This window comes from Nostoc sp., from assembly GCF_036919895.1.
In the GTDB taxonomy this organism is placed as follows: Bacteria; Cyanobacteriota; Cyanobacteriia; order Cyanobacteriales; family Nostocaceae; genus Nostoc.
This window is the reverse complement of the sequence record NZ_JBALBW010000118.1, coordinates 1-48,771: the sequence shown is the minus strand read 5'-3', so window position 1 is coordinate 48,771 and position 48,771 is coordinate 1. Positions and strand designations below refer to the sequence as shown.

The following is a 48,771-nucleotide window of genomic DNA, read 5'->3' as shown; positions in this document are numbered from 1 at the left end:
CCAACACAAGCTGAAAATTCATCAAGCTTTTGATAATATTCACAATTCCGTGTATTACACGGTATAGCGTTGTGTCTGAAAATTTGTTTTAAATAGCCATTCTAGTATGAAGTTAGGGAGTTCTTGAGAAATTTTAGTGAGAATATCTTTGCGTTTATGAAAACTAGCATTATCTAAAATTAGAATAATCTTGGGGCCATGCTCCTGAAAATTCTGGGAGCAATTCTCTTGACTTATCCATTCTTCTTTAATTAATTTATTTAGTTGCTGTAACTGTTCATAGAAAATATCCCCCTCACCTTTTTTAATGAAAAAGCATACCCGTTTTCGATCTCCTTCTCTAATTCCTCCCATCACATTGACCCGACCACGCCGACGTTGACCTGTAAGATTTATTGCGTTTTCCTCCCTTACCCCAATTCTTCCGGCGAATCACACGCAAACTGAACCCACTTTCATCCCAAAACCATACCTGCATTCGCTCTGGTTGAACTCTAGCTATTGCTAAATATTGGGCAAGTTTTTCTTGAAACTCTGCTCTAATTATGGGATTTTGTTTAGATTCTAAGTCATACTTAGCCCAGATATAACTATACTTTTTTAGTTTTAGTATCCTCCTGACTTGAGAACTACTTAAATTAATTCCTGTTTGTTCTGTTAAATATGTAGCTAATCTATCTGCTGTCCATCTACCAAATTCATAACCCAAGTCTGATGGTTCTTGCTCAACTGTTTTTAATAACAGTTCAATATATTCATTAGTGGCTTTTCGATAATGTTTATACTCTCGTTTATTATGTAAACTTTCTAGGTCATCTGGATCTCCATGCATACACCAATATGCAACTGTTCTGGGGGAGCAACCCAAAAATCTAGAAATTTGTTGTTGTGTCCTGCCATCATTTTGGAGCAGAATAATTAAAATTCTTTCTCTTACGTGCGGTAACTCACTCTCTTTAAGTGCTTCCTGTAACTGAGTAACTTGTTCCAACGTTAAAAAGTTTTTTGCTGGTGGTGGCATACTTACTTTCAATCGGCTCTGCATTTATATTATGCAGCTTAAATGCCGATTAGCTTACGAAAAACGTTGTATCTTCATGAGCAGACAAGTTGATCAAACAGCTTTAAAAAACGTTCAGTATCAACATCTAAACAGGCTTTTACATTAGGTGGATTAGTTTTATCATCTCGGCGATCGCGCCGATCTGCTAATGACAAACCAGTGGTAAATTGTCCTTCAGTTTCAACTACCATATAGAGTGATTCAGTCGTAACTAGACTGGGATCAATGGCCACTGCCATCGCTAAAGGATCGTGTAGATAACAACCATGAAAGCCTTCACGATCCTTATAGAAAGCCATATAAATTCCAGTACAATCGGCAATAAACTGGGTAACTTTTGAAGGACGACGCTGTAAATTATCTTCAACAACTTGGCGGGGAAGAGGGGCTTTCATTGCCACATCTAAACCCACCAATGTTAAGGGAATTCCTGATTCCATCACGATTTGAGCAGCATCAGGATCTACAAAAAAGTTAAATTCAGCCGCAGCTGTAATATTTCCAGGTACGGTGACAGCCCCACCCATGATGATAATCCGCCCTATTTGTTTCATCGTGGCGGCATCTTTTTGAATTGCCGTTGCTAGATTAGTTAGTGGCCCTAAAGCAACAATATTTAGACTATCGCCATACTCTTGGGCTGCCTTAAGAATAATATCAATAGCATTTTCTGTAGATGGTTCAATGGTTAGTTGAGGATAGCGGGCTGTGCCATCTGCTGCTTTAAATTGATCTAATTCACCAAGCCCATCTGCACCATGAATTCCTGCCGCATTAAAGGGTGGTTTCACCAGAGGTTTTTCACAACCTTTAGCAACAATTGGAAAGGTATCTGGTTCAACAATACTGAGTACCCGCAATACATTATTAGCCGCTTGGTCTACATTAATATTACCAGCTAAAACTGTAACTGCCTTCAGGTCTAATTGTGGTGAGTTCAATGCCATAATCAGCGCCAAGGCATCATCAACACCACCGTCTGTATCTATAATCACTGGGATGGTCTGATTTTGAATAATTGTCATGCTGAATATTCCTCTTCTTCGAGAATGGCGTAGAAATTTAAATTGCGATATCTTTGCAAAATCATATTGGCGTATTCTTTCGAGTAGAACGAACCGCATAGATAAGCTTTTCCCCAAGGATTTTCAACCTTTGGGGCAGTGGGAAATAGTGTTCTAATCCCCTCATTTTGCTCAGAAGTAGTGGGGATAATCAAGATTTTGTATTGTTTTGGCAGCGTTTCATCTGCTAAATAACTGTCGAGTAAATTATTTAACTCTGACATAATCAGCGATTCTTCTGCTGAAATTTCTTCGTCAACTTTTACTAACAGATTTAACAAATCTCGTAGTCTTCCTACCTGAAAATAGGGCGGATCTAATGAGAGATAATCTAGTACGCTTTGCCGTAAACTAACAAAGTCGCTATCTTCACCAGTTAACAACTTTTCTCGAACTTCTTCAGTGGAGTAGTTAATTCGATAAGATTCTAGTAGTTGTTGAATAAAGTCAACTTCCGTATCATCCAGAGTTTTGTCAATTAGGGCTACTTGGCGGAGAATATTAAAAATCTGCTCTAACTCTCGCAAATTATCTTCGGCGTAAATACGAACTATTTGTTGGGAAAATTCTTCTGCATTGTAGGTATTGTGCCAATACTTGAGGTAAGTCTCTTTAGGAATGATCAGGAGTTCTAGCTTCTCTTCGGCAGTGATAGTTGCTTCCTGCTTATCCCCTCGAATGACGCGGATATTACCTAGCGGAATCCAAGCTTTGACAACTTTGGGTTGATACCCTCCTAATGGGTTACTTACTAGTCCTATGCCCATAGGAATATAAACAAAACCGGGAGGCGATCCTGCTTGGATTAATGTTTCACCTCCTTTTAGGGTGGATAAGTACACATCAGTAAAAGCCTTGTGTGGATCAATATTGTGGATTTTATGACCAGATTGAGAAACTCTCAGCAGAATTTTTTGTTTCTGTTCCAGCGATAAATTTAGTTCTTTGGCGCTAAGATAGCGATCGCGTTCTTCTGGATCAATATTTTTGAGTGAGGGGACAACTCTGCTCTTCAATCCCATCTCTGACGAGATTTTCGTTAATTCTGTTTGGACAGCTTCGGCAAAATCTAGGTTGTCGTCAGTATTTTCTAATAAAATCTCAATGTTTTCACTCTTCTTAATCACATCATTGTCATTAGGCGATCGCTGAAAGGTGTCGATAATATCGCGTTGAATATCATCAATCACAACAGCTAAATTGTAAGCAGCCCGTTGTGTAGCATCTTGGTTAGTAAAAGAACCTCGATTAAAAGATATTCTTAAATCGCCGTTTGCAGTCAATTCACTACTAGCAATGTTTGCTTCCCCAGCATTAAGGGGGTTTGCTGCTTCTAATAAAAATAATTCCCCGCTTCCTTTTTGCAAAGCATAAATTGCTTTAGCTGTATTTTGGTCAACAAAAATCTGATAACCTCCTGATGTTTTGTAAACAGTACCTCTCTGTCGCAAAGCATCGGCGGCTCGCAAAGCACGGATAGTATCACTCACATCAACAATTAAAGCTTGTATTTCTGGATGATCGCAAACCAGCCAGGAAAATCCCTGTTTTTCAAAATCAGTATAATATTGATTGATCCGTTCGTTGTGGGGGCTAATTCCCTGTTTGATAAATTCTGCTTGAGTCGCTTTAACTTGCTGTAAAGCTATTTCTAATTTCTCAATTTTAGACTGTTCTTGTGGGGAGTTTTTAGCCTGAGCTAATTTATTTTCGGCTTTAGTTACTTGTTGTTGGTGATAAAGGTGATGCAAATTAACCGCAGCAATTTGTTTCATTACCTTTCTCAATTGTTCAGGATGATTCAATACCTCAATAGGAACTTTGCTCTTACTATGGGCAACTCCCATTGATACCATTTCACGCAACACAAGTTTGGGATCTTCTGTCAATGCCCCTTGTTCGGCTAAGTTAATTAAACGCCAAGACACATTACCACAATTTTCAGTCCAAATCGTATCAATTACCCGATCAAAGGCAGGGCTGAATACTTCTTGGGTGACAAATTCTGGATGCATTGCCCGACCAAATGCCGAAAAATCAAGCATTCCCATATCATGGTTATAGACAAGTATAATTCCATAACCTTTCATAAAATCAAACCATAGAGGCTCTCTTTTGGGAATAAGAACTCCATGAATGGCTTCCAGCACAACTAAGATGTTACGAGCGACATCTCTGACGTGAACGACACCATGATCGGAATAAAGTGCAACGTGCTGAAGGGGATTTGCTAGAAAATCTTCATTTCGAGCAGCATAATCTAACTCTGCTTGCTGGTTAACTTTAGCATAGTAATTTTCTTCGATGTAAGTTCTGACTTTTTCTGGTAGATATCGATCAACCTGTAGTAATTGGATATCTTCAATATATTTACTGGAATTTAAATTCATAATTGCTCTAATATTTTCAAATATTGGGGTGAATAAATTGGTGTTTAGTTGCAATAAAGATTTTTGTAAATCTCTTGTAGTTTCTGCAATGTTTTAGACTTAGACAATACCTTCACCAAGTCGAAAAATACCTCGATTTGTAGGTTGGATTTCGCTTCGCTTAACCCAACCTACAAAAAATGGCGAAGGTATTGCTTAGACTAACAGTAATACTAAATATGGTACAAAGAAAATTAATTATTGTAACTAAAGTTGTAGTAATAATGCGCTATATTGTAGCGCTGATTTTATCATTCACTCTCTTGAAAAATGTTGTGAATGACAAGTCTTAAAACAAGGGGTCGATTTTAGGCTTAAACTAATGATTGCAAATGTATCCAACCAACACTGCATCACCTAATCCAACAGTTGAAATTTAAAGTTTTGATGAAGAAGTAAGTAGAGTTATATAAAATTTCTATTAAATAGTGTTTTATTTATCTAAATTCAAGCATAATTTATATCTGCCATAATAATTTGTACTTAAATAAAAATACTTACATCAGTGTTAATTTAGTTGACATCTGATGTCTGCCAGTGTTCCATAAGCTAGTTTGGCGATGGGAGTTTTGGCCATAAGTTGGTTGGAATCTGCATCTGTGCTAAAGCGTAAATTACTCAAAGTTCAAGAGTATTGACCCTAAGTGGAACAAAAAAATTCAGGTGTTGCTGAAACAGAGGAGATTGATAGGGCTACCATGCTGATTAGAATTTTAACAAGTAGTGCTGCGATCGCCTATATTCTAGGTTCAACAACAACTGCTGTAGCTCAGATAGTTCCTGATAACAGTTTGGGAGCCGAAGGTTCTGTATTGACACCTAATGTCCAAAGTACCAAAGGTCAGATCGATCGCATTGATGGCGGAGCGATTCGAGGTAGTAATTTATTCCACAGTTTTCAAGATTTGAATATTGGTAATCAGCAACGGGTTTATTTTTCTAACCCTGCTGGAGTCGAAAATATTCTGGGTCGAGTTACAGGAAACCACGCTTCTAATATTTTCGGAACACTGGGAGTATTAGGAAGTGCTAATCTATATTTGATTAATCCTAACGGCATAATTTTCGGTAAAAATGCGCGTTTGGATATCTCTGGCTCTTTGTTTGCTAGCACCAGCAACGCCCTTTTGTTCAAAAACGGTTATCAATTTACTACCCAAGACCCCAAAGCACCCCCCTTGTTAACTGTCAATCTTCCTCTGGGGTTAGAGAGTTGGTTACCGCCCCAAGGTGCGATCGCTAATAGTGGTAAATTATCAGTTGGAGAAAACTTGACTTTAGCTGGTACAACTCTTGACTTACAAGGGCAATTGCAAGCAGGTAGTAATTTAACCTTGCAAGCTACCAATACTCTAAAAGTGCGGGACAGCCTAAATCGCCCTTTCATTGCATCAGCTAAACAACAACTATTAGCCGAAGGAAATCAAATAGATATCTTTGCCTTAAATCATCCCTCCAGTGGCTTCTTTTCTGGTGAAAATATGTTGTTCCGTTCCGTCAATCCCATTGGTGGGGACACTCATTTTTTTAGTGGCGGTAATTTTAGCCTCGAACAAATTAATAGCCAAGGGGAAGATTTATTTAGTTTTGACGATCCAATTATTTATTCAAGTGGAGATGTTAGTTTTAATAGTTATAGAGGAGCTTCCATTCATATTTTTGCAGGTGGAAGTGTAACAATTAATAATATTAATGTGAACCGTCCAGATACAACTAATTTTATTAAAGAAACAGTTACTCTTTCCGATGGAGTAACGCAAGTTCCTATTAATGGTAGCGCTCAACCTACTGTTGATATTAGGGCTGGAACTAATTTCAACCCAACTGGCATCAAAGGAGTAATAAATGTTTTTTCACCTACTCCTAACACAAATGCTAAACCAACAAACGCAGATATCGCTATTAATCAAATTATTAATTCAGGAGGACTGGTTTTTTTAACTAATCAGTATCAACCTAATTCTTCTCTATCGGGCAATATTACAGTTAACTTTGCACTCAGTATATTTGGTAGGGGTGCAAGGGGGGGAGACATTGTGATTGATTCACGGGGGAAAATTATTACTCCCCAATTTCTGACCAGTTTGGGAATTGATTCTTCTAGATTTACATTTTCCAAACCTGGTGGAAATATCACACTTTTAGCTCAGGATGATATTGTCATGCCACCATCATCCCGTATTGTTTCTTTTGGTACAGATGGAGGTAACATTACTCTCAAGAGTCAAACTGCAATTATTCAACAACAAGATCCACTTAGAGAGTCATTTATTGAAAGTTCTTCCTATGGTGCTGGAAAAGGCGGTGATGTGACGCTAAACGCACCATTTATTTTCTTGAGCAACGATGTGCAAAGTAATCTGTATAGAGGTACAACAGGTACAACTGGAAAGCTGATTGTTACGGCTAATTCTTTAGAAGCCAACCAAGCTCAATTATTCACTAGAAGTAATGGTGGCAATGCTAATAATATCATTATTAATGCTGATTCAATTTTCTTAAATAACTCAAAGATAGGAAGCGAGAGCATAGGTGTAAATGGAGGTAAATCTGGTGATATAGAGATTAATACTAAATCCTTTACTGCTACTAATAATAGTCAAATTTCTTCTCAAACCGAAGGTTTAGGAAATACTGGCAATATAGTAGTTAAAGCCACAGATAGAGTTCTGTTGTCTGGTGCAAACACAGGTTTTTTTACTAATACAGCTTTGGGTTCTAGCGGTAACAACGGTAATATCTTCGTCGATTCCCAACTTGTTGATATTCGGGATGCTGCTGCTATTTCCACCAATAACCAAGGTAGTGGTATTGGTGGCAACATTGAGATCCAAGGAAATAAATTAACCCTCGACAATCAAGCCTTAATTTCCACAAAAACAGCCAGTACTGAAGGTGGTAATATTAATTTACAGTTAGCAGATTCGTTATCATTACGCCGTGAAAGCAGTATTGTGGCGATCGCAGGTAATGAAACTACAGGTGGAAATGGTGCTAACATCACTATCAACACAGATTTACTGTTCACTGTCCCTGAAGAAAACAGTGATATTACAGCCAATGCTTTCTTTGGTGATGGTGGCAAAGTTGATATCAGTACTAAAGATATTCAAGGATTCGAGTTTGATACACTTAGCTCCTTAAGTAATATTACTTCCAGTTCAAAAAAGTTAACGATTCCCAATCCACCGCCAGAAGTTCCTAACCCAACACCAGAAGTTCCCAATCCGCCACCAGAAGTTCTTAACCCACCGCCAGAAGTTTCCAATCCGCCACCAGAAGTTCTTAACCCACCGCCAGAAGTTCCCAATCCACCGCCAGAAGTTCCTAATCCACCGCCAGAAGTTCCTAACCCAACACCAGAAGTTCCTAGTCCTGTGTTCGATTTTTCTAGCCTTGAATCAATTAATAAACCGGATGCTGCTCCGAGTTCGGCTTTGATAGAATTACCAAACCCCCAGAGCGATCGCGAGAATAAAATAGTTACTCCTAGTTGTGCATCTACAGAGGGTAATTCTTTTACTATTACAGGTAGGGGAGGTTTACCAACAGATCCCACAGCAACTATTCGTGGTCAAACTATCTTGTCAGATACACGAGATTTTACAACTACACAGAATAGCAATCAAACAAATAGTTCTTCTAGAATTCTTCCAACAAGACAACAAATTGTCGAAGCAACAAGCTTGATAATTAACACCAAAGGACAAGTGGAATTGGTAGCATTTTTACCTCAAGAGAGTTTATCGCAAAAACATCCTAATTGTAGCGATTTATAAATTTGGGATAATTTACAAAGTTTACATATACAATACCCAAAGAGTTTATATGAGGAAAATATCTAGACGAAAGAAATATAACTATTTAAATAAAACAGGATTTTGGTTATTTTCAAAACGTAAAATTAATGTTTTATGGTTTTTTTATACTTGCTTAATATTAAGTATTATATTAATTATCAAGAGTATTCCTGCTGTTGCTAATCAATCCATATTATCAAGAGAAAATCAGGAAATTCAACAACTATCAAATTCTTCAGATTTATTACAACAAGGAAAAAATTACTATCAAGCTGGACAACACACAGAAGCAGCTAGAGTTTGGGAAAATGCCCTGAAGTTTTATCAATCAAAAAAAGAATTTATTAATCAAGCTCAAGTTTTAAATTATTTAGCGTTAGCATATAAAGATTTAGGAAAAATAGCACAGGCGCAAACTGCGATCGCTGAAAGTATTAATATCATCAAAAGCTTAAAAACTCCCGATACTAAAAGTAGTTTAATATTAGCACAGGCATTAAACACTCAAGGAACGCTCCAAATACTCCAAGGACAAACTGACACAGCTATAGATACTTGGAAGCAAGCAGCAATCACTTATGAGCGCACGGGTGACAAAACAGGTAAACTCATCAGCCAAATTAATCAAGCGCAAGGTTTGCAAGCATTGGGACAGTATCGCCGCACCAAAACTTTGTTAGAAGAACTGGTGAAAGAATTGCAAAGTCAACCTGATAATCTATTGAAAGCTCAAGGATTGAGGAGTTTGGGCGTTGCTTTGCAAACTGTTGGTGATTTAAGGCAATCCAAAACAATTCTAGATAAAAGTTGGGAAATTAGTAAACAATTCAACTCACCAACTGATGTGAGTGCAGTTTTATTTAGCATTGGTAACGTCGCTAAAGACTTACAAGAATATGATGTTGCTTGGACATACTACCAAGAAGCAATTAATTTATCTTCAGAACCACAGGCGAGATTAGAATCACAATTAAATCAATTTAGCTTGTTAATTAAACTACAAAATTGGGAATCATCACAGGCACTAATCCCAGAAATCGAAACTAATCTTGTTCAACTTCCTCCTAGTCGTCCTGCTATTTATGCCAAGATTAACTTCGCAGAAAGTTTGATGATGCTAGAGCAAACAAGGGAAGCTAAAAAAGCAGTTTCGGATAGTAACGCGCTGAGAATTGCTCAATTATTAGCAACAGCTATTCAACAAGCCAAACAAATCAAAGATCCGAGAGCCGAAGCTTATTCCCTGAATCAATTAGGTAAACTCTATCAAGAAAATGACCAGTTCGCGGATGCTGCAACATTGACACAACAAGCATTAACAATAGCTCAAGAAATTAATGCTACTGATTTAGTCGCTCGTACAGCAGGACAACTGGGTGCGATCGCTAAAAAACAAGCAGATAGTAATAGCGCGATCGCCGCTTATGAGATTGCTTTTAATAACTTGCAATCCCTACGTAGTGATTTAGTAGCAATTAATCGAGATGTCCAGTTTGATTTTAAGGAAAGTATTGAACCAACCTATCGAGATTACGTCAGCTTGTTGTTGCAAAAAGATAGTCAAAGCAACCTCAAACAAGCTCTGCAAGTGATGGAAGCTTTGCAACTAGCTGAACTAGATAACTTTTTTCGGGATGCTTGTTTAGACAACACTAATCCTGTAGTTTTAGAAAAAATTGACTTGCACGCAGCTGTCATCTATCCAATTATTTTAAGCGATCGCCTCGAAGTCATTCTTTCAGTTCCCAATCAACCCCTACGTCACTACAGCACCAAACTCCCAAAGCAGCAAATTGAAGCTACCTTAAAACAACTTTATTCTTCCCTGTCCCCTGGTTATCCCAGTGACGAGCGTTTGCGACTCTCCCAAGAAGTTTATAATTGGCTGGTTGCACCTGCTCAAGCAACACTGCAAAAAAGTAATATCAAAACTTTAGTCTTCATCCCAGATAGTTTACTGCGAAACTTACCGATGGCGGCTCTATATAATGGCAAACAGTATTTAATAGAAAATTATAGTGTTGTTCTCAGTCCTGGATTACAACTATTTCCTCAAGGACTGCAACGCCAAAAATTGAGCGTGTTAGCGGCTGGATTGACAGAAGCACGCCAAGGCTTCAATTCTTTACCTGGAGTTACAGAAGAAATTAAAGAAGTCACAGCAGAAGTTAATTCCAAGGTATTGCTCGACAAAAAATTTACCAGAGATACCTTAAAAACAGCAATTGAAAATGAATCTTTCCCCATAGTTCATCTTGCTACTCATGGTCAATTTAGTTCCGATCCAGAAGAAACCTTTTTGTTGACATGGAGCGATCGCATTTCCATTCAAGATTTTGACCGTTTATTTAAAAACAGAAGGCAAAAAAACATAGCCCCGATTGAATTATTGGTAATGAGTGCTTGTCAAACAGCCGTAGGTGATAATCGGGCAACTTTGGGTTTAGCTGGATTTGCTTTGCGTTCTGGTGCTGAAAGTACTCTTGCTAGTTTGTGGTCAGTCAGTGACGAATCCACTTCCTCTTTGATGAAAGGATTTTATGCCGAATTGAGTAACCCAAAACTCAATAAAGCTCAGGCATTGCAACAGGCACAAATAAAAATTATGGCTAATCCTTTATATAAACATCCTTATTTTTGGTCTTCTTTCGTTCTCGTAGGCAACTGGTTGTAAACATCACAAAAAAGGTAAAGATGATTAAATTTAATTCTCAAATATTTTTCTTTATTCCTGTTAGCACCACACTAGTTTTAACAAGTAATACCACATTAGCCAGTCTGCTCCCTCAACAGAATCCCACTGTTAGCAATCAAGTTCTCATTAGTGTGGACTTTAAACCTCCCAAAGATCCAGCCCCCAAAACCAGCGTTGGTGGCGGAACTAGAGGTAATGTGCAGTTCGGTTTACCAGGAGGTTCAGCCCCCAGAACCAGCGTTGGTGGCGGAACTAGAGGTAATGTGCAATTTGGTTTACCAGGAGGTTCAGCACCCAGAACCAGCGTTGGTGGCGGAACTAGGGGTAATGTGCAGTTCGGTTTACCAGGAGGTTCAGCACCCAGAACTAGCGTTGGTGGCGGAACTAGAGGTAATGTGCAATTTGGCTTACCAGGAGGTTCAGCACCCAGAACCAGCGTTGGTGGCGGAACTAGAGGTAATGTGCAATTGACTCTACCTAGTGGAAATTCAACCCCCAGAAGCAGCATAGGTGGAGGAACAAGGGGAAAAACTCTACCATTAACAGCATTAGTTCCCCCTACCAAACAGGGACGCACCGTATTAGCAAGACCGACAATTTTTGCTTATTTACCTCCAGTTGGCGCAGAAACTGTGTTTTTCAGCCTCCAAGATGAAGACGGAAATCCCCATTACTCCACAATGCTGAAAGTTTCTCCCGATGGAGGTGTAGTTAGTATTACGTTACCTCCAACAGCACCAGCTTTGGCAATAGATAAAAATTACCTGTGGTATTTTGCACCGATTGAACCAGGTGGAGTTCTCCGACCTGATAACTATTCTGTAACAGGCTGGATCAAACGAGTCAAATCAACATTTAATCAGCAAGAATTAGCCTCATCTCCTGTCAAACTAGCAACTAAATATGCTGAAGCTGGCGTATGGTATGATACCCTCAAAGTTTTGGCAGAAGCAAAGCGATCGCAGCCAAATAACAAAGATTTTGCTACTGAATGGCACGATTTACTCAAACAAGTTGGACTAGAAGATATTGCCTCTCAACCATTGACAGAAGCTTTTTAATTTAATCACAAAATGATTTGGCAAAAACTCAAAAAATCAATTAAAAAATGGCAAGGAACACTGATAATTACTCCCTGTGTCGCAGGATTAGTAATTGTCGGGAGTAATATAGGTATTTTTAGAATTTTAGAATGGGTAACTTTAGATCAATTATTTCGGATTCGTCCTCAAGAATCTGTAGATAAGCGAATTGTGATTGTCACAATTGATGAGCCAGATATTCAATATGTCAAGCAATGGCCGATGTCCGATCGCGTCATGGCTAAAATGATTCGCAATATTAAAGCCCAACAACCAAGAGCGATCGCCATCGATATCTATCGAGATTTAACTGTAGAACCAGGACACGCAGAACTCGTCAAAGAATTTCAAAGTACTCCCAATTTTATTGGCATCGAAAAAGTTGCTGGAAAACCAATTGCACCACCACCAACTCTAGCTAAACAGGGTCAAGTAGCCGCTAATGACCTACTCTTAGATACAGATGGTAAAATTCGACGCGGTATTATTTTATTAGGTAAACCCGATCAAAGTTTAGCTCAAGGGTTAGGAGTAAAATTAGCCTTAACATATTTAGAAAAATCAGGCATTGAATTAAAGGAAATCAACGCAGATAAACAAATATACGGCTTGGGCAAAGCTAAGTTTGTACCTCTATCTAGCAATGATGGAGAATACAACGAAGCTGATATGGGAGGATACCAAGTTTTAATTAATTATCGAGGTGGACTAAAAAGCTTTCCCCATATTTCCATGACCGATGTTCTAGAAAATCGCATACCTAATAATTTTATGCGCGATCGCCTAGTTTTGATCGGCGCAAAAGCCCCCAGTTTGAATGATAACTATAGTACCCCTTACAACAGCAATTTATTTTTTCCCACAGAGCTAATCCCTGGAGTAGTAATTCACGCAAATATTACCAGCCAGATTCTCAGCGCCGCTATAGATGGTCGTCCGATGATGCGAGCTGTCGTTAAACCTCTAAACTGGTTGTTAATCGTTTTTTGGTCTGGATATAGTGCCACCCTTGGCGCAATTTACATCAAAAGACCTTGGCTGACCATAGGTGGTTTATTGTTGGCTGTGGTGACTATTATTAGCAGTGCTTACGTAGCTTTTCTTGGTGGTTGGTTAATTCCTGTATTTACACCATTATTAACTGCGATCGGTGCTTTAATAATTGGTCTTGTACAGGTTTTGTGGCAAAATCTGATGCTTTCTTATGGACAATTAGAAGATTACGCCCACAATCTAGAAATCAAAGTTCAAGAACGCACATCGGAACTAGCCGAAGCTAATGAAGAAATCAGTATCCTGAATGAAAAACTCAAAGGAGAAAACCTCCGCATGAGTGCCGAACTTGATATTCTGCGGCAAATGCAGCAGATGATTCTACCAAAACCAGAGGAACTAGAAGCCATTGCAGAACTAGATATTGCGGGTTTCATGGAACCAGCAGACGAAGTAGGCGGCGACTACTACGACGTACTGCATACTGATGGAGTGGTAACTATTGGTATTGGCGATGTCACAGGACACGGACTAGAAAGTGGAATTTTGATGGTGATGACTCAAACCGCCGTTCGCACCCTCCAAGAAATTCAAGAAAAAGATCCGGTGAGATTTTTAGATACTCTGAACCGCACAATTTATCAAAATGTGCAGAGGATGAACTCAGATAAAAACTTAACGTTGGTGATTCTCAATTATAGTGAAGGAAAAATCAGTATCAGTGGTCAACATGAAGAAACTATTGTAGTGCGAAATAATGGCGAAATTGAGCATATTGATACGATGGATTTGGGATTTCCTATAGGTTTAGATGATAATATTGCAGAATTTATTAGCCATGCCTTAGTAGAGCTAAATTCTGGAGATGGGATTATTCTTTATACTGATGGAGTAACAGAAGCAGAAAATATTCATGGAGAACAATATGGTTTAGAGCGATTGTGCGAAATTGCTAGTAAAAGTTGGCAACATTCATCAGAAGAGATTAAACAAAATGTGATCGCAGATGTGCGGCAGCATATTGGAGAGCAAAAAGTTTTTGATGATATTACATTGTTAGTTATTAAACAAAGATAATCATTTTAATGCCAGATAAAAAAGGTTCGTAGACTATAAAGGACAGAGAAAGGGGCAGATGAAAATAATAACTGAATAATAACTATGAAACAGATATTTGGAGATTTTCGAGAAAATTTACCACAACAGCATGAATTCTTAATCATTGGCTTTTCTCCAAGTTTGCTTCCTATTCAACAACGTTGGCGCAATAATGTTTTATCTGCTGACTTTGTTGCTAATTATATAACTACTTTTTTTCCCATTAGCAATGATAATCCTGATTCTGTACGTCGTCAGACGGAGGTAAAAAGTGCAGTTAATTATATTGCTAATGAATTACTCGAAAATGGGATGAAATTTAACGATCGCTCTGCGAGTTATGCGATAAAATTTGAACTGCATCTCATTGAAGAACTAGAGAATACTTCAGTTATCCTGCTGATAAGCAATAGCATATCTGAAGAAAATCAAAATAATCTTCAGACATTTATTGATAAATTCCTCAATTCAGATACCCATGATTTGTATATAAATCAGTTAACAAAAAGTGCAGAAGATAAAAACAGCAAAGCTTCGGGTTTAGGACTACTAACCATGAAAAATGACTATGCGGCAAAGTTAGGCTGGAAATTTGAGACAATTCAGAAACAGCCGGAAGTCGTAATAGTAACAACAATGGTACAGTTTGCGGTGTAGATTTTTAGCTCGACTTTGGAAAAAGTTTTTGTCAAAAAGCTAGGGTTTTGCGGTATCAAGAGAACCGAGTTATTAATTTGGGATAAAGTCGAGTCTATGATTACTACGATGGCTCAAGTTAAAGTATAGTATCTATAGTCATAAATACTCTCTAAAAATCAGGTATAATTTCTAGAGAGTATTTTAGATGAAACCCTGATTAAACAGACTTTTTAGTCTCAGGATATTTCCAAAAATCAAATTATAGTTCTATAACTTGCTCCAAGGAGAAATAAAACAATGTTAACCCAAGAAATCACAACAGAAAATTATCTTGTTCAATATGATGCCACTTCCACAACAGTGAACTTCAAAGGTAAGTTGAGCCTTGGTAGTTCTACAGAGTATGAACCAATCATTAATTTGCTCAATGATGTTGCTAAAACTGAGCCATTAACGATGACAATAGATTTAAGAGAACTGGCGTTTCTCAACAGTTCTGGTATCAGTATGTTATCAAAATTTGTTATGAGCTTACGCAAACAGAAAGGAACTCAGTTAGTTGTCTTAGGATCAAATGCTATGCCTTGGCAAGGTAAATCTTTGCAGAATTTAGTCCGCTTACTACCTGGACTAAAACTACAAGTCCAATAGCAGAATTTTAAAATAATCAAAAATTTTTGATTATTTTTTTATTTGTAGAAATATTGAATAGTTAAGCTAACTCTAAAAAGCCTAAATTAGTCAAAATCTAAACATAGGTTTAGGCCATTGCGATATTTTTTATTAAGATTCAACATTTCAGATTAATTTTTCAATTATTAAAATATAGAGAGAACTATTGCCATGCCATTTTCGGTCAATACATGGGAATTTGTTGTTAGTAGTCTGTTTATCGCCATTATTGGGACAATACTACTTTATTTTATTCTGTTTTATGTTCTACGTTCCATCTTCCGCAAATTTGAACGAGACATTGCCCTAGTTACCCTTAACGTTTCGGCTTATCCAGCTCTGGCTACTTTTATGCTGGGTGTCCTCAAATTAACCTTCAAGAGTTTGCCGTCATCTATAGTAATTGACAGCTTTGAAAATCTCATAACAGCCGGACTAATCGTATCGATTAGCTATTGGATAGTACAACTTTTTATCCAAGTTTTTGTCTACTATCTCAAGGAGTATACTCAACAAACAGAGGCCATGTGGGATGACGTGCTACTACCTCTCTTAGAAGCAGTAGTTCCTGTTGTAATTTACTTGATAGCTACTGTTTTGGTTTTACGTTCCTTTGGAGTTGATCTCACTGGTATCTGGGTAGCTTTAGGTGGTGCAACATTCGTGATTGGTTTTGCAGCTCAAGGCATCCTAGCAAACTTCTTTAGTGGTGTTGTGTTGTTGATTGATACACCCTTCCAGTTTGGTGATGTTTTGCGGCTTGAGGACGGTTCTATTGCCATACTAAGAAAAATTGGTGTGCGGGTTACGCAACTTTATGTACCTGACAAACATTATAATATTTACATTCCTAATAGTAATTTACAAAGCCAGAATATTATTAACCTCAGCCGTCCTACAGCTTATTATCATCACTCCAGTCAGGTAGAAGTATTAGTTGAGTATGATATGTATGAAGCTAAACAGATAATAGTAAAAATTATTTTATCTCATCCAGATACGTTAGGAGATATTGGTAAAAAATTAGAAATAATTGATGATTACTATCAAATTGATGAACTAACAGAACAACAAAAAATAGGTAAATTGCGCTTAATTGCTGAACAGGAAGTTAACTATAAATTAGAAGAGATTCAAATAGGGCTAGAAACACTAGTTGTTACACTCCAGTTTGCCGAAAAGGGTGGGTTAACGCAAGATGAAATTAATAATGTACAGCAGGAGTATAAGGATATACTAGGTTTGATTGGGTTAGAAGCAATTGCGGAAACTCAAAACAATCGTACTGTTTTTAGTCTGCAAGAAATCGGGGATCAAGATTCGTTGATTGAGTTAGTCCGAGAATGGTATCGCATCTGGATTCGCGATCCAAATCTTTTGGATAATGATAGTTACATGGTTTCTGAAGAGTGGGAACGTAAACTTAATCTACTCAAGCGGAGATCCCAGCGTTTATACCAAAAAATTTCTAATCCCCAAACTGAAGAAACTCGGATTGATGATTATGTGATGGAATTAAATAAATGGGTTCGGGAACGATTCAAAGAACCGCGGCAAAAGTGGCAAGAACCACAAGTTTTAATCAAAGGTACAAATCATAGCGATGATGGGATTACCTATGCTGAATTTAAGCTCAATTTCTTTGTTGATGATATTAAATTAGAGAATGGTAGACGGGGCGATCGCGTTAGCAGTCAGATATATCAAGAGGTTTTGCAATATCTCAAGTCTAAAAATGTAAATGATATTAATATCACCGAAACAGGGTAGCAGCGTAAAGCGGGACAAAATAAAGATTCGAGAATGGGAGCAATGCAAAAATGTGAGATCAGATTTTATCTCTCAATTACCAGGGGTTATTCCCAATAAACTTTCGTCAGTGGGTGCGCGATCGCCCAGATAGCCAGCAATGCTAACGATCCAGCGATCGCCTTCTTGAGCCAATGACAATTGCTTGTTGAGCGATCGTTTTCATAGTTTGTTCCTCTATTTTTGTAGATCACGAACGTGCTAATAATTTATTTGTCTCCATTTTTTTTGGCGAAGGTATTGAACAATAGAAATGACTTCTATCCAACATCACTTTCAGGTATGCAGAAAGGCGAGATTGTCCAGGGCATGGAGTGCATGAGGCGTGTTTGCAGGTATATAAACAAATACGCCCGGTTGCAAAGTAATTTCCTGTTCTTCCAGGGTGAGTACTCCGCATCCTTCGATGATAGTCACCGAAATAGGACGCGGAGCAGTATGCTCAGGCATTTTTGTTCCGGCAGTGAGACAGAGTAACGAGAAACTGTTTTGTTCATTTTTTACTAACGCTTTGCGAGTCACTCCGGGTTTTGTATAGTCTGCCAATTCGTGTAGATTGACTGTCACCTCAGCATCATTTTTTAAGATAGACATTATATTTGCTCCTTTGTTGTTTTAAGATTGATTAAGAGTCTCGAACAGCACACAAAGCGATGTAGCCCAAGTTTTGTTGGTGTTGAGTCAATACTCGCCGCATCTTGATGATGCGATCGCGGATTACAGGCTGAGTCAAAATATTCCAGGCAATCTGAACCGTGTGAATTACTCCTTCATCTCTCAGTACCTGAACCGGATCAAGCAGTCTCATTGCACCCGTTTGCTGCTCTGTTACTGTTAGCCCTTCCTGATTGAAGGTATCAATCCAGTCTAATGCTGGTAGTGGCATAGCATTCACGCGCATCACTTGCGTCAGGTTTTGGTGCAGTGATTCTAAATGGTCACGCGCTAGCAGTTCATGGCTGAGAAATTTGCCGCCGACTTTAAGCCGATCGCGCACACCTGCCAGAATTTTGGCTTTGCCAGCAGACGTTTGCATGGTGAGAATGGCTTCTGCTAACACATAGTCAAACGACGCAGAGATGGTTTCTAGCTGAAAAATATTGCCTTGGATAAACTGAACCTGACGATCTAAACCAGCCGATCGCGCTTTAGCTTGAGCGATCGCAACTCGCTCAGGATCTCTTTCAATACCAACAACCTGAACGTTGTAGCGTTTTCCTAGAGCGATCGCACTATTTCCTAAACCAGAAGCGAGTTCCAGAACAGTTTCACCAGGCTGGAAATTCGCACATTCAAAGAGCTGTTCGGTGGCGGCGCGTCCACCCGGACGGAGAACCGTTTTACCAGCAGCCGCCAGTACAACATGAGCGGGTGCAATTGTCAGATTGAGAGTAGTTTGTGTCATCGTTCGGTTCATAATTTTCCTGTGCTGCTATTTGAGGCAGTTTTTAATTGCTTGAGTCCGTTCAACTGTAGATTTCGATGAAAGATTCCAACGGTTGTAGAAGCTTGTCGATGATTGGATAGTCAGATTTGATTGGGTTAATACTTCAGAAAGGACAGGCACCGTTGCCCAACAGTGAGAACAAAACCAGCAGATTTCATGGTGTTGAATGTGTCGGAGTAAGGGACGAGAGCAATAAAGACAGTTGTGCATGATCTTTAACCTCTTAAGGAAACACAATTTTAGGAATAGCCGCATGTCCGAGATAAAGGTAGGCAGCCGATCGCAGCACAATTTCAGAGTAGAGAATCTTTTGAATTTCCAAGCTAGGAACTCGTTTTGCTGCAAAGCTATAAGCTGTGATTTCTCCTTTCAGGCTGAAGTCGCTATCGGTTAGATAGTGGTCATAATCGTGCATACCCTGAAAAATAAAGCCATAGATTGGATTGGGATACACAGAGGAATCGTAACTATCGGCAGAGACCCAAAGATGACTTTGCTCGATATCGACAAACATCTCTTGAGCATTGGCATAACGCATATAATCTGAGAATTGCAAATTTAAGGGCAATTGCTGGAACTCACTCATGAGCCAATTACAAAGTTGAGCGATGGTTTCGTCAGCAAATTCGGCTGGCTTGCTCTCCAAATAGAGTTTAGCAAGCATTTCCACTTGAGATGTTGTTGTGTTGATTTTTGTAAGAGTCATATTGCTACCCTCATAACCTTGAACTATCCTTACTCTGTCAATTTCTATCGACTATTTCTATGAGCTAGCTCATAAAGAGGTTCGCAGCTTGGCATCTTGCTCAGTAGCAGGAGTCAGAATCTCGACTGGATAATCTGCACCGCTCAACATTAGTTGAGTCACAACTGCATAAGCCTCGCTCCATGTCTGCTCAGTTGCAGGTGTCCACGCATTCTCTAAGTAGATCGACAATACTTTTAACAACGTACCGCCGACCATTGGATAATGTTCAGGCAACACTCCATACTGAAGATGACGAGTGCCTAAACCTTTGAGCGCGTTAGACAAGACATCAGGGCGACGAAGATTGTCTACAACCAGGACGAGCGATTTGAAAAGTTGCTTGGCTTGCTTTCCCATGTGAGTATTAGCAAACAGTGGCTTGACCTCGGGATAGTCTGCAAACAAAGTTTTATAGAAGTGAGCCATAAACTCGGTTTCCTGGGCTTTAATCTGCAAAAAACTGGATTCCAACAATTCAATGTTTAAAGACATATATTCAGTTCCTCTTGTTTACTGTTTATAGTTTGCTAAATTCTTGTAAATCCCTTTATGAGCTAGCTCATAAAAGCGTTTAAACATCGGAAAAAGTTAGATTGGAGAAGAAAATGATCGGATTGCTTGATTAGGGTGGCTCAACAATGCAAGTTACGATTGAACAATTGCGGCAAATTTCACTCTTTTCTGGACTCGATCTAGATCAGCTTGTCAAGTTGCGAACTCATGCTCTGGTGAAACAGTACTTGCGGGGAGAAATTATTCTGCATGAAGGCGATCGCTTGCCTGCTAAACTCTTTGCTGTTCTGGGTGGCAGAATTGAAATCAAGAAAACCGCTGCTACAGGTAAAGAAACGATTTTGCGAATCTTACCTGCTGGAGAACTTTTTGCTGCGCCTGCATTATTTGGCGATGGTGTGGCTCCGGCAACGGTGCTGGCTGAACAGGACTGTCAAATTCTCACGATTGAACGCACTACTCTACTAGAAATGATTCAGAACACTCCAGAATTGGCATTGCAGATTATTGCAGTCCTGACTGAGCGCCTCCAACTTCTGCATCAAGTTGTGCATGGATTGGCTTCGGAGCGGGCAATCGTGCGGTTGGCGCAATTTATACAGGCCGCTGCGATCGCTGAAGGAACAGATGTAACGGAACATGGATTACAGTTGCGATCGCGTTTGCCCTACTACCAGATTGCTCGCAGCATCGGGATTACCTATGAAGAATGTGTCCGACTGTTCAAGCAGATTCAGGCAGGTGTCACTTACCAGCGAGGCGGTAAAATTCTGGTGTTAGACCAAATGAAGTTAGATGCGATCGCCAATGGGCAAATGATGTGAATACGCAAGGTAAAAAGTTTTGTGAGTCGTATTTTGCTGAGTGATCTGCTATTTTGCTACTGCTTGAATTTGAGTGAGTCTACAACTGATTCATAGGCTCTAAAATTAGCGCTGTTTCGACCGAGCAACATGCTGTCCATGAATGCTGACTGTGTAAGGAACAAGATAGGTTACAAGTCCAGCAAGCCAACGATCGCGGTTCATTTTTCCCTCTAAAACAGCTGCCCCATGATTCACGATAAATAGGGTTGTTCCAACGACTAAGGCAACACGAATTGCAGTTGGCTTCAAGGAGGGGTCAGTCCAAGCTGCATAGAACTGATTGATCGTCTTCATCCTTGTAGGTTCCTAATATTCATAAGGTAGAAGAGACGGTGATTCCAAAAGGTTAATGTGAGAACTCTTGCACTGCGAGCTTTGATCTTTCGCCGAAATTTTTGGTGGCTGTCTGGAGCCAGCCACCGCGTCTTGAGGCGCGCACTGTTAGCTTGCAATTGCCGCCGATACTCGCTGTGAAACGCGACCTTTGGCTTTAATTAAATCGGCTGCTTTTTCGCCGATCATAATGGTGGGCGCGTTCGTATGCCCTGTAGTTAGTGTGGGCATAATGGATGCGTCAACAACACGCAACCCCTCAACCCCACGCACTCGTAATTCAGGGTCTACAACTGCCATTGAGTCAGTTCCCATTTTGCAGGTGCCAACTGGATGATACACCGTACCGCAGGTTTCCCGGATGTAGGCAACGAGTGCTGCATCGCTAGTCACATCGGCACCCGGCGCGACTTCTTTGCCTCGAAACTCATCAAAGGCACTTGTATGAAACAATTTGCGGATTAATTTAACTCCCTCAATGAGCTTTTGGACATCAGATTGACTTTGCAGATAGTTCATCTGAATAATCGGTGTGTCTTTGAAATCAAGCGATCGCAACTTAACACTGCCAATGTTTTGGGGGTGGGTCAAAGTGACTAGACCTGTAAATCCCAAACTAGAGTGAGCATAGCCAGGAGGTGCGAACAGAATGGGGCCGAAGATCAGTTCTAAATCTGGTGCAGTGTCTAGATTACCCTCGCTATGTAAAAACAATCCAGATTCAGCGATGCCATTACTAGTAATGGCAGTATGCAAATCACCAGTTGCCTCGTATGGCACAGGAACGACAACGTGGTCTTGGAGGTTTTGACCAACCCCTGGCAGATTAACTACCAGCTCAATCCCCAAGGCTTGTAATTGTTCTGCATCCCCAATACCCGACAGCATTAGCAGTTTGGGCGAATCGAACGCGCCCGCACTTAAAATCACTTCGGAGTTGACCCTGGTTTGGTGCAGCGTTCTCTCGTGTAGATATTCCACCCCAACAGTGCGGGTGCCCTCAAACAACAATCGAGTTACCAACGCGCCTGTTATTGTTGTTAAATTGGGACGCTGGAAAATGGGTACTAGAAATGCCGCAGCAGCACTGTGTCTTTTCCCATCCTTGACTGTCAACTGAAAAAATCCCGCTCCTGACTGCTGCATTCCGTTGAAATCAGGATTGTGGTCATATCCCAGTGCCACCGCAGCGTCTACAAATCGCTGAGATATTGCAGTAGGGGAAATGAAATCGGTGACACTCAACTCGCCATCAACAGCGTGGTATTTAGAGGCACCGCGTTGCTGGTTTTCAGATTTCTTGAAATATGGCAACACATCTTGGTAACTCCAACCGGGATTACCTAATTCCTGCCAGTGGTCATAATCGTGAGGATTACCTCGGATATACATTAAGAAATTAATCGAACTGCTACCCCCCAAGACTTTGCCACGGGGACAGAAGATTTTGCGGTTATTTAAGTATGGTTCTGGTTCCGAGAAATAGCCCCAGTCTACTTCAGTGCCTGGTAAATTTGTGCATTCTAACGGAATCTGAATCTCTGGTTTCGTATCTGGATTACCTGCTTCGATTAATAATACAGTTGTATCAGGGTCTTCTGTCAAACGATTGGCAATTACACAGCCTGCCGAACCTGCACCAATCACAATGTAGTCATATTGAGTCATAAAATTCTCCTGTACTTTGCTGTTTTTCGGTAAATCAAATTGCTAGTACGACAAAACTTTAAAATTTTTTCATTATTATTTTTGCCATCCCAAAATATTGATGAAAAATTTTCTAACTTTTAGAGCGTTAAAAGGTTGAGAAAATGTTGTATAAACTTCTCCTGTATGCGTCTTCTCCACAAAATAGGTGACTCCCCGATAAATTAATTGATAAGCTACTCGTGGTGTAGAAACTTCCGCAGCCTCGATATTCGGGTCAACACGATAGGTTTGCCCACGATAAGTTAGGTTATAAGCAGAACCTTGATGACGAACTGGTGCAAATGGTCGTGTTCCTCTTTTAGCTGCTTCTCTTGAGTTATATTCGTAACTAAGACCGCGATAGTAAAGTTTCATTTTTTGCTCACAATTTATTTATTTTTACAGGTAATCACATACCTATTTGGTGTTTGCTTAATTGGTGCAGGTTTCATTCTGGGTTTAACTGTGGGATAGCAAGAGACATATACCGCAGAATTATCTGTCCAAGTGAGTAGATAAGATTTGTCGCTAAGTTTAGTTAATGCTGGTGGAATATTTGATGCAGTAGCCACAGCTTTGAAGTTAACTTGAGAAAATGCAGCGATTCCCACAGCAGAAGCGCCGATAAGTAAACTAATACTTGTGATCCAGGTTGTTGATAGTTTCATCCAAATTTCTCCTTACAAATTAAGCGTTTTGAGTTTCATTCAGTTTTCTGTTCATTTGCTGGTGCTGTTGGTGAATTATTTCCTTACATTTGAGCAGAAAAGGCTTTTCACCATAGTTGTTACCCAGCTAGATACGCATGTTCAAGCAAATCGAGGCGATTAAGTAGTTGGACAAAATTAAATTCAGTCATGAAGACGGGGAACAGAGATCAGTCTGGTTTATCTGTGATGGGCGATCGCGTAGCATCTTGGAGAGAAGCTTCGCCGGCGATCGCTGCGATCGCTTCAAAAACCGTATGGGGACTTTTGAAAGTTTGTCGCGCTTCTGGTAGCTGGAGTGCTTCCATTGTTTTGACGTGTTCGCATTCGTCATCCCGAATATTCACGAATACATCGTAGAGATTATCCACTTTCGGGCGGCGAAATTTATGATCTGATGTAAACTGGGTTTCTTCAAACATATAAAGATCGCCATCACGGTAGTAGTTAATTGCGACTTTGGGCGCTCTTTGAGCTTTCAGTTCTGCTTCATGGGCTTTCAAGTAGTCGTCATAGGTATGGTAGGCATGATTTTCAATCAGTTCCATTAGGTAGTAGGCATACTTGGGAAACAGCATATAGATTAGGACAACCACCCAGTAGTACGCCACTGCAATATGTTGAGCGACGAAACGATCAATCCAATAGCGATCGCCACCCATTGATTCCATAATTAACAGATGATGTAATTCGTTCCAGGTTTCGGCGAAATGAACTTTCAACAAGTCAGCTTTGCGCCAGTAACCCAGCGTCTCGTAAAGATGCAGCACCGAGAGATAAGAGAAATAAGGAACACGAGCGATCGTTTCCAGGACATAAAACCGAGGGTAAGAACGATTTCCGTAGACGAAATCGACAATAAATACAAAAAAACTGACGATCGCTTGAATCAAAACTTTCATGGTGAATTCCTCTAAAATCAGAACACTTTCCTGATTTACCGATTCCGAGATCCGATAGACATAGGTTTGGTTTAATGCGTCAACCCAATGCTCATAAGGGTTAGCGATCGCTTAACCATCGTATAAATAATTAAGGTTAATGAACTTTACTTGAAGCTTCTGCCTTTGCTGCTTCAATAATCAGATTTGCTACTTCCGCAGGATGTGAAACCATTGAGGCATGGCTTGATGGTAATGAAATGACCGTTGCCCCGATACGCTTCGCCATAAAACGCTCTAGTTCTGGTGAAATCATGCGATCGTTATCAGATACTTGATACCACGATCGCTTGGACTTCCAAGCTGGTTTGGTCACTTTATCGTCAAAATTCTTGATTGCGATCGGCTTCTGTACAGCAGCCATCACACGTGCTTCAACAGCGTCAACATCCTGAGCAAATGCCTCTTGAAAAGTATCAGGATCAACCTGAAGGAACTGATTATTATAAACAGGACGGACATGGGAAGAACCGGATGGGGTGGGGAAACGCCCATTTAAGTCGGCGAGGCTTTCTCCAGTATCGGGTGCATAAGCTGCAATGTAAACCAATCCAATAACATTTGGTGCATTGGCTGCTGCAACTGTAATGACTGCACCTCCATAGGAATGACCAACGAGAATTGTCGGATCTGTCTGAGCTGCAAGAACCTGCTCTACTACAGCAACGTCGTTTGCAAGGGAAGTGAGCGGAATCTGCACTGCCGTAACGCGAAAGCCTTTGTCTTGCAGTAGTGGGATCACCTTGCTCCAACTTGAACTGTCGGCAAAGGCTCCATGCACCAGCACAATATTATTAGCAGCCATTTTAGTCTCCTTCGTTTGATGTGAATGCTTCTGAGATTTTGCAAGTGCAATCAGTGGGGTAGCAGTAAAACCTAAACCTATGAAAATTCCTGCATTCAATAATCTTCGACGTGTAAATAAGTTATTCTTCATCAATCACTCCTCACTTTGGTCTGCACGATCTTTGTTCTAAAATGAGGTTTGCAGATGAGCTTCTAGAAACCACAACCGCTTGTCTATCGCTCGTGAAATCTCAATAAAGAGATCATTGGTATCTATGTCGCCCAGATCATTTGTTTTATCAATATTTTTGCGAAGGGATTTGGCGTAAATTGCCAAGCGATCGCCAAGTGCAATGACATGATCCATACCGTCAACAGCATCGAAGGGATACTCAGGCAATTCGGATTCCTTGGCAGCAATCCGGGCGGTTCCCAGTGCTTTTCCCCCCAATGTTGAGATTCGTTCGGCAATCAAATCAATAAATTCTTCAACTTCGGAAGCAATTTCATCAAACAGTAGATGTAGTTGATAAAAATCTTTACCTTTGACATTCCAGTGAGCATATTTGATCTGGGTCTTCAAGTCGATCGCAGTTGCCAAGCTTTCATTGAGTAAGGAATTTACTTGCGATCGGATTTCTACGGGAATATCAATTCGGGTTGAGTAAACGAATGATTTAGTGTCATCTTGCTTAGTTGTTGCAACCATAAGTTCTACTTCCAATATGTTGTTTTGTAATGAGTTAGGACTTACGCACAGATAACTAAAAAGCGTAGGCGCAAAGCGGCTTGCCGCAGGCTACCACAGAGAACATGGAGGAATAAGAATTTGAGACGTATTTTGCGTAAGTCCTGTGAGTAAACTTTTAGGGAAACACAAGTTTAGATAGAGGTGAATGACCGAAGTAAATGTGAGCAGACGATTTCAACACAATTTCGGAGTTCGGAAGTTGTTGCAACTCGCTCATCAGCCATTCACAGAGTTCTACTTGAGCTATGTCTGAAATTTCGACAAATTATCCTTCCAGGTAGAGTTTGGCAAGGGTCTCTACTTTGGATGCCATTGAAATCACCTTTGAGCAAATTACTGATTTGAAGCTTTCGAGATATTACTTACGCCAGTAGTTATTAGCAGCTGCGATCGTGGCAAACTCTGTTGCAACCGTCTGTCCAACTGCAATCAGCATCATGGCATCATTGCCATAAACATCTCGCAGTTGGTTGCGTTTTTCTTCATCCGGCTGAGTCAATTTAATAATTAACCGTGACATTTTGACTGCTAGTTGTCGCCCTTCTTCTGGTGTCTCAGTCAAGAGTGAGTTATTAGGAACCAATGTAACTTCGGGTGGTCTTACAACAGGTGAATTGGTCGGAGCTATTACATTATCCATGTCAAAATTTCCTAAATTAGTGTTTACTTGAGAACAATTTCGATTCCACGGCAACGACTAAGGCAAAAGCTTGAAGTTTATGAATCTAACTTTTGCATTACCACCAACAAAATATTCATAGCCCATTCTTAATGAACTACTTCAGCTTTATTGACTACGGGTACTTTAGATTTAAGAGGAACTGGAGTATAAACAACATGCACGGAACAAGGAGCATGGTGAAACACATAACTACTCACGCTGCCTAAAATCAACTCATTCAAACCAGAATGTCCTCGACGACCTATTACAATTAAATCAGCGCCCCAAGTTTGAGCAAGTTCACAGATATTCCGGCTGGGATTGCCAGAATTTTGGGTGAATTCAGTACTCACCCCGGCATTGGTTGCTGATTCTGTATGCGATCGCAATAACTTGAAACCCTCTTCTTCGTAACTTTGCCACTGCTTCCAATAATCCTCTAGAAGTTCTTCATGTAATGGGTGATATTCGAGAGTAACCAGCGTAGGTATTTGGGGGCTATTCTTTTCTTCACTAGATAGAATATGCAACAGCATCAGGCTTCCTTTAGTTGCCTTTGCTAGAGTCAGCGCTTCATCAAAAACAGCATTACCATTTGGGGAACGGTCAATTGCAGCTAGATCTTGCTAAACATAAAATCTCCTGAATCAAACAAATCAAAGAATTTTTAAACCATTAATGGCAGTAAGAACGCAGATACTCTTTTGCACTTGTGTTTAGCGTCTAGTAGAAAAAAAAATCCAGCCTTTTGTCAATCGCCCTGAAACAAGACGTTTTTCTCAACGGACTCACGGCTTATATGCAGATGATTAGCGGGAAAATCAGGATCGGAATAGCCAACGGCTAAACCACAAATGATTAATAATTCCGGTGGAATGTTCAACTCGTTGCGAATGATTTCGGGATAATCCGCTAGCGAAACCTCTACGCAAGTGCCAATGCCACGAGCAGTTAAGCTCAACACCAGGGTTTGTAAATACATCCCCACACTTAAAGTATCAGCAACGCCCAAATCTTGGTGCATACAGACAATAGCAACCATTGGTGCGCCAAAAAATTCGTAATTACGCAGAACGGCCAACTGTCTGTTCGCTTGATCGTCACGAGTAATCCCCATCGCCCCGTAGACTTGCGCTCCTAGTTCCTGGCGGTAATGCTGGAAGGCAGAAGGCAAAGGAGAGATGCTGGGCTGCTGCTTGGCTTGGTTTAGCAAAGCCTCTTGCAAGCGATCGCGGCATCCACCTTGGGCAAACACCAACCGCCACGGCTGGATGTTTGAATTTGACGGCGCGAGCTGCGCTAGAGTCAGGGCTTCATCGAGCAAAGCCCGTGGCACTGGTTGAGATAAGAATTTGCGTGTTGAGTGTCGGTCTTTAATAGTTTGGTCAAGATCAAACATATTTTATCAACCTCTTCTATGAGAAATAAATATCAATGCTCAACTGGGGTTAAAACGATCGAAACAATTTATATAACCTTTTCTGGTTCCTGAAGCGTTTTCAATGCCCAGATGCCAATCCAAGAGCCGAATCCATCCACAATTAATGTCAGAATAGCTGTGATTTGGAATAGCAATCCCCAACCTGCAAAGGAAACTTGAGAAACATGATCCGAACTAATTACGATCAAATGATTGTAGATTCCAAAAATGACTGATGCTGCCATTGAATCCATCAAGAGCCAGCTACCAATGCGGTAAAACTGTGTCCAAAGTAAAACGACTGCAATCATGGGAATCGCATAAATCACAATACCCACAAATAAACTTTGAAGTATTGAGAGGGGAACTGGGACTTCCACATGGGCTAAACCATGTAGTCCGTGTACGATCGCATGGATGACCACAATCGCTGTTCCATATTGAGCAATTTTCATCTCTCTTCTCCCCTAAATTTTTAACTGGCATGAGCCACGGCGCTGTTAACCATCCATTCCAAGGGTCGAGGCTGAAAATTTAATTCGCGTTTTGCCTTAGCATTCGATGCACCTCGCATCTGAGTACCATAATAGACAGCATCCGCACCACTAATTCGCAGAGCATCCTCAACCGATACCTGCGGAGGTGGTGGTGCATTAAGCCATTGGGCATAAGCTGAGAGCCACTGCCGCACTGTTAAGGGGTGATCGTCCGTAATCAGGTAAATGCCAGGATTGCCTCGTTCTGCTGCTGCAACTGTGGCGATCGCTGCATCTTCAATATGAACCCACGACCATACGCCTTCCCCATTCCCAACGAGCGGGAACTGTTGTTGTCGCACCTGTTGGGCAACATCGCCATCAGGGGCAAACCAAGTACCGGGGCCGTAAAGGAAGCCATAACGCAGAGCAATTCCTTCTATATTGGGCGCTTCGAGTAAGTGACGCTCGATTTCAGTGACTATGTGAGCATCTGCTGCTACCGCAGGCGAGGCATCAAAAGCTAGTGGCGTTTCTTCGTCTGCCAAGCCTGCGCCGGGAATCGCCCAGAATGCGATCGACTGCCTCAGATAACGGCGCACGCCAGCCGCTTGGGCTGCCGCTAGCACATTAGCACCCCCTTCTCGACGGATGCGAGTGTTCAGGGCTGATGCTGCACTCATCGACTCGTTAGTATAGGTTTTGGGCAGGGAAGTGAGTTGTTCAATCACTACTTCCGGCTGAGTGCGGGTGATGGCAGCTTTAACAGCATCTGCATCGAACACATCTGCGATCGCCAATTCCACGCCTTGTTCAGCTAAAGTTTGTGCTTTTTCTAGAGAACGTGTCAACGCAACTACTTCATGTCCTTGCGCTAACAGTTGCGCGATTAACGGACGACCAATCGCTCCCGTTGCGCCTGCAACAAAAATCTTCATTTGTGAACCTCCTGTTGAAACCTGTGAAATATTTGCGAATCGCTAGTTGGGAGAATATGAGTTTCTCTGCTGGAAATGGCGATCGCCAGCCGACTGATGAACTTGAGTAGTATGACTTTGAGTTCAGCCGCACCAAAGGTATTAGTTAAAACTACTCTAATATTTCAAGTTCCCATTTTCGTTGCGGATTCCTTGAATTTTTATTTTGTTAAAGACCGCGTTTGTTCGATTAATTTTGAAGCAGTTAGCCAATAATTCGTCACCTATAACTGCCGCGCCAAAGCAACTTGCTTGGAAAGAAGCAGGAGAATTGCCCCCATCATCTACCAAGAATCCATTTCGATTGTTGATTCCTCTTAAGATAATACCAGTTTTCTGTTCTCCACCATCTCTTTTTCTACAAATAGCAGAAAGCACATTTGATTTAAGATTTGTATTTCTGCAACTATTTTGAAAAGTACTAGGGGAACGGGCAAAAGCAGGACTTGCTGCTGTCGTTGTTAGTAAAGTCAGACTGAAAACGGTAATAATACGAAAGTAAAACTGTTCAAGATTAGTTGTAGTTGTTGCCATGTGTTTTCTCCTTGATAGATAATAGGAACGCATAGCATCACTTCAGCACTAGTGACGAAGGATTTCCCCACTTACCACTGAATACGAATTGATCCAACGGTTTGCGCTGCCTTGGCGATAGGTCGCGTTCCTTGAGAGCATCTGGGAGTGTTATCGGATCGCCTCGATATCCGATCGCCATAGCCGTCCATGCCTCAAAATTCTCAGGTATGTCAAAGAGATCGCGTGCTTTGTCGGGAAGGATACCGATCATCTCATGGACACAAATTCCGCGTGCCGTTGCCTCTACCACAAGATTGCCACTAGCAAGTCCGAGGTCGTGAATAGCAGCCTTGTTCTCTTGGTTATTGCGAGTAAATCTGAGGCTGGCAATGCCCAGAGCCAGAACCGGAGCGTTTTGCGCCCATATCTGGTTTGCTTCCACGAGACACGATAGGAGTTGTTGAAAATGGTCAGGGTTTTCCTTGGTGGCGACAAGATAGCTCCAGGGTTGCTCGTTGTAGGAAGATGCTGACCACCGCGCCGCCTCGAATAATGAACGGAGATCGGCTTGTGAAACCAGACGATCCTCGAAGGCATAAGGACTCCAGCGTTCTGCGAGTAATTCATGAATCGGATAGTCTGTTAACGCTTTCTTTTCAGACATAATCGCTCCTTTGGTTCTTGTACTGCCTAACTAGTAGTCTGCCAACCCAAAAATGCGCTTGTGAGGACTGGGGAAAGGGTAAGGGATTTAAACCGAATGGCACTAATAAAAGCTGAAACCTTTGCCTGGAAAGGTGTGGGAGGTGTGGGAGGAAAGAGAATTTATGCTTTCAACTCTAAGAGTTGCTATGCCGCAGGCTTTACGCTTCCCACACCCAAAAGCTTTATAAATAATGGATTCGCCGTTATCTTAGTGCCATTCGATTTAAACCCTTTACCCCGCAAAGTTCACTTGGCGAACTACTAGTCTTGATTAAATATGAAATGACTATACATTCAGGATTTGTCAAACATATAGCAGTTCCCAGGTAGGTTAGGACATCAATTGATCGTAAAACCCCGACACCAAGTGACTTTCAAGCCTGTTTCCTGCTATAACCAATTTTAGATGTGAACATTCCCAGATAAGACAAAAGAGCATCGTTGGTTGCGTTAACATATATTGTTTATCTTGATGATGTGAAACTTGACTTCTATATATCTATGGGTGTGAGCTAATCAAGATTATGCAGCTATAGATAAAAATTCAATTGCCCCATCAAACAGGCAGATGAAATCACAGCCATCGACGTAAAGTATTGCTGTCTGTCAACTCACCTTGTAAAAAAAATCCGATCATTATTTGATTTGCAATTGCTGAGTCTTTTCCGATAATCTTTATAATTAAAGTATTTTATGTGGAAACTGTGCTCAAGATTTTTGTTCAAGCATAGCTGGAGGCAAGTCAGCAAGATGAGCCAGTGGCGTATAAATCTATGGGTTTTTATAGGCAGTGCTTTGTGGATACTAGGTTGTACCCAACCGATCGCAGCTCAAGTAATACCCGATAATACACTACCTGCGGGGGAGCGATCGCAAGTCTCTGGCAACTCCAAGTTCCAAATTGACGGCGGGGCTACGCGGGGTGGCAATCTGTTCCACAGCTTCCAATCATTTTCTGTGCCCACTGGGGGTACTGCCTACTTCAACAATACCGCAGATGTACAGAACATTTTTAGTCGCGTTACAGGTGGATCGATCTCTAATATTGATGGTGTGATGCGGGCAAATGGTACTGCCAATCTGTTTTTCCTCAATCCCAATGGGATTATTTTTGGTGCAAATGCGTCACTTAACATCGGGGGTTCTTTTGTTGCCACGACTGCTAACGCGATCGGGTTTGCTAATGGCGAATTGTTTAGCAGCAATGCGACTCAACCTTTACCCAGTCAATTGTTAAGCGTTAACCCTAATGCTTTTTTCTTTAACCAACTCACGCCGAAGCCGATTGTTAATCAATCTACTTTTAATAACACTGGTTTACAAGTTCCCCCGAGACAAAACCTATTGCTGATTGGTGGCTCGGTGGAACTAGATGGGGGACACTTGACCAGTCCGGGAAGCTATGTTGAATTAGGGGGTATTGGTGGGGTAGGAACTGTTGGTTTATCTACTGCTTATGAAGATTGGCAATTAACCATTCCCGATGATGTAGCGCGGGCAGATGTTTCCCTCAGCAACAGTGCTGAGATAAATGTTCTTGCAGGGGATCGTGGGAGTATTGCCATCACGGCTCGGAACTTGACCCTGAACGAGAAAAGTACACTTAGAGCGGGAATTGCTGAAGGATTGGGCTTTACTGGCGCTCAAGCGGGAGATATTAAGCTCGATGCAACAGAAACAATAAATCTAGCTGATGGCAGTGAAATCAGCAACGAAGTACGTCCTGGAGGTACGGGTAATGCAGGTGACATTAATATTACTACAGGGTCACTTTCTCTCACAGATGGGTTTGATTCTTATACTTATCTGTTTTCTACTACGGCCGGACAGGGAAATGCAGGCAGTGTGAATATTAATGCCCGCGATACAATCTATCTCGGTTACCTAAGTGATGTATCCACTTCCGTGGCTCATAATTATATATTCAATGACAATGACAATAGCTTGGAACAAGAACAAATTGGTGTCGGTAACGCTGGTAACATCAACATCACTACAGGGTCGCTTTATCTCAATTACGCCTCTGGAGTGGCTGTTAGCACGGCCGGACAGGGAAATGCAGGCAGCATCAATATCAATGCCCGCGATCGCGTTTTATTAGATGGCACTCTTGTAGAAAATACCGTGTTTTCCGATGGCATCGGTAACGTTGGCGGCATCAACATTACTACGGGATCGCTTTCTCTTACCAATGGCGCTATACTGTATTCCGACACGAGTGGACATGGGAATTTAGGCAGCGTAAATATTAATGCCCGCGATCTCGTCTCCCTAGATGGTTTGGGTACTAATGTGGGCAACATCGTATATACAAATGCTGTCGGTAACGCTAGCAGTATCAACATTACTACGGGGTCGCTTTCTCTTACCAATGGCGGTGTAATAGCAACCAGAACATTTGGACGGGGGAATGCAGGCAGCGTAAATATTAATGCCCGCGATACTGTCTCTTTAAATGGTCAGTCCGACTTTGATTTTCCCAGCAGTATTTATACACAAGTGTTTGATCGAGATGCTATAGGTCAAGGCGGAGATGTAACAATCTCAACTGGCTCGCTGTTATTGACCAACGGGGCTGCTGTGAATACCGCCAATGTTGGTGGGACAGGCAATGCCGGTCGCGTTACCATCCACGCTCGTGACACCGTACAGATTAGTGGAACAGCTCCTATACTTTACCACGACGACAACAACAGTGGAGATACTGTGTACCACAGTGGAGTTGTTACCTCCGTGACATCAGGCTCTCAGGGAGATGGAGGAGACGTAAGTCTCACCACAGGCTCACTCTCTGTTTCTGACCAAGGGAGAATTATCACTAAGTCTGACGGGCAAGGCAAGGCCGGGAATATCCAGATCCATGCAAGGGATGCCGTTTCCTTTGATGGAGCAGAGGCTACTAGCACCCTGGAGCCAGGGGCAGTAGGCAAAGGAGGCGATATTGACCTTACAGCGCGATCGCTCTCACTGTTCAATGGCGCTCAACTCTCGGCTACCACCTCTGGAAAAGGAGATGCTGGCAATATCAGCATTGCTACCTTGGATGCTATAAACCTCTCTGGTGTAAATTCGTCAGGGGATGTAAGTGGCTTATTTACAAGCACTAAACCATTAGCTACCGGGAACGGGGGTGAGATTCGCGTTGAAACAAGAAATTTGCAGGTCATTCAGGGTGCAGTTCTCAATGCTCAATCCTTCAGCAGTGGACGAGGTGGCGACATCATAGTAAGTGCCGATACGGTGGGTTTGAGCGGTGGCGGACAGATGCTCACCACGACTTCTAGTAACGGCCATGCCGGTGACATCAAGATTAATACTCCAGACTTGCAACTTAGTGGGGCAACCAGTGGTCTGTTTGCCGGAACCACCAGTACAGCAGATGCCGGGAGCTTGACGATTCAGCCACGGGGTAACGGGCAAAGTGTCAGGGTGAATCTCGAGGACGGGGCACAAATCTCTGCCTCTACCTCCAGCAGTGGTGATGGGGGCCAGCTGACCATTACTGCCCCAGAGTCGATTACACTTACAGGTAATGGTTCAATTATTGCCGCCGGGACGAGTGGCAGTGGTCAGGGTGGGAACTTGAATCTCCAAGCGGGAACCCTTAACATTCAAAACCAGGCAGAAGTGACGGTCAGCAGTTTGGGCACTGGCAATGCAGGTTCCCTGTCTGTGGATGCCGATCGCATCTATCTCAACAACCAGGGTAGCATCCGAGCTGACACCACAGGCGGTGGAGGAAATATCTTTTTGCGTACTCCCTTGTTACTATTACGCAATGGAAGTGCTATAACGACTAATGCTACTGGCGAAAATATTCCTGGGGGTAACATCACCATTGATGCACGAGATGGTTTTATCATTGCTGTTCCCCAAGAAAATAGTGATATCAGTGCTAATTCTAGAGACTTTCGTGGTGGTCGAGTCGCAATTAATGCCCAAAGCATTTTTGGGATGCAGTATCGCAGTAATGTACAAACTCCACAAAGTGATATCACTGCTACAGGGGCAATTCCACAGTTCGATGGTTCAGTGCAAGTCAATACACCCGATGTAGATCCTAGTTCGGGATTAGTCCAATTGCCAGCCGATTTTGTAGATCGGTCTGGTTTGATTGCTCAAGGCTGTCCAGCAAATAAAGGTAATTCGTTTACCATCACCGGACGCGGAGGTTTACCACCTTTACCAACCCAAGCTCTTCGCGCGAATCAAACTGCAACTGTTAATTGGGTGACATTGAATCCTCAAGAACAAAGGAGTGCAAGTGTAGGGGAGAATTCACACTTAAGGAGGAGTAAAAGCCCTAAATTAGAAGTTCCGCAAATCAGCCCGACTATTGTGGAAGCTACTGGTTGGGTAATTAATAAGTCTGGCACAGTGGAGCTAACAGCCTTTACACCTATACCTACTCATAACAATACTTTTAATTCTGCGATCGCTCCCACCGGGGATTTGCCCATCGTAGCTTGTCCATCTCAAGCCGCCGCTATTCAAAAATAATGCAAGTTGCTTTTTCCTAGACTCAAGTGTGGGAGAAGCCCTGAAAATTTTGAGTTTTGTTCCTCAACCCAACCTACGCAGGTTAAGATTTTCATGGCTAACTGAACCGTATTGCGTTATTAGCCACTGTATAACTAATAAAACTCACCGACTTTACCAGTATATCTCTAAACAATTAGAAGACTGAGGAAGCAATATCTCGTTTAACCAACTTTCAAGTTGTAAATGCAAGGAATAACCAGAAACTTCTTTTCTCTGATCGACAAAGAATAGTAGTGAAAAAGCACGATTATAAGCAGATATCGCACAATTCCAATCACCCCAAAGATGATAAGTTCTGCCATATTCAGCCCAAATGTAAGCTTCTAGTTGCCCGAAAAATAGTGCCATCTCAAAATTATCAATAGCTTCTTCGTATTGCCCTAGGTCACGTAAGGTAATGCCTCGATTAATCCAAGCTCGAACATAGCTAGGATTTAAATCAATTGCCCGGTCGTAGTCGGCGATTGCTGCTACTAAATTTCCGCAACCAGCATAATAATTTGCTCGATTGTTATAAGCACCCGCTAATCTGGGATTAAGTTGTAGAGCAGTTTGATAGTCACAAAAAGCTTTTTGTTTTTCCCAAATCTGAAAATAAATTAGCCCCCGGTTGTTAAAATCAATAGCGTTATTAGAATCGTAGTCAATTAGTTGGCTAAACAATGCGATAGCCTTACTATATTGTCCTTGTTGAGCCAATTTCAAAGCACTAGAGCGTAAATATTTTTCATCCAAGACTAATTCGCTACTTCTTTTTGTACCATCCTCTAGGGTATTAGTTGTAGTACTGTTCACGAATTCACGAGAACTATTTTGCTTAATTCTAGAAGCTATTGACATATACTGTTTATCTTGATGATGTGAAACTTTACTTCTATATCTTTATGGGTGTAAACGAATCAATATTATGCAAATAGTGATAAAAAATCAAACGGCTTGATTCAATAAAATTTTTAAAATTAACAGTCAGATTGTGTCAAAATATAAAAAAAACATATTATTGTACAATACAACCTAAAAGTATGATATAGCGTATTTCAAGTTGATTGAGTACACAATCTAGGTCTGGTAGCGAGGTCTTAAGCTAGGCTGTTGACTTTGGCTATTTTTTTGGGAATTACCGAAAAATTATTTGTGCTGGTTTTTGCTTGCGTGAAAGCGCCCGCAACAGCCATCTTTACGCCAAAATAAAAAACACAATTTCTGCATGAAGTCTTGTGGGCTAAAGGGTACAGAGTCAACACCCTAGTCTTAAGCCCGTTTTAGGGAGCATCCCAATGCAAGCCAAAAGGTACAGGACTGACACAAAAACCCTGTACAAACCTCTTTGCTTGGCGCTCTTGGCGTTCTTGGCGGTTCGTTATTTCATTATTGTTCTAAGCCAAAATTCCATATAAAAATAAACTTGTACATTTGGGATGCTCCCCAGTTTTACTCCTAAATTCTGCTGTAATTGCATCTGACAATTGATATCCATGTCAATAAGAGGAAAAAATTTATATTATAAATTGAAAATACTGTTAAATATGGTTTAATTAAAAAAAGTATTGTATTGGTAATACTCTAGCTTTCATTGCTTTGTTAGATAAGAACGAGGCAGAGTCAATGACAAAAAAAAGATTTCGATTTTTTATTGTAGTACAGCACTTTCTCAAAAGCACGATAGTGACTTGCAAAAGTCGCCTTTATTTTAGGAAGTACTTAAGAAGAATTACAATAGCTGTTTTGGCTACCTTGTTAAGTGTTTCGGGAATTTCAGTTCCTGCTTTCTCTCAATTTACCCAGACCCAACCAAATGCTCAATTGTTGGTTGAACAAGGTCGAAAACTCTACGAAACTGGACAGTTATCTGAAGCAGTAATAATTTTGCAACAAGCAACAGATACTTTTAATCTGCAAAAAGACGAACTAGGAAAGGCAATGGCGTTAAGCAATCTTTCGTTAGTCTTTAAGCAACTTGGACAGTGGAAAAAAGCAGAAGCTGCAATTACACAAAGTCTCAACCTTTTAAAAAATTCACAACTCAAAACTCAGAACTTTGCAATAATATTGGCACAAACTCTAGATATTCAAGGAAATCTGCAATTAGAACTAGGGAGAACTGAACAAGCTTTAGATTCATGGAAGCAATCTGCTAATACCTATGCTCAAGCAGGTGATGAAGTTGGTATAATCCGCAGTTTGATTAACCAAAGTATGGCAGAGCAAGCATTAGGGCTTTACCATCAAGCTCGCACCACCTTAGAAGAGTTACAACCCCGTCTTGAGCAGCAACCAGATTCGCTTGTTAAAGCCATAGCTTTACGTAGCTTTGGTGATGTTCTGCAATTAGTCGGTGATTTAGAACCATCTTTTAAGGTTTTACAACAAAGCCGAGACATCGCCAAAAAATTACAATCTCCTTCAGAAATCAGTGCTACACTGCTGAGTTTAGGTAATACCGCACTTGCTTTAGGTAATAGCCAAATCTCGCAGCAAAACAATATCAGCTTTGAAAACTATACTGCGTTACATTGTATAAATAGACCTGTCTCTACAGAATCTCTCAGATTTTATCAACAAGCAGCGCAATTCTATGAAGAAGCTGTCACCACTGCAACCTCACCACTCTCACAAATCCAAGCCCAACTTAATCATTTGAGTATATTATTGAAACTTCAGCAATGGTCACAAGCTAAAAAATTATCTTCTGAAATTCAAGTTAAGCTAGCTAAAATTCCCCCAAGTCACACAGCAAATTACGCACAAATTAATTTTGCTCAGAACTTGGTGTGCTTGAAACAAGCTACCAACGCAGACATTCCTTCATCGAAAGAAATTGCTCAAATGTTAGCGACATCTGTACAGCAAGCTAGAAGTATGGATGATGAGCGTTCAGTTGCTTATGCTTTAGGCGCATTAGGTGGATTGTATCTAGAAAACCAGGATATATCTAATGCTCAAAAACTGACACAGGAAGCTTTAATGGTAGCCGAAGCGATAAAAGCTGGGGATATAGGTTATTTGTGGCAATGGCAACTAGGGTACATACTTAGAATACAAGGAGATGTGAGTGGAGCGATCGCTAACTACACTGAAGCTGTAAATACTCTCAAATATTTACGCAATGATTTAATTACTCTCAATCCAGATATACAGTTTTCCTTTCGGGATAATATAGAACCCGTTTACCGACAATTAGTTGATTTACTTTTGCAACCTTCATCTACAGTTAGTTCAAAAAGCATTAGTCAAAAAAATTTAAAGCAAGCTCGTGGCATACTTGAAACACTCCAACTAGCTGAACTAGAAAACTTCTTCCGAGAAGCTTGTTTAAAAGCTGTACCCGAACAAATTGATGAGGTAGTTGATAAAACGGATGGCACCGCAGCAGTAATTTATCCAATTATTTTGGCAGACCATCTAGACATTATTCTCAAGTTACCAAATCAAGCTGAATTATCTCATTACACAATTAATAAAAAATCCAGAGACATTGGAAGTATTTCAGAAAAATTACAACAATATTTGAGAGAACCAGACAGGATAAACGATGTTAAAAAGTTATCTCAACAGGTTTATAGTTGGCTAATTCAACCTTTAGAAACTGAATTAGAAAGAATGAATATAAAAACCTTAGTATTTGTACTAGATGGTGACTTACGGAATATTCCAATGGCGGTTTTATATGATCAGAAACACCAAAAATATTTAATTCAAAAATATGCTATATCCTTAGCTCCAGGTTTACAATTAATTGAACCAAAATCTTTACAAAAAGTGGAGATAAATGGATTAATTGCCGGGGTAAGTGAGCAGCGCAAAATTGAAGGACGTTCATTTGCTAAACTCAATAATGTAGAAGTTGAATTACAACAAATTCAATCAGCTATACCTAGAAATGCAGAACTATTTAATCAAACCTTTACCAAAATAAATTTACAGAATCAAATTAAAAAAATACCATATACAGTAGTTCACATAGCAACTCATGGCGAGTTTAGTTCTAATCCGAATAAAACATTTATTTTAACTTGGGAACAACTATTAAAAGCTAAGGATTTTGATAATTTAATTCGACTCAGCGGACAAAGAGAATCTAGCGCTATTGAACTACTTGTCTTAAGTGCTTGTGAAACTGCTCAAGGAGACAAGCGAGCTACTTTAGGACTTGCTGGTATAGCAGTCCGTGCAGGCGCTCGGAGTACCTTAGCAACTTTGTGGGCGGTAGATGATAAATCTACTGCTCAATTTATGAGTAAGTTTTATCAAGAATTAGAAAATGGTAAAGTAACTAAAGCTGAAGCTGTTCGTCGCGCTCAAATTCAGCTATTGACTGATTATGAAATTCCTTATTTATGGGCACCATACATTTTGGTCGGAAACTGGCTTTGAAAAGCACAAGGAACAATTAGTAGCGGCATCTTTGCGCCACTACTGTTTAATTCTTACTTCTCCCACAAGAGGTTTTTGAGACAAATCTTCTAGATCAATATTTCTCAGTAGACTAGCCCATTCATTGTCTAGAGTGGCATTTTTTGGTTCAGCAAGGCGGAGTTTTGCTAACTCTGTCAGGGCTGAGTACCAAATACCATTTTGGGTATATAGTTGAATGCGATCGCGGATTGTGGTAGCTGTTTTTAACTGCCTTTCCAAGTCAGACTTTAGTGCTATACGTTGTACCCATCCGCGCACAAATACAGGGTCGAATTTTTGTTGATTACAATAAACTTTAAAGTACCATTGGTATCTTTTATTAACTTCTAGCGGTATGACTGATGGTAAAGCAAAGCTAACAATACCTGGTATCTCAGGTAGAGTAAAAGAAGCCCGGTAAATGTCGTTGTTTGCTTCATCTTGCAAGACAAATTCTCCGCTAGGTACATCTTTAAGTTGATAGGGTACAAACACCCAAAAGGTGGGATTTGCTTCAACAACTGAGCTTACTGTTTTTTCAGGTATTAAGGCTACAAGTGGTACTTCCACAGATGGACAGTTACCACGGCTACCTGCTCCTCCTCGTTGAGTAGGTCTACCTCTACTCGATCCGTCTTGTGGTGGTTGATTACCACTGCTAGTTGCCTGCTGAGACTTTGCTATCAATATTAAAGGATAACTAGTACAGCTAAACAGTGCCAAAAGTAGAGCGATCGTAAATTTACTTTGAGAAAGAAAAAATATTTTTTGTATATTTTTTAGTTTCATAGTTAAATATAAATACCCAATATCCTCAAATTATTGACAATCTTGCCATTCCTGTCAAGCTCAGAAAAATAGAATCTTGTCAAACGGAAATTCAGATGAGGATTTTTTACTTCTATATCTTAAATGGGTATAACAGGAATCAAATTATGCATCTGTGAATTCTGTTCGATAATTGTTAAGATAGAGCTTGGCAGATGATATATCAGTAAATGCGCTCGTCTTCACCTATTCTGTGTAATAGTTACAACTTAGCAGCAAACCGGAATACTACCATTTAGAATCACATAGATAATTTATACAATTTTTATTTGAAAATTGCATAAATTGATTTATTTAATACCCATTAAAAGTATAGAGGTATAATAAACGGAGTTGAACTTCTGCTCAAACAGTCAATTACAACTGTTTTACTCTGAATTTCCAGAGCAAACGCATCTAAATTACTCTTGACCACAGACAAGATTAAGAATCAACGCTCATAATCAGTATTTCTCACTTGGTTTAGTTTGCAGAACTCAAAGTTATGGCTACAACAGGTTGTTACCCTCGTACCTCTACAGGGAAGCAAGCTATACGTAGCGTGTCGCAGACAAAACTTACTAAGGGTGATGGCAAAACCTTTGGCAATAAGTATAAATTAATGAGATTAATATATACTCTATTGAGAATTTATTGCTTTTGTTGACATGATGCGATCGCCATGTTCTAATCTCAGAGGATGTTTGAAAAGTCGTTGGCTATGATTTTAATTGCATTTTTACCCCCCTTAATCCCCCCTTAGAAAAACAGGGACGATTCATTCCCTAAAAAGCTATAAAAATCAAGCGTTATAGCAATTTGAAATTGATGATTTTGCTACCTGCGTGTCGAGAGAACAGACAATTACACTGTTATTTATGTGCTTAAAAGTCTATTTTGTCACCACCCATATTTATGATTTTTATTGCTAACCATCTTGACAAATCCTGTTTGAGATGGAATGAAACAGCCCTGCTTAGAAAGGGGGGAAACCAAAAAATCTAGTTCCCTCTCCAATACATACGGGGAGGGTTAGGGTGGGGTAAAAAATATTTGATACATCAATGATAACTTTTCAAACACCCTCTCAGATTGATTTTAATCTTTCCTCTATGATGACGATATATCTTAAAAAGTTATTTCAGATAATATTAAAAATTTCTTTGATTAATTTATGTAAAATGCAGAAAAAATTATGAAAAAACGTGAAGGTATCATCGAACAATTTTCAAGCTTTCTCAGCTTAAGAAATGACCACAAAAATTTTAATTTTGTTTGGCAAGTTGATATAGACCTAGAACGAGATATAAGTTCTTTAACGCAGTTAGAGCCAGATGCTAAAGAAGAATATTGGGCACGTTATTTTCTGAAAATCATTAGAGAAGTATCACAGGAAGAGTTACTTAAAATTTGTTCTCAAACGGAGGATAAACAAAAGCTTCATGTTTATACATCATCGGCAGAAAAAATATCAAAGTCTTCTTCTAGAGCAGAGAAACATTTGTCTGCATACTTACAGGAAGCTTGTCTTTGGGCAGCTAGAAAAAGCTATCAAAGATTTAAATTTATCCAGCATAAATATCCATTAGAAGAATACTTTCAAATAGCTAATTTTGCTATCTTTCCTTCAGCTAAACTTCTGAAAAACTTTAATTTAAACTATTCTCAAAGCAATATAGAAGGTTATGCGAAAACATCTATCATCCGTTTTATTAGTAATACCATTTATCAAAAAGACTTAGAAGGTAAAAGAGAAAAATTTTCTAACTACGGTCTTTTAAAAGATTTGACTAAAAAAGAGATGCAGGAAGCTTTAACGATAAAAGGGATAAATCAAAACCGTGTTAACTCATACTGTTTAGTTTGGCAATGCTTAAATGAAATTTATCAACCGAACCAAAGGCAAGGAAGTCGTAGTTTAGAAACACCTAGCGCCGAATGTTTTCAGGCAATTGCATCATTATATAATGAACGCTATAATCAATTAGGATTTATGGAAACACCAGTTTCAAAGGATAGAATTCAAGAAATATTAGAAATTTCTATCCAAGCTGCTCGTGATTACCGAACAAAGTCTTTTCTGCCTTTAGAAAACTACGAAAACTTAACTGATAGTCGGTATACTGCTTTAGATAATCTTGTCCAAGAAGAAGAATGGCAGCAAGTAAGCTTACTTATTTCAAACTTATTTTCAACTATCTCAGAGACTAGCCAAATAATGTTAATACTGTCGCTAGGATTAAACTTAACTCAAAATGAGATGGCAGTAGTTTTAAAAAATAAATATCCTGAACTCCAGAAACAATATCAAGTAGCTAGACAGTTAGCAAGATATAACAAAATACTCTTAAAAGACTTTATTAAAGAATCTCAGAAAATTTATCCTGAAATTTGTTTAAATGACGAAAAAGATATTGAAATTATCAAAGAATCATTGGATGAATGCTTAGAGTTACACTGTCAGAAAATCTGTAAATATGCTTTAGATAAAATTACTCACAAATGGCATACTGAAGGTAAAATAAGTGTTTTGGAATTGGGGTTGACAGACCAAGAAAAAATAGATAAAAAGTTAGCACATCCAACTTTAAAGGGATATCTTAGTAGAAATAAAGTCAATGAAAATTTGAGAGAAGCTTTTATGTACCAACTAGAAATAGATATGGGTTTACCTAAAAATTCTTTAGTGGTAGTCAGCAATAAACTAGCTAATTTTGTAGATGAATGGCTAAAAGATAAATTTTTTATTAGGACTAGGAATTAATATTATGACAATTGGCTTAAATGATTTGACTTTAATCTATCCTGAGCATTTATGTTTAGATATATCAAACCAAGAGCAAGAAACTGCATGGCAGGAAACGATGCAAGAGTCTTACTCGAACACAGCTGCTCGCTGGAATGCCTACCTAAATCATTTATCTTTAAATGCTTTTTTAAATTGGTTGCAAGAAGACCCAGATTTGCAAGTAATGCCTAGATTATGCTTTCCAAAAGCTGAATTACCGAGTATTTGGGAGTTAGTAAATGGCTCTGTTTTAACTCTGGGTGAGACTCGATTAGCGTTAATTACTAGTGATAAAAGTTCCTTTCCAGAGTTTCGGATTCCTCAAGAATGGATTGATATTCCTAGTTGGTCAGCCCATTACTATCTAGCAGTGCAGATAAACCTAGAAGAATGTTGGCTGCGGATATCGGGTTATGCTAACTATCAACAAATCCAGGAGCAAGCTATTTATGATCCAACGGATCGAACTTATTGTTTAGATGCAGAGTATTTGATTGCAGACTTAAATGTGATGTGGGTAGCACAAGAACTTTGTCCTTCCAAGATACCAGAGATTAAATCTTTACCAACTTTGTCAAAAGTACAAGCAGAGCAATTACTAGAACAATTAAATCAGTGGACTTTTTCTTCGCCAAGACTTAATGTCCCCTTTGATGTGTGGGGAGCATTTTTGGCGGTGGATGAATTTCGGCAGCATCTCTATCAGAGAAGATTGAAAAAGCAAAACAATAATCAAGTTGAAGCCAGCTATGTGGGTAGTAACTTGAGTTTATGGTTTCAAAATATCTTTAGTATGAGTTGGCAAAATTTGGATACTTTATTATCACCACAACAAAAAACTTTAGCCGTTCAATTCAGAAGCGATTTGGGGTTGAATGAGGGATATATTAAACGAGCCAAGTTAATTGATTTAGGGATGGAAGTTGGGGGTAGTGCAGTTGTGTTGTTAATTGGCCTTAAAACAGAGGTTGATGGCAAAATCGGTCTACGCGTACAATTACATCCAGCAAATGGAGAACCTTACTTAATATCTAATCTCAGACTAATTTTGCTTTCACAAACAGAGACAATTCTTCAGGAAGTTACTTCCAGAAGTCACGATAATTATATTCAACTCAAAAAATTTAAATCTTCTCCTGGAATTCGCTTTAGTATACAAGTTGCTCAGGGTAATGTCAGTATAAAGGAAGATTTTCTACTGGAAGCACTTGATGACTGATAGCCATGACTAAATTAGTCGTGTTGAACTTAGGAAAGGGTAACTTGAAGCAGGGATTTGCTACCGTTACAGCACAGTTGTACAACTATAGCAACCCTATACCGATACAATTTACAGGTAGCTTGCCTGCGGCTCCAGAACTTATAGAACTATACAGACGTTGGCAGTTACTCTATTTGTTGCTGCATGAGACTCTTTTCCCTGGTCAACGTTGGCATAGAAATATGGCAAACGATGCAGGTATTGAAATTGATACAGAAGATATAACTAATATTTCCTCTGTTGAGTTTAGTAATTTATGTGACAACTTACAAAATGAAATTAATGTTTGGCTGAAATCTGAGCTATTTCGCAACATTGATCAGAAATTACGCACGAAGTTAAATCCTCATGAAGAAATTCGGGTCATTCTAGAAACAGAAGATGACCAAGTTCGTCGGCTACCCTGGCATTTATGGGATTTCTTTGAGGATTACCATAAGGCAGTATTTGGTTTAAGCGCTCCTGAAGTAGATGAAGTTAAACTATTACCTAAACCTACTAAAAATAAAATTAGAATATTAGCTATTCTTGGTAATAGTGAAGGAATTGATATTCAACAAGACCGGGCAATACTTGAACAACTACCAGAAACGGAGACTGTTTTTTTGGTTGAGCCACAGCGCAGGGAGTTAGATCAATGGCTTTGGGACAAGAAAGGCTGGGATATTCTCTTTTTTGCCGGACATGGTTCGAGTCAAGCTGATGGTGAAATAGGTCAAATTTATATCAATCAAACTGATAGTTTAACAATTTCTCAGTTAAAAAATGGACTGAAAGCAGCGATCGCTAAGGGGTTACAATTGGCAATTTTTAACTGCTGTGATGGACTAGGATTAGTACGACAATTGGCATCGCTGCATATTCCCCAAATGATTGTCATGCGGGAAGCAGTGCCAGATCGGGTTGCTCAAGAATTTTTAAAGCACTTTCTAGAGGCTTTTGCTAATGGAGAATCTTGCCATTTGGCGATGCGGGAAGCTATAGAAAAGTTGCAGGGTCTAGAAAGCAGCTTTCCCTGTGCTAGTTGGCTACCAGTGATGTGTCAAAATCCAACCGCGATGTCGTTGGTGTTGGCGAACACAGTAGACTCTCAACCTACTAGCTGGCACGCTCGACGTAATATTATTGGGACAATTTTCAAAGTCAGTATAGTTACGACTGCCTTGATAATGGGGATGCGCTCTGTTGGCATGTTGCAGTCATGGGAGCTTATGGCTTTTGATGCAATGATGCGATCGCGACCTGATGAAGGACAAGATCCACGCATTTTAGTTGTTACCGTAACTGAAGCTGATGTGCGATCGCAACCAGCCAAAGAAAGAGGTGGAGCTTCACTATCAGATCGCGCCCTCGCTCAAGTTGTAGAAAAATTAGAGCAGTTTCAACCGCGAGTCATTGGCTTAGATATCTACCGAGAGAATCGCGTAGGAGAAAAGTATAAGAAATTATCTAGACTTATGCAAAAGAGCGATCGCTTTTTTGCAATCTGCGAAGTTAGTGAGGAAAACAAAAACAGTGGTGTTTCGCCACCCCCTGAAGTTCCAAAACAAAACTTGGGTTTTAGTGACGTTATACCCGATCCCGATGGCATTATCCGTCGTCAAATATTGGCTATGGCTCCTGCATTGCCCTGCAATGTTGATAAATCTTTTAGCTTTCAATTAGCAAATCGTTACTTGCTTGCTCTTGGTATTCAGTCCAAACTAACCACAGAAAAAAACTGGCAGTTTGGCAATGTTGTCTTTAAAAACTTAGAGTCAAATAGCGGCGGCTATCACAGAATCGATAATCTAGGTCATCAAGTGCTACTTAATTATCGCTCTTCCCATCAAGCTGCTACACAAGTAACTCTAGCAGATGTTTTGAACAATAAACTCACTTCTGATTTAGTGAAGAATCGGATCGTTCTCATTGGTACAAGTGCTGAAAGTTTTCATGATTATTGGTCTACACCATATAGCACCAATCAATGGTCGTATAATCAGATGCCAGGGGTAATGCTTCAAGCACAGATGGTGAGTCAGATTCTCAGTGCCGTTTTAGATAATCGTCCACTATTATGGGTGCTACCAAAGTGGGGTGAATTCATTTGGGTATGGGGTTGGTCGTTAATTGGAGGCATAATTTTTTGGCAATTCCGATCATGGTTAAGATTGGGATTGGTAGGAGTGGCAACTGTTTGCGTTTTATATGGTGTATCCTTTGCTGTATTGATACAAGGAGCCTGGATACCACTAGTGCCATCAGTTTTAGTTTTGATAGTTAGTGGAGCTAGCGTAGTTATTTATACACATTTTTTAAGTGGGCAACATAATCAATAGACCTCTTACAGAATAAGTGCAGGTTAATTTTTCTAGTTACACATTTTCTTTCAATAAAACTCAAAATTTCTTCCTCAAACGCAGTCAAATAAGGTCGCTTCACTTCCCCCAAGTGCTTCAGCACACCACGGGCAGCTTCTTCTAGGTTTTCCCGTAGGCTATGAATGCGTAGGCGTAGCCCGCCGCAGGCATCGCTGTTAAAGAAATGCAAGTTATCTACATCTTCTGAGATTCTATTGAGTTTTGTTGATTTATAGCCAGTTGTAGAGTGGGAACTGAACTCTGTTGAGCGCTGTGTAAATCATGTAGAGGGGTTCTACAGCACTCAATTAAACAACTGGCGTAGCTGGATGTCAAGAAGCGGGAAGTTTTATCTTTTCCCTCGTACAACTTCTTCACTGTCCCCTTGTCTTGCTAACTCCATTGAAACTGCAACCCAAAGCCATTGGATGCCAATTTGCCAAAATTGTTTAGGGTGTTATCTCTCCCCGGTATTCAGATTCTAGTACATTCAACAATTTCTCTTCGACAGCCGTGAAATAAGGCCGATTCACCTTCCCTAACAAATGCAACAGACTTTTGACTGTCTCCTCCAGCGAATCGGAATACACTCGACTAATGCGATCGCAAATCACCCGCATCTGCTCACACTCGGCAGGCAAGTAGTTGTAAGACTTTAGATACTGTAATCCAACCGTATATTCACCATCCCAAACCCTTACGGTGCAACTAAACTCATTCACTGCGCTGACAATCGCCCAACACCCGCCTTTGCCCCTGAGTTCCGGGTTGTCTTTGGCAAGGATTTGGCACACTTCGCCCAACTGATAGGTGTTTGGTAGGGTTGTAGGAAAATTGCTAAAAAAACTTCATACAATTACTGTGTCGTCGATTGAGGTCGAAAATACAGTTTTTCTTTTTGAGAGCGTGGACTGACCAAAAACTTGAGATGACCAAGCCAAAAGGTCAAGATAGCGAACATTTTCTAATGCCTCCTTAACCATCGAACCAGTAAAATTCATAGTACATAAAGAAATATTTAGAATCATCTGACCTATCTGTTTGAAAGGACATCTAGAAGAAAAATGTTTGTATTTACCAAAAATAGATTCGATTATATCGGAAGTAGCTAAAAAAGTCTTTTCTAGAGGAAATTGAGAACTTTCAACTGTAATATATTCAATAATATTGTGTCGAAAAACCGAAATAAGATTAGTTGAGGTTGGAAATTGCTTATTCTCAAACTCAATTCTCGATTGTTGGTTAATTCCGTTCTGGGGGAACAGCCTAGTACTACACGGCGGAAATAAGTAGACCATTAAATAGCCAACACTTTACCCTTATAAGTCCACTTAAAAGGTTTAGCCATTGTTTGATTAAAGTAGTCGGTAAATTCAAGAATTCGAGTTTTGAGATCATCCTGACTTTTGAAACTGGCTCTTCTTAGTAACTTCCGAACTAAAATACTGAACCAAATTTCAATTTGGTTGAGCCAAGAAGAGTGTTTAGGGGTGTAATAGAAAACGATTTTATGTGTTTGGTCTTTTAAAAAAGCAGTACGAGATTTCATCGATTTGAGTATACCGCTTTCTCCCTTAATACCTAGGTCGAGATTCAAATTTTCTTTTTCAGCAACTAGGCGAACAAGAGATTCAGATTGATGAGTATTAAGGCAATCCATAATCAATACCTTAGCCAAAATAAGAGGATGAGGAGAGAGGGCCGATGTAGTAGAGTTATTGTCTCTCACAACGACAACTCAAAAACCACAATCAGC

38 protein-coding genes and 1 pseudogene are annotated in these 48,771 nt (G+C 40.2%); 14 read left to right on the top strand and 25 right to left on the bottom strand.

Translation table 11 applies throughout. The features are described from left to right. Positions 1-93 precede the first annotated feature (93 nt). The 3 genes and pseudogenes from V7K55_RS23545 to V7K55_RS23535 all read right to left on the bottom strand — a co-directional run. A pseudogene (locus V7K55_RS23545) lies at positions 94-1,021 on the bottom strand (IS630 family transposase); the annotation flags it as partial. A 74-nt stretch (positions 1,022-1,095) separates the two neighbouring features. Continuing rightward, positions 1,096-2,088 (bottom strand): nucleoside hydrolase, encoded by a 993-nt coding sequence (locus tag V7K55_RS23540; RefSeq protein ID WP_334835093.1) that lies wholly within the window; start codon positions 2,086-2,088, stop codon positions 1,096-1,098. Then, positions 2,085-4,517 carry a hypothetical protein gene (locus tag V7K55_RS23535; protein ID WP_334835092.1) on the bottom strand — a complete coding sequence of 811 codons (2,433 nt, stop codon included), beginning with the start codon at positions 4,515-4,517 and terminating at the stop codon, positions 2,085-2,087. Before V7K55_RS23535 ends, V7K55_RS23540 begins: the two co-directional genes overlap by 4 nt. A gap of 683 nt (positions 4,518-5,200) precedes the next feature. On the opposite strand from V7K55_RS23535, the gene V7K55_RS23530 reads away from it, so the two are divergent. The 7 genes from V7K55_RS23530 (at position 5,201) to V7K55_RS23500 (ending at position 17,305) form a co-directional block, all read left to right on the top strand. Beyond that, positions 5,201-8,335 (top strand): two-partner secretion domain-containing protein, encoded by a 3,135-nt coding sequence (locus tag V7K55_RS23530; RefSeq protein WP_334835091.1) that lies wholly within the window; start codon positions 5,201-5,203, stop codon positions 8,333-8,335. Positions 8,336-8,384: 49 nt separating this feature from the next. After that, positions 8,385-11,030, top strand: coding sequence for a CHAT domain-containing protein (locus V7K55_RS23525; RefSeq protein WP_334835090.1), 2,646 nt, complete (start codon positions 8,385-8,387; stop codon positions 11,028-11,030). Positions 11,031-11,050: 20 nt separating this feature from the next. Beyond that, positions 11,051-12,112, top strand: coding sequence for a DUF928 domain-containing protein (locus tag V7K55_RS23520; RefSeq protein ID WP_334835089.1), 1,062 nt, complete (start codon positions 11,051-11,053; stop codon positions 12,110-12,112). Positions 12,113-12,124: 12 nt separating this feature from the next. Further along, positions 12,125-14,203, top strand: a complete 2,079-nt coding sequence (locus tag V7K55_RS23515) for a CHASE2 domain-containing protein (protein WP_334835088.1) — start codon at positions 12,125-12,127, stop codon at positions 14,201-14,203. An 84-nt stretch (positions 14,204-14,287) separates the two neighbouring features. Then, a complete protein-coding gene (locus V7K55_RS23510; RefSeq protein ID WP_334835087.1) occupies positions 14,288-14,881 on the top strand; it encodes a DUF6272 family protein in 594 nt (197 codons plus the stop codon). Positions 14,882-15,160: 279 nt separating this feature from the next. Beyond that, entirely contained in the window at positions 15,161-15,514 is a 354-nt protein-coding gene (locus tag V7K55_RS23505) for a slr1659 superfamily regulator (protein ID WP_334835086.1), read from the top strand. A gap of 192 nt (positions 15,515-15,706) precedes the next feature. Continuing rightward, positions 15,707-17,305, top strand: coding sequence for a mechanosensitive ion channel family protein (locus V7K55_RS23500; RefSeq protein ID WP_334835084.1), 1,599 nt, complete (start codon positions 15,707-15,709; stop codon positions 17,303-17,305). Between the two features lie 315 nt (positions 17,306-17,620). Here the strand turns inward: V7K55_RS23500 and V7K55_RS23495 are convergent, their stop codons facing one another. The 4 genes from V7K55_RS23495 to V7K55_RS23480 all read right to left on the bottom strand — a co-directional run bounded on the left by V7K55_RS23495 (position 17,621) and on the right by V7K55_RS23480 (position 20,031). After that, positions 17,621-17,938, bottom strand: coding sequence for a cupin domain-containing protein (locus V7K55_RS23495; protein WP_334835082.1), 318 nt, complete (start codon positions 17,936-17,938; stop codon positions 17,621-17,623). Between the two features lie 31 nt (positions 17,939-17,969). After that, positions 17,970-18,761, bottom strand: coding sequence for an SAM-dependent methyltransferase (locus V7K55_RS23490; RefSeq protein WP_334835080.1), 792 nt, complete (start codon positions 18,759-18,761; stop codon positions 17,970-17,972). A gap of 253 nt (positions 18,762-19,014) precedes the next feature. Continuing rightward, entirely contained in the window at positions 19,015-19,497 is a 483-nt protein-coding gene (locus V7K55_RS23485) for a hypothetical protein (RefSeq protein ID WP_334835078.1), read from the bottom strand. Positions 19,498-19,566: 69 nt separating this feature from the next. After that, positions 19,567-20,031 (bottom strand): globin family protein, encoded by a 465-nt coding sequence (locus V7K55_RS23480; protein WP_334835077.1) that lies wholly within the window; start codon positions 20,029-20,031, stop codon positions 19,567-19,569. A 146-nt stretch (positions 20,032-20,177) separates the two neighbouring features. On the opposite strand from V7K55_RS23480, the gene V7K55_RS23475 reads away from it, so the two are divergent. Beyond that, positions 20,178-20,876, top strand: coding sequence for a Crp/Fnr family transcriptional regulator (locus V7K55_RS23475; RefSeq protein ID WP_334835076.1), 699 nt, complete (start codon positions 20,178-20,180; stop codon positions 20,874-20,876). 105 nt (positions 20,877-20,981) lie between these two features. Here V7K55_RS23475 and nrtS read toward each other — a convergent pair whose 3' ends face one another. The 14 genes from nrtS to V7K55_RS23405 all read right to left on the bottom strand — a co-directional run bounded on the left by nrtS (position 20,982) and on the right by V7K55_RS23405 (position 30,839). Next, a complete protein-coding gene (gene nrtS / locus V7K55_RS23470) occupies positions 20,982-21,212 on the bottom strand; it encodes a nitrate/nitrite transporter NrtS (RefSeq protein ID WP_334835075.1) in 231 nt (76 codons plus the stop codon). A gap of 147 nt (positions 21,213-21,359) precedes the next feature. Then, complete coding sequence (locus tag V7K55_RS23465) at positions 21,360-22,919, bottom strand: GMC family oxidoreductase (protein ID WP_334835074.1); 1,560 nt, start codon at positions 22,917-22,919, stop codon at positions 21,360-21,362. Between the two features lie 75 nt (positions 22,920-22,994). After that, positions 22,995-23,315 carry a DUF4278 domain-containing protein gene (locus V7K55_RS23460; RefSeq protein ID WP_334835073.1) on the bottom strand — a complete coding sequence of 107 codons (321 nt, stop codon included), beginning with the start codon at positions 23,313-23,315 and terminating at the stop codon, positions 22,995-22,997. A gap of 14 nt (positions 23,316-23,329) precedes the next feature. Beyond that, on the bottom strand, positions 23,330-23,608 hold the full coding sequence (locus tag V7K55_RS23455; protein WP_292797921.1) for a hypothetical protein: 279 nt from the start codon (positions 23,606-23,608) through the stop codon (positions 23,330-23,332). Positions 23,609-23,817: 209 nt separating this feature from the next. Beyond that, positions 23,818-24,549 (bottom strand): alternative oxidase, encoded by a 732-nt coding sequence (locus V7K55_RS23450; protein WP_334835072.1) that lies wholly within the window; start codon positions 24,547-24,549, stop codon positions 23,818-23,820. Between the two features lie 136 nt (positions 24,550-24,685). Continuing rightward, positions 24,686-25,525, bottom strand: a complete 840-nt coding sequence (locus V7K55_RS23445) for an alpha/beta fold hydrolase (protein WP_334835071.1) — start codon at positions 25,523-25,525, stop codon at positions 24,686-24,688. A gap of 36 nt (positions 25,526-25,561) precedes the next feature. After that, positions 25,562-26,083: a DNA starvation/stationary phase protection protein Dps gene (dps, locus tag V7K55_RS23440; RefSeq protein WP_334835070.1), complete on the bottom strand. Its 522-nt coding sequence runs from the start codon at positions 26,081-26,083 to the stop codon at positions 25,562-25,564. A gap of 400 nt (positions 26,084-26,483) precedes the next feature. Beyond that, entirely contained in the window at positions 26,484-26,765 is a 282-nt protein-coding gene (locus V7K55_RS23435; protein WP_190935788.1) for a hexameric tyrosine-coordinated heme protein, read from the bottom strand. Between the two features lie 128 nt (positions 26,766-26,893). Further along, on the bottom strand, positions 26,894-27,397 hold the full coding sequence (locus tag V7K55_RS23430) for a universal stress protein (protein WP_334835094.1): 504 nt from the start codon (positions 27,395-27,397) through the stop codon (positions 26,894-26,896). Positions 27,398-27,537: 140 nt separating this feature from the next. Continuing rightward, complete coding sequence (locus V7K55_RS23425; RefSeq protein ID WP_334835069.1) at positions 27,538-28,185, bottom strand: nitroreductase; 648 nt, start codon at positions 28,183-28,185, stop codon at positions 27,538-27,540. Between the two features lie 68 nt (positions 28,186-28,253). Then, a complete protein-coding gene (locus V7K55_RS23420; protein ID WP_334835068.1) occupies positions 28,254-28,661 on the bottom strand; it encodes a hypothetical protein in 408 nt (135 codons plus the stop codon). 20 nt (positions 28,662-28,681) lie between these two features. Next, on the bottom strand, positions 28,682-29,620 hold the full coding sequence (locus V7K55_RS23415) for an NAD-dependent epimerase/dehydratase family protein (RefSeq protein WP_334835067.1): 939 nt from the start codon (positions 29,618-29,620) through the stop codon (positions 28,682-28,684). A 156-nt stretch (positions 29,621-29,776) separates the two neighbouring features. Then, on the bottom strand, positions 29,777-30,193 hold the full coding sequence (locus V7K55_RS23410; RefSeq protein WP_334835066.1) for a CVNH domain-containing protein: 417 nt from the start codon (positions 30,191-30,193) through the stop codon (positions 29,777-29,779). A gap of 37 nt (positions 30,194-30,230) precedes the next feature. Further along, positions 30,231-30,839, bottom strand: coding sequence for a nitroreductase family protein (locus tag V7K55_RS23405; RefSeq protein WP_334835065.1), 609 nt, complete (start codon positions 30,837-30,839; stop codon positions 30,231-30,233). A gap of 96 nt (positions 30,840-30,935) precedes the next feature. Here V7K55_RS23405 and V7K55_RS23400 point away from each other — a divergent pair, with 96 nt between their 5' ends. Both V7K55_RS23400 and V7K55_RS23395 read left to right on the top strand, forming a co-directional pair. Then, the gene (locus V7K55_RS23400; protein ID WP_334835064.1) at positions 30,936-31,145 is read left to right on the top strand and encodes a hypothetical protein; all 210 of its coding nucleotides are present in this window, start codon (positions 30,936-30,938) and stop codon (positions 31,143-31,145) included. Between the two features lie 485 nt (positions 31,146-31,630). Next, complete coding sequence (locus V7K55_RS23395) at positions 31,631-35,380, top strand: two-partner secretion domain-containing protein (RefSeq protein ID WP_334835062.1); 3,750 nt, start codon at positions 31,631-31,633, stop codon at positions 35,378-35,380. A 153-nt stretch (positions 35,381-35,533) separates the two neighbouring features. Here V7K55_RS23395 and V7K55_RS23390 read toward each other — a convergent pair whose 3' ends face one another. Further along, positions 35,534-36,262 (bottom strand): tetratricopeptide repeat protein, encoded by a 729-nt coding sequence (locus V7K55_RS23390; protein WP_334835061.1) that lies wholly within the window; start codon positions 36,260-36,262, stop codon positions 35,534-35,536. Between the two features lie 885 nt (positions 36,263-37,147). Between V7K55_RS23390 and V7K55_RS23385 the strand changes: the two genes are divergently transcribed. After that, positions 37,148-39,796: a CHAT domain-containing protein gene (locus V7K55_RS23385; protein ID WP_334835060.1), complete on the top strand. Its 2,649-nt coding sequence runs from the start codon at positions 37,148-37,150 to the stop codon at positions 39,794-39,796. 39 nt (positions 39,797-39,835) lie between these two features. On the opposite strand, the gene V7K55_RS23380 is transcribed toward V7K55_RS23385, so the two are convergent. Beyond that, positions 39,836-40,606, bottom strand: coding sequence for a DUF928 domain-containing protein (locus V7K55_RS23380; protein ID WP_334835058.1), 771 nt, complete (start codon positions 40,604-40,606; stop codon positions 39,836-39,838). Between the two features lie 1,213 nt (positions 40,607-41,819). Between V7K55_RS23380 and V7K55_RS23375 the strand changes: the two genes are divergently transcribed. Genes V7K55_RS23375 through V7K55_RS23365 form a run of 3 tightly spaced genes read left to right on the top strand, consistent with a single transcriptional unit; the run spans position 41,820 to position 46,994 of the window. Further along, positions 41,820-43,388: a sigma-70 family RNA polymerase sigma factor gene (locus V7K55_RS23375; protein WP_334835057.1), complete on the top strand. Its 1,569-nt coding sequence runs from the start codon at positions 41,820-41,822 to the stop codon at positions 43,386-43,388. A gap of 4 nt (positions 43,389-43,392) precedes the next feature. Beyond that, complete coding sequence (locus tag V7K55_RS23370) at positions 43,393-44,631, top strand: DUF1822 family protein (protein ID WP_334835056.1); 1,239 nt, start codon at positions 43,393-43,395, stop codon at positions 44,629-44,631. A gap of 5 nt (positions 44,632-44,636) precedes the next feature. Beyond that, positions 44,637-46,994, top strand: a complete 2,358-nt coding sequence (locus V7K55_RS23365; RefSeq protein WP_334835055.1) for a CHASE2 domain-containing protein — start codon at positions 44,637-44,639, stop codon at positions 46,992-46,994. A 470-nt stretch (positions 46,995-47,464) separates the two neighbouring features. Here the strand turns inward: V7K55_RS23365 and V7K55_RS23360 are convergent, their stop codons facing one another. Together V7K55_RS23360 and V7K55_RS23355 are read right to left on the bottom strand one after the other, a co-directional pair. Further along, positions 47,465-47,809, bottom strand: a complete 345-nt coding sequence (locus tag V7K55_RS23360) for a hypothetical protein (RefSeq protein WP_334835054.1) — start codon at positions 47,807-47,809, stop codon at positions 47,465-47,467. Between the two features lie 503 nt (positions 47,810-48,312). Continuing rightward, the gene (locus tag V7K55_RS23355; RefSeq protein WP_334835053.1) at positions 48,313-48,744 is read right to left on the bottom strand and encodes a transposase; all 432 of its coding nucleotides are present in this window, start codon (positions 48,742-48,744) and stop codon (positions 48,313-48,315) included. Between the last annotated feature and the right edge of the window lie 27 nt (positions 48,745-48,771).

Bases quoted from the DNA above. Each gene is read 5' to 3' on its own strand.
- V7K55_RS23540 (WP_334835093.1), bottom strand. From the start codon at position 2,088: ATGACAATTATTCAAAATCAGACCATCCCAGTGATTATAGATACAGAC.
- V7K55_RS23535 (WP_334835092.1), bottom strand. From the start codon at position 4,517: ATGAATTTAAATTCCAGTAAATATATTGAAGATATCCAATTACTACAG.
- V7K55_RS23525 (WP_334835090.1), top strand. From the start codon at position 8,385: ATGAGGAAAATATCTAGACGAAAGAAATATAACTATTTAAATAAAACA.
- V7K55_RS23520 (WP_334835089.1), top strand. From the start codon at position 11,051: ATGATTAAATTTAATTCTCAAATATTTTTCTTTATTCCTGTTAGCACC.
- V7K55_RS23515 (WP_334835088.1), top strand. From the start codon at position 12,125: ATGATTTGGCAAAAACTCAAAAAATCAATTAAAAAATGGCAAGGAACA.
- V7K55_RS23510 (WP_334835087.1), top strand. From the start codon at position 14,288: ATGAAACAGATATTTGGAGATTTTCGAGAAAATTTACCACAACAGCAT.
- V7K55_RS23505 (WP_334835086.1), top strand. From the start codon at position 15,161: ATGTTAACCCAAGAAATCACAACAGAAAATTATCTTGTTCAATATGAT.
- V7K55_RS23500 (WP_334835084.1), top strand. From the start codon at position 15,707: ATGCCATTTTCGGTCAATACATGGGAATTTGTTGTTAGTAGTCTGTTT.
- V7K55_RS23495 (WP_334835082.1), bottom strand. From the start codon at position 17,938: ATGTCTATCTTAAAAAATGATGCTGAGGTGACAGTCAATCTACACGAA.
- V7K55_RS23490 (WP_334835080.1), bottom strand. From the start codon at position 18,761: ATGAACCGAACGATGACACAAACTACTCTCAATCTGACAATTGCACCC.
- V7K55_RS23485 (WP_334835078.1), bottom strand. From the start codon at position 19,497: ATGACTCTTACAAAAATCAACACAACAACATCTCAAGTGGAAATGCTT.
- V7K55_RS23480 (WP_334835077.1), bottom strand. From the start codon at position 20,031: ATGTCTTTAAACATTGAATTGTTGGAATCCAGTTTTTTGCAGATTAAA.
- V7K55_RS23475 (WP_334835076.1), top strand. From the start codon at position 20,178: ATGCAAGTTACGATTGAACAATTGCGGCAAATTTCACTCTTTTCTGGA.
- nrtS (WP_334835075.1), bottom strand. From the start codon at position 21,212: ATGAAGACGATCAATCAGTTCTATGCAGCTTGGACTGACCCCTCCTTG.
- V7K55_RS23465 (WP_334835074.1), bottom strand. From the start codon at position 22,919: ATGACTCAATATGACTACATTGTGATTGGTGCAGGTTCGGCAGGCTGT.
- V7K55_RS23460 (WP_334835073.1), bottom strand. From the start codon at position 23,315: ATGAAACTTTACTATCGCGGTCTTAGTTACGAATATAACTCAAGAGAA.
- V7K55_RS23455 (WP_292797921.1), bottom strand. From the start codon at position 23,608: ATGAAACTATCAACAACCTGGATCACAAGTATTAGTTTACTTATCGGC.
- V7K55_RS23450 (WP_334835072.1), bottom strand. From the start codon at position 24,549: ATGAAAGTTTTGATTCAAGCGATCGTCAGTTTTTTTGTATTTATTGTC.
- V7K55_RS23445 (WP_334835071.1), bottom strand. From the start codon at position 25,525: ATGAAGAATAACTTATTTACACGTCGAAGATTATTGAATGCAGGAATT.
- dps (WP_334835070.1), bottom strand. From the start codon at position 26,083: ATGGTTGCAACAACTAAGCAAGATGACACTAAATCATTCGTTTACTCA.
- V7K55_RS23435 (WP_190935788.1), bottom strand. From the start codon at position 26,765: ATGGATAATGTAATAGCTCCGACCAATTCACCTGTTGTAAGACCACCC.
- V7K55_RS23425 (WP_334835069.1), bottom strand. From the start codon at position 28,185: ATGTTTGATCTTGACCAAACTATTAAAGACCGACACTCAACACGCAAA.
- V7K55_RS23420 (WP_334835068.1), bottom strand. From the start codon at position 28,661: ATGAAAATTGCTCAATATGGAACAGCGATTGTGGTCATCCATGCGATC.
- V7K55_RS23415 (WP_334835067.1), bottom strand. From the start codon at position 29,620: ATGAAGATTTTTGTTGCAGGCGCAACGGGAGCGATTGGTCGTCCGTTA.
- V7K55_RS23410 (WP_334835066.1), bottom strand. From the start codon at position 30,193: ATGGCAACAACTACAACTAATCTTGAACAGTTTTACTTTCGTATTATT.
- V7K55_RS23405 (WP_334835065.1), bottom strand. From the start codon at position 30,839: ATGTCTGAAAAGAAAGCGTTAACAGACTATCCGATTCATGAATTACTC.
- V7K55_RS23400 (WP_334835064.1), top strand. From the start codon at position 30,936: ATGGCACTAATAAAAGCTGAAACCTTTGCCTGGAAAGGTGTGGGAGGT.
- V7K55_RS23395 (WP_334835062.1), top strand. From the start codon at position 31,631: ATGAGCCAGTGGCGTATAAATCTATGGGTTTTTATAGGCAGTGCTTTG.
- V7K55_RS23390 (WP_334835061.1), bottom strand. From the start codon at position 36,262: ATGTCAATAGCTTCTAGAATTAAGCAAAATAGTTCTCGTGAATTCGTG.
- V7K55_RS23380 (WP_334835058.1), bottom strand. From the start codon at position 40,606: ATGAAACTAAAAAATATACAAAAAATATTTTTTCTTTCTCAAAGTAAA.
- V7K55_RS23375 (WP_334835057.1), top strand. From the start codon at position 41,820: ATGAAAAAACGTGAAGGTATCATCGAACAATTTTCAAGCTTTCTCAGC.
- V7K55_RS23370 (WP_334835056.1), top strand. From the start codon at position 43,393: ATGACAATTGGCTTAAATGATTTGACTTTAATCTATCCTGAGCATTTA.
- V7K55_RS23365 (WP_334835055.1), top strand. From the start codon at position 44,637: ATGACTAAATTAGTCGTGTTGAACTTAGGAAAGGGTAACTTGAAGCAG.